Origin of the sequence: Clostridium algidicarnis (assembly GCF_000703125.1) — a bacterium.
In the GTDB taxonomy this organism is placed as follows: domain Bacteria; phylum Bacillota; class Clostridia; order Clostridiales; family Clostridiaceae; genus Clostridium_L; species Clostridium_L algidicarnis.
Genome location: NZ_JNLN01000001.1, coordinates 230,686 through 288,356, shown reverse-complemented (window position 1 = coordinate 288,356; position 57,671 = coordinate 230,686). Strand labels below are relative to the sequence as shown.

General features: G+C 28.2%; 56 protein-coding genes (2 of these 56 only partly in view). 41 read left to right on the top strand and 15 right to left on the bottom strand.

The window, feature by feature from the left end:
- Positions 1-1,007, top strand: the 3' portion of a protein-coding gene (locus BV55_RS0101410) for an NCS2 family permease (protein ID WP_084170585.1). It extends 229 nt beyond the left edge of the window; the window shows 1,007 of its 1,236 coding nt (coding positions 230-1,236); its start codon lies beyond the left edge, outside the window; its stop codon occupies positions 1,005-1,007.
- A gap of 64 nt (positions 1,008-1,071) precedes the next feature.
- On the opposite strand, the gene BV55_RS0101405 is transcribed toward BV55_RS0101410, so the two are convergent.
- The 3 genes from BV55_RS0101405 to BV55_RS0101395 are packed head-to-tail and all read right to left on the bottom strand — an operon-like array spanning position 1,072 to position 2,963.
- Positions 1,072-1,488 carry a Fur family transcriptional regulator gene (locus BV55_RS0101405; protein ID WP_029450934.1) on the bottom strand — a complete coding sequence of 139 codons (417 nt, stop codon included), beginning with the start codon at positions 1,486-1,488 and terminating at the stop codon, positions 1,072-1,074.
- 5 nt (positions 1,489-1,493) lie between these two features.
- Positions 1,494-2,285, bottom strand: a complete 792-nt coding sequence (locus BV55_RS0101400) for a metal ABC transporter permease (RefSeq protein ID WP_029450933.1) — start codon at positions 2,283-2,285, stop codon at positions 1,494-1,496.
- A gap of 6 nt (positions 2,286-2,291) precedes the next feature.
- Positions 2,292-2,963 carry a metal ABC transporter ATP-binding protein gene (locus tag BV55_RS0101395; protein ID WP_029450931.1) on the bottom strand — a complete coding sequence of 224 codons (672 nt, stop codon included), beginning with the start codon at positions 2,961-2,963 and terminating at the stop codon, positions 2,292-2,294.
- Positions 2,964-3,074: 111 nt separating this feature from the next.
- On the opposite strand from BV55_RS0101395, the gene BV55_RS0101390 reads away from it, so the two are divergent.
- The 11 genes from BV55_RS0101390 to clpB all read left to right on the top strand — a co-directional run bounded on the left by BV55_RS0101390 (position 3,075) and on the right by clpB (position 16,798).
- Positions 3,075-3,980 carry a metal ABC transporter substrate-binding protein gene (locus tag BV55_RS0101390; RefSeq protein WP_029450930.1) on the top strand — a complete coding sequence of 302 codons (906 nt, stop codon included), beginning with the start codon at positions 3,075-3,077 and terminating at the stop codon, positions 3,978-3,980.
- 208 nt (positions 3,981-4,188) lie between these two features.
- Entirely contained in the window at positions 4,189-4,587 is a 399-nt protein-coding gene (locus tag BV55_RS0101385; protein WP_029450929.1) for a DUF6762 family protein, read from the top strand.
- Between the two features lie 134 nt (positions 4,588-4,721).
- Positions 4,722-6,515, top strand: coding sequence for an oligoendopeptidase F (pepF, locus tag BV55_RS0101380; RefSeq protein ID WP_029450928.1), 1,794 nt, complete (start codon positions 4,722-4,724; stop codon positions 6,513-6,515).
- A gap of 165 nt (positions 6,516-6,680) precedes the next feature.
- The gene (locus tag BV55_RS0101375; protein ID WP_029450927.1) at positions 6,681-7,739 is read left to right on the top strand and encodes an HD-GYP domain-containing protein; all 1,059 of its coding nucleotides are present in this window, start codon (positions 6,681-6,683) and stop codon (positions 7,737-7,739) included.
- Positions 7,740-7,897: 158 nt separating this feature from the next.
- The gene (locus tag BV55_RS0101370) at positions 7,898-8,887 is read left to right on the top strand and encodes a rhomboid family intramembrane serine protease (RefSeq protein WP_029450925.1); all 990 of its coding nucleotides are present in this window, start codon (positions 7,898-7,900) and stop codon (positions 8,885-8,887) included.
- A 57-nt stretch (positions 8,888-8,944) separates the two neighbouring features.
- A complete protein-coding gene (locus BV55_RS0101365) occupies positions 8,945-9,892 on the top strand; it encodes a YkvA family protein (RefSeq protein ID WP_029450924.1) in 948 nt (315 codons plus the stop codon).
- A 20-nt stretch (positions 9,893-9,912) separates the two neighbouring features.
- Positions 9,913-10,872: a ribonuclease H1 domain-containing protein gene (locus BV55_RS0101360; protein ID WP_029450923.1), complete on the top strand. Its 960-nt coding sequence runs from the start codon at positions 9,913-9,915 to the stop codon at positions 10,870-10,872.
- 90 nt (positions 10,873-10,962) lie between these two features.
- Positions 10,963-11,142 (top strand): hypothetical protein, encoded by a 180-nt coding sequence (locus BV55_RS0101355; RefSeq protein ID WP_029450922.1) that lies wholly within the window; start codon positions 10,963-10,965, stop codon positions 11,140-11,142.
- A 274-nt stretch (positions 11,143-11,416) separates the two neighbouring features.
- Positions 11,417-12,721, top strand: a complete 1,305-nt coding sequence (locus BV55_RS0101350) for a helix-turn-helix domain-containing protein (RefSeq protein WP_029450921.1) — start codon at positions 11,417-11,419, stop codon at positions 12,719-12,721.
- A 49-nt stretch (positions 12,722-12,770) separates the two neighbouring features.
- A complete protein-coding gene (locus BV55_RS0101345; protein ID WP_029450920.1) occupies positions 12,771-14,030 on the top strand; it encodes a helix-turn-helix domain-containing protein in 1,260 nt (419 codons plus the stop codon).
- Positions 14,031-14,188: 158 nt separating this feature from the next.
- Positions 14,189-16,798, top strand: a complete 2,610-nt coding sequence (clpB, locus tag BV55_RS0101340; RefSeq protein WP_029450919.1) for an ATP-dependent chaperone ClpB — start codon at positions 14,189-14,191, stop codon at positions 16,796-16,798.
- 67 nt (positions 16,799-16,865) lie between these two features.
- On the opposite strand, the gene mnmA is transcribed toward clpB, so the two are convergent.
- Complete coding sequence (mnmA, locus tag BV55_RS0101335; protein WP_029450918.1) at positions 16,866-17,990, bottom strand: tRNA 2-thiouridine(34) synthase MnmA; 1,125 nt, start codon at positions 17,988-17,990, stop codon at positions 16,866-16,868.
- Positions 17,991-18,208: 218 nt separating this feature from the next.
- Between mnmA and BV55_RS0101330 the strand changes: the two genes are divergently transcribed.
- The 3 genes from BV55_RS0101330 to BV55_RS0101320 all read left to right on the top strand — a co-directional run bounded on the left by BV55_RS0101330 (position 18,209) and on the right by BV55_RS0101320 (position 19,607).
- Positions 18,209-18,391, top strand: a complete 183-nt coding sequence (locus BV55_RS0101330) for a hypothetical protein (RefSeq protein ID WP_029450917.1) — start codon at positions 18,209-18,211, stop codon at positions 18,389-18,391.
- 14 nt (positions 18,392-18,405) lie between these two features.
- The gene (locus tag BV55_RS0101325; protein WP_029450916.1) at positions 18,406-18,651 is read left to right on the top strand and encodes a spore coat protein; all 246 of its coding nucleotides are present in this window, start codon (positions 18,406-18,408) and stop codon (positions 18,649-18,651) included.
- Positions 18,652-19,010: 359 nt separating this feature from the next.
- Positions 19,011-19,607 (top strand): ECF transporter S component, encoded by a 597-nt coding sequence (locus tag BV55_RS0101320; RefSeq protein ID WP_029450915.1) that lies wholly within the window; start codon positions 19,011-19,013, stop codon positions 19,605-19,607.
- Between the two features lie 94 nt (positions 19,608-19,701).
- On the opposite strand, the gene BV55_RS15915 is transcribed toward BV55_RS0101320, so the two are convergent.
- The gene (locus BV55_RS15915) at positions 19,702-19,986 is read right to left on the bottom strand and encodes a PspC domain-containing protein (RefSeq protein WP_084170465.1); all 285 of its coding nucleotides are present in this window, start codon (positions 19,984-19,986) and stop codon (positions 19,702-19,704) included.
- 192 nt (positions 19,987-20,178) lie between these two features.
- On the opposite strand from BV55_RS15915, the gene BV55_RS0101310 reads away from it, so the two are divergent.
- From BV55_RS0101310 to BV55_RS15495, 5 genes are all read left to right on the top strand, one after another.
- Positions 20,179-21,318: a cysteine desulfurase family protein gene (locus tag BV55_RS0101310; protein WP_029450912.1), complete on the top strand. Its 1,140-nt coding sequence runs from the start codon at positions 20,179-20,181 to the stop codon at positions 21,316-21,318.
- Positions 21,315-22,460, top strand: coding sequence for a tRNA uracil 4-sulfurtransferase ThiI (thiI, locus tag BV55_RS0101305; RefSeq protein ID WP_029450911.1), 1,146 nt, complete (start codon positions 21,315-21,317; stop codon positions 22,458-22,460). Before BV55_RS0101310 ends, thiI begins: the two co-directional genes overlap by 4 nt.
- Before the next feature lie 138 nt (positions 22,461-22,598).
- The gene (locus BV55_RS15005) at positions 22,599-23,897 is read left to right on the top strand and encodes a murein hydrolase activator EnvC family protein (RefSeq protein ID WP_051652358.1); all 1,299 of its coding nucleotides are present in this window, start codon (positions 22,599-22,601) and stop codon (positions 23,895-23,897) included.
- 107 nt (positions 23,898-24,004) lie between these two features.
- Positions 24,005-24,199 carry a DUF4250 domain-containing protein gene (locus tag BV55_RS0101295; RefSeq protein WP_029450909.1) on the top strand — a complete coding sequence of 65 codons (195 nt, stop codon included), beginning with the start codon at positions 24,005-24,007 and terminating at the stop codon, positions 24,197-24,199.
- An 81-nt stretch (positions 24,200-24,280) separates the two neighbouring features.
- Positions 24,281-24,457, top strand: coding sequence for a hypothetical protein (locus tag BV55_RS15495; protein ID WP_157469581.1), 177 nt, complete (start codon positions 24,281-24,283; stop codon positions 24,455-24,457).
- A 129-nt stretch (positions 24,458-24,586) separates the two neighbouring features.
- Here BV55_RS15495 and BV55_RS0101285 read toward each other — a convergent pair whose 3' ends face one another.
- Positions 24,587-25,006 (bottom strand): bacteriohemerythrin, encoded by a 420-nt coding sequence (locus BV55_RS0101285; protein WP_029450908.1) that lies wholly within the window; start codon positions 25,004-25,006, stop codon positions 24,587-24,589.
- Positions 25,007-25,298: 292 nt separating this feature from the next.
- On the opposite strand from BV55_RS0101285, the gene BV55_RS0101280 reads away from it, so the two are divergent.
- From BV55_RS0101280 to BV55_RS0101245, 8 genes are all read left to right on the top strand, one after another.
- Positions 25,299-26,099: a hypothetical protein gene (locus tag BV55_RS0101280; RefSeq protein ID WP_029450907.1), complete on the top strand. Its 801-nt coding sequence runs from the start codon at positions 25,299-25,301 to the stop codon at positions 26,097-26,099.
- 152 nt (positions 26,100-26,251) lie between these two features.
- The gene (gene tig / locus BV55_RS0101275) at positions 26,252-27,547 is read left to right on the top strand and encodes a trigger factor (RefSeq protein ID WP_029450906.1); all 1,296 of its coding nucleotides are present in this window, start codon (positions 26,252-26,254) and stop codon (positions 27,545-27,547) included.
- Between the two features lie 176 nt (positions 27,548-27,723).
- A complete protein-coding gene (gene clpP / locus BV55_RS0101270) occupies positions 27,724-28,317 on the top strand; it encodes an ATP-dependent Clp endopeptidase proteolytic subunit ClpP (RefSeq protein ID WP_029450905.1) in 594 nt (197 codons plus the stop codon).
- A gap of 38 nt (positions 28,318-28,355) precedes the next feature.
- The gene (gene clpX, locus BV55_RS0101265; RefSeq protein ID WP_029450904.1) at positions 28,356-29,645 is read left to right on the top strand and encodes an ATP-dependent Clp protease ATP-binding subunit ClpX; all 1,290 of its coding nucleotides are present in this window, start codon (positions 28,356-28,358) and stop codon (positions 29,643-29,645) included.
- A 393-nt stretch (positions 29,646-30,038) separates the two neighbouring features.
- On the top strand, positions 30,039-32,360 hold the full coding sequence (lon, locus tag BV55_RS0101260) for an endopeptidase La (RefSeq protein WP_029450903.1): 2,322 nt from the start codon (positions 30,039-30,041) through the stop codon (positions 32,358-32,360).
- Between the two features lies 1 nt (position 32,361).
- Entirely contained in the window at positions 32,362-32,952 is a 591-nt protein-coding gene (gene yihA, locus BV55_RS0101255; protein ID WP_029450902.1) for a ribosome biogenesis GTP-binding protein YihA/YsxC, read from the top strand.
- 258 nt (positions 32,953-33,210) lie between these two features.
- Positions 33,211-33,609 carry a hypothetical protein gene (locus tag BV55_RS0101250; protein ID WP_029450901.1) on the top strand — a complete coding sequence of 133 codons (399 nt, stop codon included), beginning with the start codon at positions 33,211-33,213 and terminating at the stop codon, positions 33,607-33,609.
- Between the two features lie 254 nt (positions 33,610-33,863).
- Complete coding sequence (locus tag BV55_RS0101245; RefSeq protein ID WP_029450900.1) at positions 33,864-34,280, top strand: hypothetical protein; 417 nt, start codon at positions 33,864-33,866, stop codon at positions 34,278-34,280.
- Between the two features lie 56 nt (positions 34,281-34,336).
- Here BV55_RS0101245 and BV55_RS0101240 read toward each other — a convergent pair whose 3' ends face one another.
- Together BV55_RS0101240 and BV55_RS0101235 are read right to left on the bottom strand one after the other, a co-directional pair.
- A complete protein-coding gene (locus BV55_RS0101240; RefSeq protein WP_029450899.1) occupies positions 34,337-34,699 on the bottom strand; it encodes a bactofilin family protein in 363 nt (120 codons plus the stop codon).
- A 198-nt stretch (positions 34,700-34,897) separates the two neighbouring features.
- Entirely contained in the window at positions 34,898-35,827 is a 930-nt protein-coding gene (locus tag BV55_RS0101235) for a hypothetical protein (protein WP_029450898.1), read from the bottom strand.
- Positions 35,828-35,969: 142 nt separating this feature from the next.
- Here BV55_RS0101235 and BV55_RS0101230 point away from each other — a divergent pair, with 142 nt between their 5' ends.
- A complete protein-coding gene (locus BV55_RS0101230; RefSeq protein WP_029450897.1) occupies positions 35,970-37,199 on the top strand; it encodes an ABC transporter substrate-binding protein in 1,230 nt (409 codons plus the stop codon).
- Positions 37,200-37,325: 126 nt separating this feature from the next.
- Here the strand turns inward: BV55_RS0101230 and perR are convergent, their stop codons facing one another.
- Positions 37,326-37,745: a transcriptional regulator PerR gene (gene perR, locus BV55_RS0101225; RefSeq protein WP_029450896.1), complete on the bottom strand. Its 420-nt coding sequence runs from the start codon at positions 37,743-37,745 to the stop codon at positions 37,326-37,328.
- Between the two features lie 421 nt (positions 37,746-38,166).
- Between perR and BV55_RS0101220 the strand changes: the two genes are divergently transcribed.
- Both BV55_RS0101220 and BV55_RS0101215 read left to right on the top strand, forming a co-directional pair.
- Entirely contained in the window at positions 38,167-38,652 is a 486-nt protein-coding gene (locus BV55_RS0101220) for a thioredoxin family protein (RefSeq protein WP_029450894.1), read from the top strand.
- Between the two features lie 31 nt (positions 38,653-38,683).
- Entirely contained in the window at positions 38,684-39,832 is a 1,149-nt protein-coding gene (locus tag BV55_RS0101215) for a DUF4317 family protein (protein WP_029450893.1), read from the top strand.
- 9 nt (positions 39,833-39,841) lie between these two features.
- On the opposite strand, the gene BV55_RS0101210 is transcribed toward BV55_RS0101215, so the two are convergent.
- From BV55_RS0101210 to BV55_RS0101200, 3 genes are read right to left on the bottom strand one after another with little or no spacing between them, the layout of a single operon-like run.
- Positions 39,842-40,342, bottom strand: a complete 501-nt coding sequence (locus BV55_RS0101210; protein ID WP_029450892.1) for a hypothetical protein — start codon at positions 40,340-40,342, stop codon at positions 39,842-39,844.
- 26 nt (positions 40,343-40,368) lie between these two features.
- Entirely contained in the window at positions 40,369-40,965 is a 597-nt protein-coding gene (locus BV55_RS0101205) for a J domain-containing protein (protein WP_029450891.1), read from the bottom strand.
- Positions 40,966-40,970: 5 nt separating this feature from the next.
- Positions 40,971-41,876, bottom strand: a complete 906-nt coding sequence (locus tag BV55_RS0101200; protein WP_051652357.1) for a DUF5685 family protein — start codon at positions 41,874-41,876, stop codon at positions 40,971-40,973.
- A 238-nt stretch (positions 41,877-42,114) separates the two neighbouring features.
- Here BV55_RS0101200 and BV55_RS0101195 point away from each other — a divergent pair, with 238 nt between their 5' ends.
- Entirely contained in the window at positions 42,115-42,450 is a 336-nt protein-coding gene (locus BV55_RS0101195) for a hypothetical protein (RefSeq protein WP_029450889.1), read from the top strand.
- A 222-nt stretch (positions 42,451-42,672) separates the two neighbouring features.
- On the opposite strand, the gene BV55_RS0101190 is transcribed toward BV55_RS0101195, so the two are convergent.
- On the bottom strand, positions 42,673-43,179 hold the full coding sequence (locus BV55_RS0101190; protein WP_084170584.1) for a QueT transporter family protein: 507 nt from the start codon (positions 43,177-43,179) through the stop codon (positions 42,673-42,675).
- 272 nt (positions 43,180-43,451) lie between these two features.
- Here BV55_RS0101190 and BV55_RS0101185 point away from each other — a divergent pair, with 272 nt between their 5' ends.
- On the top strand, positions 43,452-43,643 hold the full coding sequence (locus tag BV55_RS0101185) for a hypothetical protein (protein ID WP_029450887.1): 192 nt from the start codon (positions 43,452-43,454) through the stop codon (positions 43,641-43,643).
- A 72-nt stretch (positions 43,644-43,715) separates the two neighbouring features.
- Here the strand turns inward: BV55_RS0101185 and BV55_RS0101180 are convergent, their stop codons facing one another.
- Positions 43,716-45,203: a nicotinate phosphoribosyltransferase gene (locus BV55_RS0101180; RefSeq protein WP_029450886.1), complete on the bottom strand. Its 1,488-nt coding sequence runs from the start codon at positions 45,201-45,203 to the stop codon at positions 43,716-43,718.
- 201 nt (positions 45,204-45,404) lie between these two features.
- On the opposite strand from BV55_RS0101180, the gene BV55_RS0101175 reads away from it, so the two are divergent.
- The 5 genes from BV55_RS0101175 to BV55_RS0101155 all read left to right on the top strand — a co-directional run bounded on the left by BV55_RS0101175 (position 45,405) and on the right by BV55_RS0101155 (position 53,521).
- Complete coding sequence (locus tag BV55_RS0101175) at positions 45,405-47,408, top strand: ATP-dependent helicase (protein WP_479723179.1); 2,004 nt, start codon at positions 45,405-45,407, stop codon at positions 47,406-47,408.
- A 133-nt stretch (positions 47,409-47,541) separates the two neighbouring features.
- Positions 47,542-49,533, top strand: a complete 1,992-nt coding sequence (locus BV55_RS0101170) for a cell division protein FtsA (RefSeq protein WP_029450883.1) — start codon at positions 47,542-47,544, stop codon at positions 49,531-49,533.
- A 97-nt stretch (positions 49,534-49,630) separates the two neighbouring features.
- Positions 49,631-50,803, top strand: coding sequence for a M20 metallopeptidase family protein (locus BV55_RS0101165; RefSeq protein ID WP_242850885.1), 1,173 nt, complete (start codon positions 49,631-49,633; stop codon positions 50,801-50,803).
- Between the two features lie 114 nt (positions 50,804-50,917).
- Positions 50,918-51,874: an RluA family pseudouridine synthase gene (locus tag BV55_RS0101160; RefSeq protein ID WP_029450880.1), complete on the top strand. Its 957-nt coding sequence runs from the start codon at positions 50,918-50,920 to the stop codon at positions 51,872-51,874.
- Between the two features lie 36 nt (positions 51,875-51,910).
- The gene (locus BV55_RS0101155; RefSeq protein WP_029450879.1) at positions 51,911-53,521 is read left to right on the top strand and encodes a putative polysaccharide biosynthesis protein; all 1,611 of its coding nucleotides are present in this window, start codon (positions 51,911-51,913) and stop codon (positions 53,519-53,521) included.
- Positions 53,522-53,616: 95 nt separating this feature from the next.
- Here the strand turns inward: BV55_RS0101155 and spoVB are convergent, their stop codons facing one another.
- Complete coding sequence (spoVB, locus tag BV55_RS0101150) at positions 53,617-55,122, bottom strand: stage V sporulation protein B (protein ID WP_029450878.1); 1,506 nt, start codon at positions 55,120-55,122, stop codon at positions 53,617-53,619.
- A 259-nt stretch (positions 55,123-55,381) separates the two neighbouring features.
- On the opposite strand from spoVB, the gene BV55_RS0101145 reads away from it, so the two are divergent.
- The 3 genes from BV55_RS0101145 to BV55_RS0101135 all read left to right on the top strand — a co-directional run.
- On the top strand, positions 55,382-56,119 hold the full coding sequence (locus BV55_RS0101145) for a zinc dependent phospholipase C family protein (RefSeq protein ID WP_029450877.1): 738 nt from the start codon (positions 55,382-55,384) through the stop codon (positions 56,117-56,119).
- Between the two features lie 121 nt (positions 56,120-56,240).
- Positions 56,241-56,861, top strand: a complete 621-nt coding sequence (locus BV55_RS0101140) for a hypothetical protein (protein ID WP_051652356.1) — start codon at positions 56,241-56,243, stop codon at positions 56,859-56,861.
- On the top strand, positions 56,761-57,671 hold the 5' portion of the coding sequence (locus BV55_RS0101135; protein ID WP_029450874.1) for a B12-binding domain-containing radical SAM protein. The gene runs 784 nt beyond the window's last position; only the first 911 of its 1,695 coding nucleotides appear in the window; the start codon lies at positions 56,761-56,763; its stop codon lies beyond the right edge, outside the window. Before BV55_RS0101140 ends, BV55_RS0101135 begins: the two co-directional genes overlap by 101 nt.

Below are 57,671 nucleotides of genomic sequence, written 5' to 3'. Positions count from 1 at the left end.
TAACCTGGGAACAAGCATTAGCATCAGTGTTTATTGCAGGAATTTTGTTTGCTGTGGTAGCCTTTACAAAACTTGGTGAGATATTAACAAAATCAATTCCAACATCATTAAAAGAGGCTATAACTGTAGGAATAGGTCTTATGATTACCTTTATAGGACTTCAAAAAAGTGGAATAATTGTTTCAAATGAAACAACATTTGTTGCACTTGGAAATCTTAGTGATCCAGCAGTTTATGTAACGCTTATAACCCTTATAATTACATTGGTGTTATTTGTGAAGAACGTTCAAGGAAACTTTCTTATAAGTATGTTTTTAGGAGTACTCCTTTCAGCAGGTTTTGGTTTAATTGACTTATCGCAGATTTCTTTTTCAGGGTTTTCCCTTGGAGGCTATAAAGAAGTAATAGGTCATATGGACTTTAGCAATATATTTTCAAGTTCATTTATTGTGTCCACATTTTCTATATTATTGGTACTTATATTTGAAAATCTTGGATTAATCCATGGACAGGTAAATGTGATGCTAGGTAAGCCTGAAAAGTTTAAAAAATCCTTTCAAGCTACTGCTATGTCAGTTATTAATTGTGCTATAGTTGGAACAAGTCCAACAGTAGTATCAATTGAAGGTGCAGCAGGAATTGCTGCAGGTGGCAAAAGTGGTCTCACATCATTTACAGCAGGAATACTATTTTTACTATCTATAATATTTATGCCTATAATTAAAATTATACCTAATAGCGCTATAGCTCCTATTTTGATAATAATAGGTAGTTTAATGATTAAAAACGTATTAAATATAGATTTTAATGATTTTACAGAAGGATTTCCAGCTTTTTTGATTATAGCTATGATACCGCTTACTTTCAGCATCGTAGATGGTATGGCTTTTGGGTTTGTGGCATATCCTATAGTAAAATTAGCTAGTAAAAAGCATAAAGAAATATCAGTTCCTATGTATATAATATCCTTTATGTTTTTAATTAACTTCATACTACATGCTATTTAATATAGTGATAATATGATATAAAAGCAAAAAAAGATCACATTTTAAATGTGATCTTTTTTAATTACTATTGTTTATGATTTTTACAATCCTTACAAATACCCTTCATCTTTAGTTCGTGTTCCACTAATGTGAATCCTGTTTTATTTTTTACAAGCTCCTCAATTTGTTGCATTGGACATTGAAGCTCTACCTCTTTATGACAAAGACTACATTCTAGTAAATGTTTGTGGTTATGCTTTTTTAATGTGTAATTATATGTGCCTTCGCCAAAATCGTATTTTTCTACAAGGCCTTTTTCTTCAAATAAATCTAAGCTTCGGTATACTGTTGATAAGTTTATGCTTATATTAGATTCTAAACATTTATTGTGGATGTATTCTGCAGTTATTCCACAATCACAATCAGCTATTATATTATAAATTATAATTCTTGCTTTAGTAGCTTTTATAGTCTTATTTTTCAATAACTCTGTTGTATTCATAAAATTCACCTACGATATTTATTTATTATCAATATTATAGTTAAAACTACTACAGACGTTAAAGCAATAGTACCTCCAGTAGCAGTATCTAACTTATAGGATATGAAAAATCCTGTAAATATATCTATAAATCCAAACAATATAGAATATAAAAGTGTACTCTTAAAACCTTTTTTTAGTTGCATAGCTGTAGCAACAGGTACAACAATCATTGAAGAGATAACAAGTACTCCTAATATTCTTATGGATATAGATATTGTAGCAGCTACTATAAGAGTGAAGATATAGTTAACTAAAGATACATTTACTCCAGAAACTTTAGCACCCTCTTCATCAAAGGTAGCATAGATTAATTTATTGTATAAAAAGAATATAAAGATGAAAGATATAACACCTATTATAGCCATCCATATTAAATCTGATTTTGAAACTGTTAGCATGTTTCCAAATAATATAGAATTAACACTTGAGCCCGCTTTTCCTGTACTCATTATTAAGATTGCGATACCTATACTAAGGGTTAATATTATAGACATTACAAGTTCTGAATATTTTTTATAATAGTTTCTTAAATATTCAATTAGAAGGCCGCAAGCGGATGTAAAAATAAAAGATGTAATAATTGGATTTAAACCTGATACTAAACCTATAGCTATACCAGCAAAGGAAGCATGAGATAGGGTATCACCCATCATAGAATATCTTTTAAGAACCAAAAACAGCCCTACAAAGGGACAGAGTATGGATACAAAAAGTCCTGCCATTAAGGCATTTCTCATAAATTCAAATTGCAACATGTAAATCTACCTTTCGTTATAAACATTTAAAATTTTATCTCTATATTCCTTAGCATTATACAAAATACCATTTCCAGTGTCGGAATTTAGCTCATATATATGAGTAGAGTTTTTTAGAACAGCGTCTAAATTGTGTTCAACAGATATAACAGTAATATTATTTTCTGTATTTAAGGATTTTATTATAGAATATATTTCTTTTTGACTTTGAAAATCAATTCCTGTGGATGGCTCGTCTAAAATTATAAGTTTTGGAGATCCCATCAAAGCTCTAGCTATGAATATCTTTTGTTGTTGCCCACCAGAAAGGCTCCCTATTAATTTATTTTTGTAAGCTGTCATAGAAACTATTTCTAAACTCTTATCAATGGCTTTGGCATCATTTATTTTACACACTTTTTTGTGATTAGATAATAATTCATGAACAGTTATTGGAAATTCAGAATTAAAACTGTCAAGTTTTTGAGGAACATAAGCAATATTTGATGTATTTACTTTAATATCGCCTTTTATTGGTTTTAATAATCCTAACACAAGTTTTATTAAAGTGCTTTTGGCACTGCCGTTTTCACCCACTATTGAAAAATAACTGCCCGTAGGAATAGTCAAATTTACGTGGTCTAATATGTATGGTTTAGCGCCTTCATAGGAAAAGCATAAGTCTTTTATTATAATCAAATATTTCAGCTCCCTGTATTTTAAATTGTATGTTGACAATGATTACCTCGTATATTATTATATACTTAATGCAAATGATTTGCAAGAGAAAAGATACGCTAGGAGGAAAAAATGAAAAAGAAGTTATTTAAAATTATAGGGCCACTGTGTATGGTGATATTATTATCATCTTGTGTAAATAAAAAGGAGGCAGGAGACAATAAGGCTCAAGCAGAAAAAAAGATATTTGTAGTATCTAGCTTTAATGCTATGACTGAATTTGCTATGGCTATAGGAGGAGAAAAAATTGATATTACAACTATAGTACCAAGTGGAGTAGAAGCGCACGATTTTGAGCCTAAAGCAAAAGATATGAAAAATATGTCTAAGGCGGATTTATTTATATATAATGGTTTAGAAATGGAGCACTGGGCAGATGACATATTAAAAAGTGTAGATAATAAAAATTTGGTAGTAGTCGAAGCATCTAAAGGTGCAGATTTAATAGAAACCTCAAAAGAGGAAGCACATGAACATGGTCAGTTTGATCCTCACGTTTGGTTAAGTCTTAAAGAAGCTAAGGTAGAGGCTAATAATATAAAAGAAGCTTTAGTTAAGATAGATTCTTCTAATAAAGACTATTACGAAGAAAATTACAAAAGATTTGAAAAAGAACTGGATGACTTAAAAGATGAGTACCAAAGTAAGATACAGCCACTTGAAAATAAAACATTTGTAACAGGTCATGCAGCTTTTGCATATTTATGTAGAGATTTTGACCTTCAGCAATATAGTGTGGAGGATGTTTTTGCAGAGGGAGAACCTACACCACAAAAGATTAAGGAATTGGTAGGCATTGGGAAAGAAGTAAATTTAAAAACTGTATTTACGGAACAAAATGTCAGCCCTAAGGTCTCGGAGACTTTAGCTAGAGAGATTGGTGCGAAGACAGATACTATTAATACTTTAGAGTCAGAGGGTAATTATATAGAAACTATGAGAGAGAATTTACAGAAGATATATGATAGTTTAAATTAATAAGTAAGAAGAAAATTTAGGATGTTTTAAAGAGATAACTAATATATAATAAGTATAGGCTTATAAATTATAAAGATAAGCTGATTTAACTTAGAGTATAGGGTTTCCTTTGAAACATCCTATTTAATTTAGTATATTATATGTTAAGGTATATTTTAAAACTTTAAGTAAGTACAAAAATAAGGGATTATAAATAAGGAGGACTATTATGGATTTTTCATCATTAGTGATTATGGAGAAAGAAAAAGATACTAATTTATTTTTAAGAGAACTTGGAAGTTATGAAGTAGGGGACGGAGGGAATTATGTAAGGAAACTATTTTGTATAGACGGCATGGTGAGCCTTTACTTTGATACTGATAAGGATGTTGAGGAATGGGAATATTCAGCTATATTTGATTTGTTTGATACAAAGGCTTTCATAGAAAAGGGATATGAAATAAAAGATAAAGATGAGGAATATAACCCTACGTGGCTCATAAGCTTTCCTTATGATGAGAAGAGAGAGATTATGAGTTACAAAATAAATGAAATATGTAATTTAATAGATGAAGCTATTAAAAAGGTTTATGTAGACATACAAGGTAAAAAAGAGGAATATATTTAAGGCTTCAACAAATATATTAGAACAGATTAAGTAATGATATATATAGATTCAAGAATCTTCATACTATTGTAATAGCAATTTAAGTTTTGCTATGATACAGTGTTTATATGTGGTTTATTAAAGGAGGAGTTTTTATGACAGAAGTAAAAAGATTAAAAACAAGAGAGGAAATAGCTTCACAATACAAATGGAATATAGAAAAGGTATATAAAGATTCAAGAAGGTGGGAAGAAGATTTTCAGCAGCTAAAGATAGAAGCTTTAAAGCTGAAGGAATTTCCAGGGACACTTAGTGATCCTAAAAATTTAATAGCATATCTTAATTTAAAAGAAAAGATATCAAGAAAAGCAGAAGTATTATTTGTATACGCTCATCTTAAATCAGATGAAGATACAGCTAACACAGAATTTCAAACTATAAAGGAAAAGATAGATGGCTATTTAGCGGAACTTTCTAGTATAAATGCATTTTTTGTTCCAGAAATATTATCATTAAATGAAGAAGAATTATTGAAGAACATAGACGAAATACAGGAACTAAATATGTATAAGTTCTTTTTCAAGCAGATAATTATAATGAAACCTCATACACTTTCTAGAGAACTTGAAGAAATGCTTGCTTCTGTTTCAGATTGTCTTGAAGCTCCAGGTAATATATTTGGTATGCTTACTAATGCAGATATGACATTTCCAAATATAAAGGATGAAAATAATAAAGAGGTTGAACTTACAGAGGTTAATTATGCAACCTTTATAAGGTCAAAGGACAGAAGAGTTAGGGAAGAAGCTTTTAAGGCTTTATTTAATACTTATAGTAAATTTAAAAATACTTTAACTAGTTCTTTAACATCTTCAGTAAAAAACTTTATATTTGTATCAAAGGCTAATAAATATGAGTCATCTTTAGAGAGTTCATTGAAGCCAAATAATATACCAGTAGAAGTTTATTATAAATCTATAGATACTATAAACAAGAATTTAGATTCACTTCATAGGTATGTAAGTGTGAAAAAAAGATTACTAGGATTAGATGAGATGCATATGTATGACTTATATGTTCCTGTAATAGATATACCAAAAGAACATATTGAATTTGAGGAAGCTATTAAAATAGTAAAAGAAGGTTTAAAGCCACTTGGAGAAGAATATTTAAGTATATTTAAAGAGGGCGTAGATAATGGATGGGTAGATGTATTTGAAAACAAAGGTAAAAGAGGGGGAGCATATTCTTGGGGATGTCATGATACTATGCCCTATGTTCTTTTAAACTATAACTATAGCATAAATGATGTTTCTACCTTCGCACATGAGATGGGCCATTCTATACATTCATATTATTCAAGAAAAAATCAACCACAGGTATATTCTAATTATACTTTATTTTGTGCTGAGGTTGCTTCAACTACAAATGAAGCACTTTTAATTCACCACCTTATAAATAAAGAAGAGGACGAAAATAAAAAATTATACTTAATAAATCAAGAATTAGAACAAATAAGAACTACAGTATTCAGACAACTTATGTTTGCTGAATTTGAAATCTTAGTTCACGAGAGTATAGAAAATGGGAAACCATTAAATAGTAAGGATTTGTGCAGTATATGGCATGACTTAAATGTTAAGTACTTTGGACCTGATATGATTGTAGATGAGGGAATAGATATGGAATGGGCAAGAATACCACATTTTTATTCTGACTTTTATGTTTATCAGTATGCTACAGGTTATGCGGCTGCAAGTGCCTTTGCAAAAACTATATTAGAAGACAACGAAAATGCATTAGAAAAATATAAAGGATTCTTAAAAAGTGGTGGTAGTGATTATCCTATTAATATATTAAAAACAGCAGGGGTTGATATGACTACATCAAAACCTTTGGAAGCTACTATAGCTAGATTTAATGAACTTTTAGATATGTTAGAAAAATAAGCTGGATAAATTTTAAATTATAAGGTGAAGGTGTATTGAGACTTCACCTTTTTTAATTTATACTAATGTAGTAGGGTTAGTATATTTTAATAACATAGTTAAAGGAGCTATTCTTCATATATACTTATTTTGTTACAGTAAAAAAAGAATTTTACGAGGTGAATTATGCGGATAGAATTTATATTAAAAGTTAAACCTGGTGATATACTAGCAAAAAGTATATTTTCTAGTGATGGAAAAATACTTTTAAGGGCTGGAGTTAGTTTAACACTTAATTATATAAATAGACTAAAACAATTAGAGGTGCTTTATGTTTATATAGAAGATAAGAGACTTTCAGATTTAGACTTAGAAGATATAAGGCTTAATGAATTAAAGATAGATACATTAAAAGGTATGAGTAGCATAGTAAAAAAGATCACCTTAAATGATAGAGTGGATATCATGGATTCCTTAATTAAAGTAGAAGAACTTATGAACTACATAATAGAGTTTGGAGATATAAATAAAAGTTTAAATGATATAAAAACTCATGATAATTATACATTTGTACATAGTATTGATACTGGAATAATGGCTGCGTTTTTAGGTATAAATATGGCCTTTAAACGATCAGATATTATAAATCTTGGAATTGCAGCTACACTTCATGATATGGGAAAGGTGAAAATAAGTAAGGATATATTAAATAAATCACAAGGGCTTTCAAATGTTGAATATTTAGAAATAAAGAAACATCCAATATATGGGGCAGATATATTAAGGTCAAACACGGACCTTTCTGTAAAGGTAACAGATGCCATATTACAACATCATGAGAGGGTAGATGGAACAGGATATCCATTTGGACTAAAAGGTAATGATATATGTCTTAATGCAAAAATAATATCAGTTTGTGATGTATACGATGCAGTTAGTAATGATAGAAGTTATAGAACAAAATTTAATCCAAAGGATTCTTATGAACTTATACTAGCGGGATCAGGAAAGTTCTTTGATGAAGAGGTGGTTAAAGTATTTAAGGAAACCTTTGCAGTATACCCACTAGGTTCATGTCTAAAACTTTCAGATGGAGTAGAAGGATATGTAATAAAGCAAAACAAGGGATTCCCTGATAGACCAGTAATAAGGGTGCTTTATCATGGAGAGGACAAAACACCTATAAAATTTTATGAAGTAAATTTATTAGAACATATAAATTTATCTGTAGAATGTGTCTACTAAGCATACAAAAAATTATGATTCAAAGTAATGGCTAAAGATTGAAATAAGTATAAAGGTTGCTTAATTTGTTGAAAATAGCTTGAGTATTATGTAAGATAGAATCATTACAATGAAAATATTAATTTATAATATATAGATTAATTAAAAAGTGAGGATGTATGAGAGAAAAGTATATTAATAATATTATTTCATCTTTGATAAAAGATTACGGATTTAGTTTAGAAGAATATAAGATATCAAAGGACGACTCTAAAGGTTCTTTAGTTATAAAGTATGAAAATGAAAATGCCTTTGTAGTTACATTTTCCACTAAAGAAGACTTCGCAAACAAAAGTTTCTTAGCGCTAGAATATATGAGGGAAAAAGGCATTAAGGCATTAAGTCTTAACAATATAATAATAGATAAATTTACAAATGACTATTTAGATATATTAGAAAATCAAAACTATAATTTTATAATATTAGATTCGGACAATGGTGGATTGGTTGGGAGTAGTGAGCAGATAAAAAACTTCGCAGGATTAATTTCAAAGCTAGCCCAAAATGATAAAAGTGGTAACACTAAAAAAAGAACCCTTAAAAAATCAATAAATGAATATAAAGCTACCTATACACTTATAGGAATAAATATATTCATATTTATAATATCAGCTTATTTATCTCAAAGTATATTTGATATAGACATAAAGGTATTATTGTTTCTTGGTGCTAAAAACAATGAGCTAATAAATGCAGGTCAATATTACAGATTATTTATGGCCATGTTTTTACACGGAGGTTTGCTACATTTAGGATTAAATATGTATGCCCTTAGAACTACAGGTGAAATAGTAGAGAGCTTTTATGGGAGAAAGAAATTTTTGATTATATATTTTCTTTCAGGAATTACTTCATCACTAGCTTCTTATATGTTTTCACAAAGTACTTCGGTGGGTGCTTCAGGTGCAATCTTTGGACTTCTAGGAGCATCTCTTATTTTTGCATATAAAATGAAGCATAAAATAGGTAAAGAATTTTTAAGAAACATATTATCAGTTATAGTTGTTAATATATTGATAGGCATTACCATACCTAATATAGATAACTTCGGTCATTTAGGAGGTCTTGTAGGAGGTCTTATAATTTCTTTTATATTATTTAAAGAATAAAATGCTTTTAAAAATCAATTATATTTTAGCTTATTTAGTAAAAGGAAGTGGATTGCTATGTTAGTTTCTAATGTGAAGGTTAAATTATCAGAAGAAGATTTAATTGGAATTATAGATGAATATTTAAATGTAGAAGGTCTTAAAATTAAATCTATTTTAATAAACGAATTTATACAAGTAATAGGCTCATATAAAAAGGTCATAGATATACCATTTAAACTTACTTTAGCTTTTGGAAGTTTTTATAACAATGAGATAAATTTAAAGCTCACATCTCTTAAGGTGTACAAGATAGGGGTAATATCACCACTTAAAAAATATACCTTAAAGAAGGTTATAGAGGATTTAAAACAAAAGGGCGTATACGTTAAAGAAGATAATGTTAAATTAGATTTAAATATATTATTAAAAGCTGTACCTTATGTAACATTTAAATTAGATTATATAGAATTATTAAAATCTTATGTGGAAGTTTCAGTTTCAACTTTAGAAATTTCATTAAATAAAAGTGTAGAATCTTTAAAAATTGAGGATGTCAAAGAAGATATAATTTATGATGATATTGAAAATTTAGAAAAGGTTAAAGATTGTTACTCTATAACTAGAGAAAAGGTTACACAAAACCTACCAGAAACGTATAAAGAAACTATTGAATGGGCAATGATTATTCCGGATATTTTATCTTTAATTTATAGAATATTTAAAGATAAAAGAGTTAAGACGAAGACTAAAATAGCACTAGGTACATCTATTGCTTATTTAGCTCTGCCATTTGATATTATTCCAGATAGAATACCTTTTATAGGTAAGATAGATGAATTTGCAGTAGCATTTTTTGCAATCAATAGAATAGTTAATGATGTACCGCTCCCTATTATATTAGAAAATTGGGAGGGTAAAAATAATATAATTATAGTATTAAAAGAAGCCATAACTTATATAAATAAATTTAGTGGTGGAACAAATGTTGATAAATTATATAGTGTTATTTTAAAATTTTCATAAAAAATAAGGTGAGGTAATAAATGGGAAAGAAGTTTTATGCCATAAAAGAGGGGTATGATAGTCTAAAGGGTCAAAAGGTAACAAATGAAATCGTTACTAGTTGGAACGAGTGTTTAAGTTATGTTAAAGGCGTAAAGAGTGCTAAATATAAAAGCTTTGAATCTTTGGTGGAAGCAGAAAACTTTTTAAAAAGTGATAGTAAACTTCTTAAAAAAGGTATAGATGAGTATCCAAAAAATATTCCTCAAATATATGTAGATGGTAGCTTTAACATAGTAACTGGAGTTTATGGATATGGATTTGTGGTTATAATAGAAGATGAAATTGTATATGTTGAAAAAGGAAGCGGTATAGAAGATAGCGAAAAGTGTTCAAGGCAAATAGCAGGTGAACTTAAAGCTGCACTTAAAGGAACTGAATATGCTTTAAAAGAAGGTTACAAGAATATAATAATATTTCATGATTATGAAGGAATAAGCCACCATGCTACAGGATATTGGGAAAGAAAAGGAAAATCATCGCAAGATTATTATAATTTCATGAATTATGCTATGAAAGAAAATGGATTAGAAATAATATTTGTTAAAGTAGATAGTCATACCTTAGACTTATATAATGAGCTAGCAGATGAACTTGCAAAATCTGCTGCAGGAGTAGAAATAAAAAATGTATTCAACAAATTACTTAAAAAACAAGAAATAAAAGTAATAAACCAGCATATAATTGAAGATATCGGAGACATAGTAAGTGAGTCTTCTAAAGATAATATAAAAGTTTCTAAAATTTTTAATGAAGGTTCTATGAAAGAAAGTAAAAATCAAAACATGGGGTTACAAACAATAAATAGTGTAGAAGGTGAAAATGAAATATTGTATGCTATAGAAAAAATAAAAAACCTTTCACTTAAAGATACTAATAAATACTTAAAATCATTGGATATTAAATTAAAAGATAATATTATAATTAATCTTTTAAAATAAGGTTTTATTCATTCTCCAATTATTACAACGTTTAATAATATAAAAAGTGTATAAACTACCTATAGAAATAAAAAAAAGGGGTGGTTAAACATGAAAAAGACTAAATTTATCACAGGAATGACTACTGGAATTGCTATAGGTGCTGCTGTTAGCATGATGAGTACTGACATGATAGACAAAAAAACTAAAAAGAAGATTAAAAGATCAGGAAAAAGCATAAGAAATGTAGCGGACAGCATGTACAGCGGAATGTCAAATTTTATGAAATAATGATACAAAAAAAGAGAAGCTTAATTTTTATTAAGCTTCTCTTTTTTAGATTTTATTTAATTGAATAGAACTTATAAAAACTTATAGGCATATGGGAATATGATGATGGGATGTAATAATATGTAATAAGATGTAAAAAAACTAAAGAAAAAATTAAAGCATACTCTATTTATACTAAAAAATATAGGGTTTACGCTAAAAATATGGTATAATAAAACAGAATATTCATGCAAAGTATTAGATTATTAATATATATTATGAAGGAAGAGTGATTATGGAGATTTTATCTTTAGGAGAAAAGATTAAAAGACGGAGAAAAGAATTAAATATGACATTAAAGGACTTAGCTAAAGACAGGATAACCCCAGGACAAATAAGTTTAGTAGAGTCAGGTAAATCTAATCCTAGTATGGACTTATTAGAATATTTAGCCTATGCCCTTGAAACTTCTGTAGATTATCTTATGGAATCTGAGGAAAGTCAAGCAGAAAAGATTTGTTTGTTTTTTGAGAATATGGCAGAAGCTAATATACTTAATGAAGATTTAAATAGTGCCATTGGATATATAGAAAAGGCTTTATATTATGGAGAAAAATATAACTTAGAATATAGAAAGGCAAAAAATTTATATCTAAGTGCTATCATACATAAATCTCGAAATGAATATGGACTCGCACAACAACTTTTTTTATCATCAAATGTTATATTCATAAAAAACAATAGCTATGAAGATATTGTAAAAACCTTTTTAAATTTAGGCAAGGTTACATTTGATGCAAAAGCTTATTATTCCGCTAGTAGTTATTTAAAGCAAGCAGAGAAGACATTTTTAGAAAACAATATGGGTGATGATGCCTTGATAGGTGAGATATATTACTATATTGCAAATACCTTCTATAAACTAGAAAGTTTAAATGAGGCAATAAGCTATACTTATCTTGCAAAAGAAAAGTTTAGTAAGCTAGATGATAAAAAGAATTATGCAAAGTCACTTCTTTTATTAGCAGACCAATATAATAAAAAAGGTGATGTAGATAATGCTATAAAATATTCTGTGAAAACCTTAGACATATTCAGAGAGTTAAAAGATTCATTTCAAGTATCTCAGATTGAAAACAATTTAGGAAAATTATTTTATGAGTTTGAAAATATTGAGCAATCATTTAAACATTTTAATAAAGCAAAAGACATGCGTTTAAGAAATGAGGATCCTAAAATAGTAGAGACACTTATAAATATTTGTGAAAATTACATAAAAATAAAAGATAAAGAAAACTGTATAAAGGCTTTAAGTGAGATATCATCTAAAATAGAAGATGGTGACAACGATGCTTTAATAAAATATTACCTTTTAAAATATAAAGTAGAAATGTTAGAACAAAATAGTTCGGAGGCAGAAAATACCTTAATAATGGCTTTGAATTTTGCGAAAAATATGGAACTTTATAAAGAAGCTGCAGAAATATCAATAATTTTAGGAAATTATTATATAGAAAATAAAGATGACAAGGGCGCAGCGAAATATCTTAATGAAGGGGTATTAATGTTTAAGAAACTAGGAGTAATTAAGGATATTTAGGTACAAAAACCATTGAAAATAATTTTTATTTGGATAGGTGTGATAAGTTATGGAAATATTATCTACAGGAGAAAAGATTAAAAGAGCTAGAATATATAAAGGGGCTACATTAAAGGATATATGTGAAGATGAAATATCAGTATCCAAAATGAGCTGTATAGAGAATGGTAAGGTTGTGCCAGAAAGAGGGGTTGTAGAGTATATAGCAAAAAAGCTTAATTTAGATGTGGATTATCTTATGAAAAACACTGATGAACAAATAAAAGACAATATAGAATTGTTAAAAAATAGCAAATTTAATGATGAGGTAGAGGAGAAACTCCAATATAATTTGGAATATTCACTAGAATGCAAATATTATAACTTGGGATTTGAAATAGTACATATTTTATTTGATGGATACTTAAAAGTTGGTAAGTTCGAAAATATTCAGATTATAAACGCTAAGTATTACGATCTTTGTCAAAAGTCAGATCCTTATAATAGCAGACTTATTTATTATAAGGATATGGCAAAATATTTATATATGAATAAAGAATATTTACAAGCAGCTACCTATTATAATTCTGTAAAAAAGTATTTAGCTGAAAATGAAATACAAGATTATGAAATGTTATCAACAGTTATATACAATGAATCAGCATGTTATATGATGATAGAAGACTATGATAAAGCTTATGAAGTTATTTCTACAGTTATAGATATTTTAGATAGTGTGAAGGATGATACCAAAAATGCAGAAATTTATCATTTACTTGCTATATTATCCTTAAAAATGGAAAAGGATAACTTTGAAGAATATGAAGAGAAATCTTATAAATATTTTAAAGAGGATAACAAGGGAAAAGCTAATGCTATGTTAAACTATGCTATCCCGATGTTTGAAAATGGCTATAAGGATAAAGCTACAAAATATATAAAAGAAGGGTTAAATATATATCCAAAACATGATAAAAAGGAATTAGTAGGATGTATGCTAAGGTGTATAGAAGTATTGGTGGAAAATGGTATACTGGATGAAGCACAATTAATTTCTAATGAAGCTTTGAATCTGGCTATAGATTGTGATGATATAAATCATATAGAAAAGTCATATTACTTTAAATCTGCTATATTACAAAAGCTTGGACATTACGATAAAGCTGACATGTATATGAATCTTTCTACAGATGCCTTGTTTAAATATGCAAATAATCAAGAACGATATGAAAGATATATGGAAATGGGAAATATGTATTATAAGATGGGAGATATAAGTGAAGCTATAAAATATTTTACATTAGCAATAGGCCTTCAAAAGAAGATATAATAGATGTCTTTTTTTACATATAATTAAAGATTTTAACGATATATTTAATGAAAAAAGATTGTATTACATTGTAGTATAGTCTTTTTATTTTTATGATATATTGATAAACTATATAATATATCATAAAAATAAAAAATATGCTTAGGAGGAGAAGATGTATGAATATAGAAAAGTTAACATTAAGAGTACAACAATCATTAAATGATTCTAATGCTTTGGCTGTAAGTTACAATCATCAACAAATTGATATAATACATCTCTTTGCAGCACTTGTACAGCAAGAAGATGGACTTATACCAAATATATTAGAAAAAATAGGGGTAAATTTAAAAGCACTAAGGGATAATATAGACAGTGAATTAGAAAGATTACCTAAGGTGTTAGGAAGTGGTGCTGCTGGAAATTCTGTATACCCTACAAGAGGCATAGAAGAAGTATTTATTGCAGCAGAAAAAATAGCCAACAATTTTAAAGATTCTTATGTTAGTGTTGAGCATGTTATGTTAGCAATAATGGATATAGATTTTAAAGGACTTACAGGAAAGATAATGAAAAATAATGGGATAGTTAAAAAAGATTTTATGAATGCGTTAGCTAAAACTAGAGGAAATCAAAGGGTAGATACTGTAGACCCAGAAGGCACCTATGATGCTCTAAAAAAGTATGGGATGAATCTTGTAGAGCTTGCTAGAAACCATAAGTTAGATCCTGTCATAGGAAGAGATGAAGAAATAAGAAGAACTATTAGAATATTATCTAGAAGAACTAAAAATAATCCTGTATTAATAGGTGAACCTGGAGTTGGTAAAACAGCCATAGTTGAAGGTCTTGCAGAAAGAATTGTAAGAGGAGATATTCCAGAAACTCTTAAAGATAAGATAATATTTTCATTAGATATGGGAGCTTTAATTGCGGGAGCTAAATATAGAGGAGAGTTTGAAGAAAGATTAAAAGCGGTATTGAAAGAAGTTCAAAGAAGTAATGGAAAAATAATTTTATTTATTGATGAACTTCATAATATAGTAGGAGCAGGTAAAGTAGAAGGTTCTATGGATGCGGGTAATCTTATAAAACCTCTATTAGCTAGGGGAGAGCTTCATTGCATAGGTGCCACTACCTTTGATGAATATAGGCAGTATATTGAAAAAGACAAAGCTTTAGAAAGAAGATTTCAACCTGTAATAATAGGAGAGCCATCTGTAGAAGATACCATATCTATATTAAGGGGATTAAAAGAAAGATTTGAAATACATCATGGAGTAAGAATTCATGATTCAGCTTTAATAGCTTCAGTTAAATTATCTGATAGATATATAACAGATAGATTCTTGCCAGATAAGGCCATAGACCTTATGGATGAAGCTGGTGCAATGATAAGAATGGAAATAGATAGTTTGCCTACAGAACTTGATATTATTAGAAGAAGGATATTCCAACTAGAAATTGAACTTGAAATCTTAAGTAAAGAAAAAGATAGCTTTTCTAAAGAAAGATTAATGAATTTAGAAAAAGAACTTAGTGAATTAAAAGAAAAGGATAAGGCTATGACAGCTAAGTATGATAAAGAAAAGTCTCATATCTTAGAAGTTAGAGATTTAAAAACTGAACTTGACGATGTTAGGGGTCAAATTGAAAAGTACGAGAGAGAATATGATTTAAATAAGGTAGCAGAATTAAAGTATGGCAGGCTTCCGCAAATAGAAATGAAGATTGAAGAAAAAGAAAAGTTAATTAAAGATAACTACGAAGGGGCACTGTTAAAAGAGGAGGTAACGGAGGAGGAAATATCTAATATAGTATCAAATTGGACGGGTATTCCTGTTTCAAGACTTTTAGAAGGGGAAAGAAATAAACTTTTAAGACTGGAAGATGAACTAAAATTAAGAGTTATAGATCAAGAAGAACCTATAAAGGCTGTAGCAAACGCTGTTATTAGGGCAAGGGCAGGACTTAAAAGTCCAAACAAACCAATTGGATCTTTTATATTTTTAGGCCCTACAGGAGTTGGGAAGACAGAACTTGCTAAAACATTAGCTAGAACATTATTTGATAGCGAGGAAAATATTATAAGAATAGATATGTCAGAATACATGGAGAAGTTTTCAGTATCTCGACTTATAGGTGCACCTCCAGGTTATGTAGGTTACGAAGAAGGTGGTCAATTAACAGAAGCTGTTAGGAGAAAACCATACAGTGTTATACTTTTTGATGAGATAGAAAAAGCTAATGAAGATGTATTTAATATATTTCTTCAAATTTTAGATGATGGAAGGTTGACTGATAATAAAGGTAATATTATAGATTTTAAAAATACAATTATAATTATGACATCTAATATAGGAAGTCAATATTTACTTCAAAATAATCAAGAAGATTATATAGAAAGTCATATAAAAGATGCGGTATTGAAGGAAATGAAAGATAGATTTAAACCAGAATTTCTTAATAGAATGGACGACATAATTTTATTTAAACCATTATCTAAAGAAGGAATAATAAAAATAATAGATATATTTTTGAAGGATTTAGATTATAGATTAGAAGAAAAAAACATAAAATTAAATATAACAAAAGAAGTAAAGATGCTTATAGCAAAGGAAGGCTATGATCCTATCTATGGTGCAAGACCACTTAAAAGATACATCGAAAATACTTTAGAAACAAAAATAGCTAGAAAGATTATTTCCGGAGAAATAAAAGAAGGTAATAATATAAAGGTAATCATGGAAGATGGAGAAATAACAATTAAAGAAGGTATTAATAAATAAATATGAGGTTAAAATATAAAGGTTGCCAAAATATTATGTATTTCGGCCACCTTTTTATTTTTAAATTTTATAAGTTATATTGTTTAAATTTGTTCATGCTATCTATATTTTTAAAGTATTTGTCTATAGTAGCTCCACCAAGACATTCTAAGTCATCATAAAAAACTACTTCTTGTCCTGGAGTTATAGCCTTTTGCTTATCTTCAAATTCTACAAAACATGTATCATCTTCCATAATAGTTACTGTAACATTTTGATCTGGCTGTCTATATCTAAATTTAGCAGTACATTTAAAGCTGCTAGGCTTAGGATTATTGCTTATAAAACTTAGATCTGTAGCTACAAGACCGTAAGAATATAAAAGAGGATTATCCTCACCTTGAGCTACGTAAAGTATATTGTTTTTAAGATCTTTTTCAGCTACGAACCAAGCGTTACCTTCACCACCTATACCAAGGCCTTTTCTTTGACCCAAAGTGTAATACATAAGTCCATTATGATTCCCTTTTATTTCTCCAGATAAAGTCTTTATGACACCGGGTTTTGCAGGCAAAAATTCGCTTAAAAATTTATTGAAATCTCTTTCACCAATAAAACAAACTCCAGTGCTATCTTTTTTATCTGCAGTTTTAAGGTTTGCCTTTTTTGCTATTTCTCTTAGCTTTGGCTTTTCTAAATGACCTATTGGAAATAATGACTTAGAAAGCTGATATTGATTTAACTTACATAAAAAATAAGATTGATCTTTATTAGTATCATCACCTCTTAAAAGTTTGTATTCTTCATCTTTAAATACTACATTCGCATAATGACCCATAGCTATATAATCAGCATCTAATTTTAAAGCCATATCTAAAAAAGCTTTAAACTTTATTTCTTTATTACACATTACATCCGGATTTGGAGTTCTACCTTTTTTATATTCTTCTAAAAAATAGGTAAAAACCCTATCCCAATATTCTTTAACAAAATTCACGGTATAATAAGGAATTTCTAATTGATCGCAAACTCTTCTAACATCGTCATAATCTTCTGTTGCCGTGCAGGCACCATCATCATCTTTTTCATCCCAGTTTTTCATAAATATACCCACCACGTTATACCCCTGTTCTTTAAGTAATAATGCGGCCACAGAAGAATCAACACCACCAGACATTCCAACAATCACTTTTGTATCTTTAGGATCTTTCATATATATCAATGTCAAAAAATGACATCTTCCTCCCTTCATATTAATAATTCTATTATACATACATATACTTTCTTTGGCTATTTTACTGACTAAATATTTTTAACACAAAATGCTTTATTAATCAATATCTTATAAAAGATATTATTTCAAGGTATATTTTAAGATGATAATTCTAATACTACTAAGGTAAATAAAACATTATAAAAGGAGAGGTTAAAATGCAATTAAATCAATTAGAATTACAAAATTTAAGGCATCTTATAGGAGCTCATGAAACAGCAAATAAGAAGCTTAGTGATTATGCACAAAATGCTACAGATCCACAAATAAAACAAATGTTCGAAAAGTCGGCTACAGATGCAGAAAATACAAAACAAAAATTAATTAACTTTTTAGGATAAAAGGAGGAGTATAAATGCAAGATAAAGAAATGGTTAATGATATTTTATCTATGGTAAACAGTAGTCTTACAGGATACGCAAGTGTTATAAGTCAAACAGAAAATCAGCAATTAAGGCAAACTATTCAACAAATAAGAAATTGTGATGAAGAAGGTCAATATAACTTATTTAAAGTTGCATCCCAAAAAGGATTTTATAAGCCAGCAGCACAGGCAAATCCAACAGAGGTACAAGAAGTTAAATCACAGTTTAATTATTAAAGCATTTAGACCTAAGGGTATTAAATTTGAAGTTTAATTAATTCTAAAAATATAAAGATAAATTAAATAATAAAGGCTTTCAAATTAATAATTTGAAAGCCTTTATTGTTACATATTTCACATAAGGACATCTTAAAGCTCAAATATAAATATAAAATTGAAGTTTTTATTAACTATTTCATAATATAGAACTTAAAAGCCAAGACTTATATTAGATTATTTTTTAAAAAATAGATTAACATTTCTAAAAAGAAGTGATAAAATAACATTAGTCGATATTCTTTTAGAAATCGAACTCATACACAGTAAAACAAATATTCAACTTATATCCTATAAGGAATAAGAGTGAGGAGGATGTCATGGAAAATAGAACAACACTATCAAAAACAAGACAACTTACAGTGGTAGGAATGCTATCAGCCATATGTATTGTGTTAGGTGCTACAGGATATGGATTTATTCAGCTCCCTATAGCAAAAATAACTATAATGCATATACCTGTAATAATCGGCGCAATAGTAGAAGGACCTAAGGTTGGAATGCTTATTGGATTTATGTTTGGAGGTTTTAGCCTTATACAAAACATAGTTGCTCCAAATATGTTATCTTTTGCATTTATAAATCCTTTAGTTTCTATATTGCCAAGGGTATTAATTGGTTTAACATCTTATTATAGTTATAAACTAATTAAGGTGAAAAATGAGTCTTTAAGGATAGGTATAGGAGCAGCGGTAGGGTCTTTAACAAATACAGTAGGAGTTTTATTTATGATATATGTACTGTATGTGGACAAGTATGCAGAAGGAAAAGGTCTTACTGTCGCTAAGGCAACAAAAACTATTTTTGGGATAGCATACACTAATGGTATTTTAGAAGCCATAGCCGCAGTGTTAATAACCGTTTCTGTAGTAGGAGCTGTAAACAAGATAATAAAAGATAAAAAGCATACTAAATAAACTTTAAATAAATAAATTAAAGCTTGCATATTAAAAGTGCAAGCTTTAATTATTTAAAAGTATTTTAAATAATTAAATTTAATATTAAAAAAGATTATTTAAAATCATTTTCATTAAAATCTTTATTTGATTCATGATAATCTACATCTTCAAAGGGTTTATTAAAATTAGGATCTTTTTTAATTAAATCTTTTTTATCTGGCAAAACAATAGCAGCAGCAATATAAACTATAACACCTACAAAATAAATAAAGGCCAGAGCAATCCAAGCTAATCTTACAATAGACACATCTATATTAAAATATTCAGCAACCCCAGCACAAACACCAGAAATCATTGATTGTTCTTTAATTTTATATAATCTTTTTTTATCATTCATATAAATTCCTCCTAACATGAAATTTGTTTTTATGATTACATTATATAATTATAAGTGTATTATAACTAGTTATCAGGGTAACAATTTAATATGACTATAGTAATATTAAAATAAATAGTGGATATATATTTATATAATGTTTATAATTAATAAGAAGAAATTAGAGATAATAATATAAAGTAGGTGATATATATGGAAATATATTTAGATAACAGCGCTACCACAAAACCTTATGATGAGGTTACACAAATTTTAGTATCTACAATGAAAGAGGTTTATGGTAACCCATCTTCTTCTCATAAACTAGGTGTTATGGCAGAAAAAAAATTAAATGAGGCTAGAGACACCATTAGTCACACTATAAATTGTTCAAAAGAAGAAATTATATTTACATCTGGGGGTAGTGAAAGTAACAATCTTGCTATAAAGGGTTTTGTTAAACCTGGCAATCATATTATAACTTGCGCTACTGAACATTCTAGTGTTTCAAATACAATAAAAGAAATGGAAAGACAAGGCGTAAAAGTTACATATCTTTCTTTGGATACAGAGGGAAAGATCGACTTAGAGGAGATTAAAAACAGTATAAATAAAGATACGGTGCTTGTTTCTTTAATGCATGTAAATAATGAAACTGGTATAATCCAAGATTTAAAGTCCATAGGTAATATAATAAAAGAAAAAAGCCATAGAGCTAAGTTTCATGTGGACTCAGTGCAAGGTTTTGGAAAATTGAAGATAAATGTAAAAGAATGCAATATTGACTTACTATCTGCTAGCGGACATAAAATTCATGCACCTAGGGGTGTAGGCTTTTTATATATAAAAAATCAGCTAAGACCTAAACCACTTATTGAAGGGGGAGGACAAGAAAAAGGTTTTAGAGCAGGTACCGAAAATGTTGCATCTATAGTTGCATTAGCATTAGCAAGTAAGATGATGAATGATAATATAAAAGAAAATTATATTAAGGTTAACTCTGTTAAGGCATACTTTATTGAGAAATTAAAAGAGTTTGAAGGGGTTAGGATAAATAGTCCACTAAAAGATGAATTTAGCCCTTATATATTAAATGTAAGCTTTAAAGATATAAAAGGAGAGGTTTTACTTCATGCTTTAGAGGATGATGATATTTATGTTTCTACAGGATCTGCATGCTCATCAAAAAATTCTAAGGAAAGTAGAATCTTAAAAGCTCTTTTAGTACCTAATGATTACCTAGAAGGGGCTATTAGATTTAGCTTTTCAGAGTTTACAACTAAAGATGAAATAGATTATACTTTGCAAGTGCTTAAAAAGTCACTTGGATTTTTAAGGAGAGTTAAAATATGAAAAGAATAATATTGGTAAAATATGCATCAGAAATATTTCTTAAGGGCCTAAATAGAAATAAGTTTGAGAAAAAGCTTAAAGAAAATATAAAAAAGGTATTAAAAGATATTGATTATGAGTTTATAACAGATCAAAATAGATGGTTTATAGCAGGAGAAGACCTTCAGGGAATAATAGATAGAGTGAAAAGAGTTTTTGGTATTGCTGAACTTTGTATTGTGAGAATGATACCAGCAGAAATGGAAGAGATTAAAGTAGAGGCTTTAAAGGTTATGGAAGATATAAATCCACATGACTTTAAGGTAGAAACTAAAAGGGCAAACAAAGAGTTTCCGATAAATTCTTTAGAAGTCAGTAGGGAACTTGGTTCACATATATTAAGTAATATGGAAGATATGAAAGTTAACGTAAGTAAGCCTGAATATGTTTTAAATATTGAAATAAGAAAAAATGCCTATGTATACGAAAAGAAAATAAAAGCTATAGGTGGAATGCCTTATGGGATGAATGGAAGTACAATGCTTATGCTATCAGGTGGATTTGATTCTCCAGTTGCAGGATACTTAATGGGTAGACGAGGAGTAGAATTAAGCTGTGTTTATTATCATAGTTCACCCTATACTAGTGAAAGAGCTAAAGAAAAGGTAAAAGATTTATCAAAGATACTAGCGTCTTATACTGGACATATAAAGCTTTATGTAGTACCTTTTACTGACATACAAATGGGCATAGTTGAAAAGTGCAGAGAAGATGAACTTACAATAATAATGAGAAGATTTATGATGAGACTTGCCTGCGAACTTGCAAGCGTAAAGGGCATAGACTCAGTAACAACTGGTGAAAGTGTAGGGCAAGTAGCAAGTCAAACTATGGCAGGACTAATAGTAAGTGATGACGTAGCTGATAGACCTGTTTTTAGACCATTAATAGCTATGGACAAGAATGATATAATGGATATAGCAAGGGAAGTTGGAACTTATGATACATCCATATTACCTTATGAAGATTGTTGTACAATCTTTGTTCCGAAGCATCCTAAAACTAAGCCAAGACTTAAAGAAATAATAAAGTCTGAAGAAGCCTTAGATATAGAACTATTAGTAAAAGAAGCAATAAACAATACAGAATTAATAGAATTTTAAATATACAAAGGCGAAAAGTGTTATTAAATACTTTTCGCCTTTATATACAGTTAACAAAAAATTAAGATATATTATGACAAAAAACATAAAAATATAGTATAATGGGTATAGTTAAACTTAACAAAGGAGATGATTTTTTTGTTTAAAAAGAAGTATTTATGTACTTTCATAAGTGTTTCTTTGCTTTTTACTACGGTTAATGTCGTTTATGCAGCTCCGAGTTATGTAGATAAGAAAGAAAATGAAATACAAGAAAATAATAAAAAAATAAAAGACCTAGAAAATAGGAATAAAGAAATACCAAAGATACAAGGTGATTTAAAAGAAGAGTTAAACTCTCTTCAAGGTAAATTAGAGGAAAAAGAGCAACAGCTTGAAGATACAAAATCTAAGATAAATCATTACGAAAACGAAATAGCTAAAATTGAGGAGGATATCTCATCAATTTCTAAAGATATCAAAGAAACAGAAGACATAATTAACAAAAAGATTGAAGAAATAAAAAAGCGTGAAGAAGAAGAGAAAGAAAAGGAAGAAATACTAGGTCAAAGACTTAGAGGAATGTACATAAATAACCCAACAGATGCAATCCTAAAAGCTATTTTAGATAGTGGTGATTTTGGAGATTTAATTTCTAGGGTAAATAATATCAGTCGCATGATAAAACTCGATAAAGAACTTATAGAAGAAGTAAGAAGTATGAAAGAAAACTTAGAAAACGAAAGAAAAGGTTTGGAAGAAGAAAAAGTTAATTTAGATAAAAAAATGACTTCTTTATCATTTAATAAAGAAAAGGTAAAATCTACTCAAAAGGAACTATTAACTGAAAAAGATAATGGACAAAGCATAATATCAGACCTTAATAATATTGAAAAAGATAAAAAATCAACTATAAATAAATTAGATAAAGAGAAGTCTTCAAATGAACAAGATGTGTCAAAACTTGTAGAATTTAATGATAAAGCAAGATCACAAATAGATAATTTTATTAAGGATCAAATTAATAATAAACCAGCAGACAAAACCCCACAAAACGACAAGGAACAAAGTAATTCATCAGGATTTATAAGACCTGTAGATGGAACCATAACTAATGGATTTGGTGAAAGAATTCATCCAATAACCGGGGTTAAAGGCATGCATCATGGTGTGGATATAGCAGTAGGAAGAGGAACACCAATAAAAGCAGCTCAAGGTGGTACGGTTATTACAGCAACATATAATGATATATATGGAAATATGATTATTTTAAGCCATGGGAATGGTGTACAAACTGTTTATGCACATGCTGATAGTCTTAATGTATCTGCAGGGCAGCAAGTGAAACAAGGACAAGTTATTGCAAAAGTAGGTTCCACAGGTATGAGCACAGGTCCACATCTTCATTTTGAAGTTAGAATAAATGGAAGTGTAGTAAATCCTATGTCATACATATAACAATCTAAAGAAAACAAAAAGAAAGCGTATAATATTATGTGCTTTCTTTTTTCTTATATATATATTATATTAATTGTGGATAATATAATTAAGAAAGGAGTTAAGATATGGATAAAGAAATAATTATGAATATGGATGCAAATATGCTTCTAAGTATATTAAACATGAAACTAAGAGATGAGTTCAATACATTAGAAGATCTAATTAAAAGTTATGATTTAGATAGAGAATTATTAACAAATAAATTATCAAAATCAGGGTATATATATAATGTTAAAATTAATCAGTTTACACAAAAGTAGTTGTATTGGTGGAAAAGTAAAATAAAGCTTATAGATTTTTAAAATTATAATATGTATTTAAAAGAAAGAAGGGTACTTTGTATGAAAGATTCAAAAGAAATAAATGAATCTATATTAAAAGATAATGTAGAACATGGTTATGAAGGATACACAGAAAATATATTTAAAGAAAAGGTTATAAAATCATTTGGTTGTGGATGTCAGGGAAGAGATGCATCTAAGGGTGAGTCAAGGTGTAATTGTAAAAATAAAAGATAGTGCTACTTTATATAAAGTTTAAAAAACTTCTTAATAAAGCTCCTCTTAAATTTATAGTTTAATTTAAGAGGAGCTTCATTAATTTTAAAGTTTACATGTATGGATGTAGTTCAAATATAGAGATAATATCTATATTATTCCTTTTCCATTAAGAAAAGATTTATACTTCATATCAGTTATCAGTATGTGGTTACTTATCCAATCCAACAAAAAGGAAAGTGCCTCTAACATGGACCTTTTTTGGTTTATATAGATATCCTCATTAAATTCTAAGCTTTTTATCTTATTTATAAAAGTATCATGCTGAGCTTTATGTACAGCAATATTTTCATATCCATTGTTAATCATTAGCTCTTCCTCAAATTGAAAGTGATAGATTGTATAATTTGTTAGTTCGTTAAAAATTTGTTTAACCTCATCATATTGATCAGTTATAACATCATATTCCTTTAGACAATCAGATAACTTATTAGCAATTTTAAAAAGTTCTTTATGCTGATTGTCGATATCACTTATATTAACACTATAAGATTCTTTCCAAAGAAACATAAAAATTCCCCCTTACTTAATATAGACATATAATTATAGCATAAAACTATATATCTATATTGTAAAATTGAGTTTGTAGAAGAATCTACGATTAATATCAATAAGATTTTACCTTTAAAAATTAACTTAGCTTGAAAAACAAATATATAAATGCTATAATTCATTGATAATACAAAAATACAAAATTGTATTATACACAAAATAAAATAAAATCTACAAGATGGAAATATACAGTAAATCTATCGCTTATTAAAGTAGTCCAATTATATTACGAATGGCTAGGAGGGGAGATATGGGTAAGCCTAGTATATTCAGTAAAGATTACCAAAGGAAGATGCGGAAACGAAGATTTAAAGTGGTAATTATAATATTGATTATAATTATTGCCCTAGGAACTATCTTTTATAGTGAATATATACCTAATTTTATAGAAGAAACAAAGAAACAATATAAAGTTAACAAAGAAAAACAAGATATAGAAGAGCAACAACAAATTGAAGAAGAAACAAAAATGAAAGAAGAAACATTAAAAGTTGATGAAAAAGAGGATGAAGAGTCTACAGAAGAACTTTATTATAAAGTTAGGGTTACTAATGATTCTATAGTGAAACTTATATATGAAGAACAAAACCAAGAAAAAAGATACAAGTTTTTAGATGTTAATGGACAAAAAGTAAGTTTTGATATAAACCCTTCAGGGAAAAATATGATTATATATGAAGAGGATACTCAAAATTTATTTATTTATGACATTGATGGACAATATGTAGATGGTACTTTAAAAGGGTTTACATCATCATCTTCTAATAAGACTTTCAACAAAAATGAAGTGCTAAATCAAGATCCTACTTATATATGGTGTGGTACGCCTAAATTTTATAATGATAACAAAATAGCATATATAAGTCAGTTACCATGGTTTGGAAAAGAAGAAAAATATATATGGACCTTAGATTTGAATGATTTATCGCACAAAAATACAAATATATCAGGCCAAAAATTAACCATAAATGGTATCAAAGATAAAGGCCTTGAAATAGATGTGGATGGTACTTTAAATTATATAACAATTGATGATAATATAATAAAATAAATATTTTAGACACTTTATAAAAAAAGACTATTAGTTTAACCTTAAATTTAAATTATTCCATATAATATTTGAAATAGTTTTTATAATTATGTTATAATGTGTAGGTTAATATATAGCTTTTAATATAAGAGTTTATTAGGAGGAATTACAAGATGAACGTTAAAATGGAAAAACCAGAAATAAATATGGTTGAACTGGAAATTACAGTAGATGCTAAAAAGCTTAGTGAAGCATTGAAGAAATCATATAATAAGAATGTAAAGAAATTCAATGTACCAGGATTTAGGAAGGGTAAAGCACCAATTGGAATCTTAAAACAATATTATGGCATAGAAGTGCTTTATGAAGATGCTATAAATTTCTGTTGTGAAGATACATACCCAAAAGCTATAGAGGAAAATAAGCTTGAAGTAGTGGATTACCCTCAAATAGACATAGTTCAGTTAGAAGAAGGAAAAGATTTTATTTACACTGCAAAAGTTGTGGTTAAACCTGAAGTTGAACTTGGAGAATACAAAGGACTCGAAATCAAAAAAACAAAACATGAAATAGATGAAGAAGAAGTTGGAAAACAACTTAAAGCTATGCAAGAAAAAAATGCTAGATTAGAAGTTAAAGAAGAAGGCAAGGTTGAAGATGGTAATATTGCAGTTATAGATTTTAAGGGATTCATAGATGGAGAGGTTTTTGAAGGTGGAGAAGGAAAAGAATATCCACTTGAAATAGGATCAGGAACATTTATAGGGGACTTTGAACAACAATTAATAGGAACTGCAATTGGAGAAAGTAAAAATATTAATGTTGATTTCCCAGAAAATTACGGCAATGAAGATTTAAATGGAAAACCAACTACTTTTGAAGTAACAGTAAATGAAATAAAAGTTAAAGAACTTCCAAATTTAGATGACGAATTTGCTAAAGAAGTATCTGAATTTGATACTTTAGAGGAATTAACAAAAGATATAGAAGTGAAATTAGCAGAAGATAATGAATTAAAAGAAAAAAGAGAATTTGAAGAGGCTGTAATAGAAGCTGTTTGTGCTAATACAACTATAGATATACCAGAAGTAATGATTAAAAAAGAGATAGATCAGATGATGAAGGACTTAGAGATGAGACTTCAATATCAAGGATTAGATCTTGAAACTTATTATTCATATACTAATAACACAGAAGAAAAAATGAGAGACTTCATGAAAGAAAATGCAGAAAAGAAAGTTAGAACTGACTTAGTTCTTCAAAAAATTAGTGAAGTTGAAAAAATAGAAGCTACAGAAGAAGAAATAAGAGAAAAGGCTATGGAAGTTGCAAGCCAATATGGAGATAAAGAAATAGAAAAAACAGCTGATTTAATTGTTAGCGCTCAAGGAGAATTATTAAAATCAGATGTAATAATTTCAAAGACTTTAGACTTTATAGTAGAAAGTAGTAAAGCCATAGAAGAATAATATTTAAATTACATTGCCAGAATAATTAGTTTCTGGCAATTGTTTTTAATACAATGGAATTTATATAGAATTTGATGTATAATTGATATACAATATTAAATAAATAATATTATATAGTTACAATATAAAAAATTGGTTATATTATATAATGTAAGATATTTTAAGGAGGTAATGGTATGAGTTTAGTACCTATGGTAGTAGAACAAACTAATAGAGGAGAGCGATCTTACGATATATTTTCAAGACTTTTAAAGGATAGAATAATACTTTTAAGTGATGAAGTTAATGACACTACTGCAAGCCTTATAGTAGCACAATTGCTTTTCTTGGAAAGTGAAGATCCAGATAAAGATATACATTTATATATAAATAGTCCAGGAGGATCAATAACATCTGGCATGGCTATTTATGATACTATGCAATATATAAAACCTGATGTATCAACTATATGTGTGGGGATGGCAGCTTCTATGGGATCATTTTTGTTAACAGCAGGGGCAAAAGGAAAAAGATTTGCTCTTCCTAATAGTGAAATTATGATACATCAACCACTTGGAGGATTTCAAGGTCAAGCAACAGATATAGATATACATGCAAGACGAATATTAAGAACAAAAGATTTATTAAATAAGATATTAAGTGAGAGAACAGGTCAACCAATTGAAGTTATAAAAAGAGATGTAGAAAGAGATTATTTCATGACTTCAGAAGAAGCTATGAATTATGGAATAATAGACAAAGTTTTAGTAAAAAATGAACTAGATGTATAAACTAACTTTTTTTAATTTGACCTTAGCGAGGTGTAACTATGGTAAAATATGATGATAAAAAGCAATTAAAGTGTTCCTTTTGTGGAAAAAACCAGGATCAAGTAAGAAGACTTATAGCAGGTCCTGGAGTTTATATATGTGATGAATGTATAGAATTATGTTCAGAAATTATTACAGACGAGTTTGAAGAGAGCTTGCAGTTAGATGTAACTTCAATTCCTAAACCAACTGAAATTAAAAATTATTTGGATCAGTATGTAATATCTCAAAATGATGCAAAAAGATCTTTAGCGGTGGCTGTTTACAATCACTATAAAAGGATAAATTCTAATGAGAGCGAACATGATGTTGAACTTCAAAAAAGTAATATATTATTGCTTGGTCCAACTGGTTCAGGAAAAACATTATTAGCACAAACTCTAGCAAAATTTTTAAATGTTCCTTTTGCTATGGCTGATGCTACTACATTAACAGAAGCAGGATATGTAGGTGAAGATGTTGAAAACATACTTTTAAAGCTAATTCAAAACGCAGATTATGATGTTGAAAGAGCAGAAAAAGGTATAATATATATAGACGAAATTGATAAGGTATCAAGAAAATCAGAAAATCCATCTATAACACGTGATGTTTCTGGAGAAGGGGTTCAACAGGCACTTCTTAAAATGCTAGAAGGTACTGTGGCTTCAGTTCCACCTCAAGGAGGAAGGAAACATCCTCATCAAGAGTTTATACAAATTAATACTTCTAATATATTGTTTATATGCGGAGGTGCTTTTGATGGTGTAGATAAGATAATAGAAAATAGAACTAGAAAAAGTTCTATGGGATTTGGAGCAAGTATTCAGTCTAAAAATGAAAAAGATATGGGTAAATTGCTTAAAGATATATTGCCAGGAGATCTTTTGAAATTTGGACTTATACCAGAATTTGTAGGTAGGCTTCCAATAGTTGTCACATTAGAAACTTTAGATAAAAATGCTTTAGTAAGTATACTAAGTGAACCTAAAAATGCTCTTGTTAAACAGTATAAAAAGTTGTTTGAGTTAGATGATGTTACTTTAGATTTCGAAGATGGAGCTTTAGAAGCTATAGCTGAAGAAGCACTAAATAGAAACACAGGTGCAAGGGGTCTTAGATCTATAATTGAAGAAATAATGAGAGATATAATGTTTGATATTCCTTCGGATGAGGAAATACACAAAGTTATAATAACTAAGGAATCTGTAAAAACAAAACAACCTCTTTTCGAAAGGGTAGAAGGACAAAAAAGATTGCCTATGAAACCAAAAAAGTCTAAGAACAAAAAAGGCATAGAAAGTGCTTAAATTATAGAATTCATACTGTGCCATTTATTTAAATATAAGTTTAATTATAAACAACTCCTTAGTTCAAGGAGTTGTTTATTTTTAAATATAAGTAAATCTTTATACCTATATAAAATTAAAAATATCTAGGCTTTATTAATTCAATTTTATGATGATTATATGGGCATAAATATAAAAAAATGAATTTATATAGGTCTAGTAAGATTAACTCTATATTATAATTGAATTTTAATTGTAATATGTGTATACTAAATAAGATCGATTAATATATATAAGTGTATCTAAAACAATTTGATAATTAGAATCATTTGATATTCAAAACATATATTTTACTATTTATGTATAAGAAATTTAAAATCACTTTATAATATACCAGAGAAACGAGGTAAGAAAATGGACAAAAAAGTAAAAGAAATTCCTCTTATTCCTTTAAGAGGAATAACTATTTTTCCTTACATGGTCTTACATTTTGATGTAGGTAGAGAAAAATCTATTGCTGCATTAGAGGAAGCTATGATGAGGGATCAAGAAATATTTCTTGTATCTCAAAAAGATGCAAAGATAGAAGAGCCAGAAGAGAGTGAAATCTATACTGTAGGAACTTTGTGTAGTATAAAACAAATATTAAAATTACCAGGGGATACTGTAAGGGTATTAGTGGAGGGATTAAACAGAGCAAAAATCATAAAATATTTAGAAAAAGAACCTTTTTATAAAGCACAAATTAATGTATTAGAAGAAGGCGACTATATAAAGGATAATAAGTGTGAGGCTCTAGTTAGAACACTTAGAGAAGTATTTGAAGATTATATAAAATTATCAGCAACTATACCATCGGAAGCTTTAATTAGCTTTGATGATATGGAGGACCCAGGTAGGTTAGCTGATATAATTAGTTCTTATCTAATGCTTAAGGGCGATATAAAACAAGAACTTTTAGAAGTATTTAATATAGCTAAGCGAATAGAAAAATTAATTGTGGTTATAAATAATGAACTGGAAATTTTAAATATAGAAAAAAAGATAGGCGTAAGGGTAAAAAATAAAATAGATAAAGTTCAAAAGGAATATTATCTAAGAGAACAATTAAAGGCTATTCAAGAAGAATTGGGAGAAGACGACGAAGATAAAAAAGAAATAACTAAGTACAAAAATAAAATAAAGAAAGCAAAGCTTCCAAAACAAGCTAAGGAAAGAGCTCTTTATGAATTAGAAAGACTAAAAGGAACCGGGAGCTATTCTTCTGAAGGTGGGGTTATAAGAGCATACATTGATTGGATATTAGAGCTACCTTGGAATGTTGAAACTATTGATAATTTAGATATAAAAAAGGCAAGAGAAATATTAGAAGCAGAGCATTATGGTTTGAATGATGTAAAAGATAGAATAATAGAATATTTAGCAGTAAAGCATATGAGTAAGTCCCTAAAAGGACCTATACTTTGTTTAGTAGGACCTCCTGGGGTAGGAAAAACATCTATAGCAAAATCGGTAGCCCACGCTTTAAATAGAAATTTTGTTAGAATGTCTTTAGGTGGAGTAAAAGATGAAGCAGAAATAAGAGGTCACAGAAAGACTTATGTTGGAGCTATACCTGGAAGAATAGTATACGGTATGAAACAAGCTAAATCTAAAAATCCTTTATTTTTATTAGATGAAATAGATAAAATGAGTAATGACTTTAGAGGAGATCCATCGGATGCTTTATTAGAGGTATTAGATTCAGAGCAAAACAATACTTTTAGGGATCATTATTTAGAGTTAGAAATGGACCTTTCAAATGTAATGTTTATAACTACAGCAAATACCCTAGATACAATACCAAGACCTCTTTTAGATAGAATGGAGATAATAGACGTATCAGGATACACCTACGAAGAAAAATTAAATATAGCTAAAAGACACTTAGTTCCCAAACAATTAAAAGAACATAATGTGGATGAAGATATAATCAAATTTACTGATAGTGCTATTAGTGAAATTATAGAGGGATATACTAGAGAGTCAGGTGTTAGAAATTTAGAAAGACAGATAGCATCTGTTATAAGAAAGAGCTTAACAGAAATGCTAGAAAAAAACACAAAATCAGAAAACATAACAATAAGTCAAATTAAAAAGTATTTAGGAAGTGTGAAATTTACTTATGATAAAGCGGATAAAGAAGATAAAATAGGTGTAGTCACAGGAATGGCTTGGACTGCTTATGGTGGAGATATATTACCTATAGAAGTAAGTGCTATGAAGGGAACAGGAAAGCTAGAACTTACAGGACAATTAGGAGATGTAATGAAGGAATCAGCTAAAGCTGGATATAGTTATGTTAGATCAAATGCATCTAAGTATGGTATAAATCCAGACTTTTACAAGATAACAGATCTGCATATACATGTACCTGAAGGTGCAGTACCAAAAGATGGGCCTTCAGCAGGGGTTACCATGATAAGTGCAATAGTATCAGCATTGTCTAAGAAAAAGGTAAGACATAATGTTGCTATGACAGGTGAAATAACTTTAACTGGTAGGGTATTACCTATAGGTGGACTTAAAGAAAAATGCTTGGCAGCTTATAGAGCAGGCATAGACACAGTAATAATACCAAAAGAAAATGAAAAAGATCTATCAAAAATGCCTAAATCTATAAAAAGCAAATTAAACTTTATTGTAGCTACACATATAGATGAAGTTATAAAAAATGCTTTAATTGAGGAGAAATAAAATGATAATAAAAAGATCAGATTTTGTAACATCTGCCGTAACTAAAAGACAATATCCAGAAGATAAAAAGACAGAAATAGCATTTTTAGGAAGATCTAATGTAGGTAAGTCTTCATTAATTAATGCTTTGACAAACAGAAAAAAGCTTGCAAAGGTAAGTTCTACACCAGGTAGAACACGACTTATAAACTTTTTTTTAATAAATGATGACTTCCATTTAGTTGACTTGCCAGGATACGGTTATGCTAAGGTGTCAAAAACTGAAAAGGCCCGTTGGGGTAAGATAATTGAAGAATATCTTATTAGCAGCACTACACTTAAGAGAGTTGTACTATTAGTAGATTCTAGACATAAACCATCAGCAGATGATGTTATGATGTATGAATGGATAAATTATAATAATTATGATGTGGTTGTAATAGCAACTAAGAGCGATAAGATATCAAAAAGAGAAAAAGCAATGAATGAAAAACTTATAAAAGATACCTTAAATTTAAAGCCAGAACATAGGCTGATATTTTTTTCAGCTGTAAAAAAAGATGGAAGAGAAGAAATTATAGACCTATTGTTTGAAGATTTAGCATTAAAGTAAAACATAATTTAATAAAAAGCTTGATATTATATGAACATAGTATCAAGCTTTTTTGTTGTCCATAGATATTTATATTGTAGTTATATAATTATTAAGTATGCAACACATGCATAATATATGAGCATATGTAAATGTTAGTATAAATAAAATAAATGTTAGTATAAATAAAATGTAAGTATAAGTAACAAAATAGGCTGGAAGGAATAGTATATAGTATAACCAAAGCAAAATAAAAATTTAGGAAAAGGAGGAGGTAAAGTGGATATAACAAATTTAATAAGTGAATTAAGTAATAATACGGAGGGATTAAATATGGATGGATTAAACGCAAATAATATCTCATCTCTCATTGGAGGAAGGGGCTGTTCGAATAACAATAATTTGATAATACTAATTTTCTTGCTATTTTGCTGCTGCAATAAAGGTGGCTTTGGACAAGGAAATCAAGGAAATACTGTTTGTTTAGAATCTTGTTGTAAACCTAAAAAGAGAAAGTTTAAATGCTGTGAGGAGCCTGAAAGACTAATATGTAGACCTGCTGATTGTTGTAACAACGGAGGTTTTGGAGGTTTTGGGGGGAATTGGTGTTGGATAATAATCTTAATATTAATTCTATGTTCCGGTAGGGGAAACTCAATATGCGGGGATAAATGCTAGAGTAACAAAAGGTAATCTTGAGTGTAATTGAGGAAATGGCTGTGAAAGCAGAGGACTCAATATATGTACCCTATTACCACTTCTATTGATTCTAGGGAAACTGGATTAATAAATAATAATAGAGTATATACTTTAATCCTTTTATTCTAGTGTTGCTGTGTAGGCAACATGGAAAAACCTTGTGTTGCTAGTTTAAAAGGAAATTGGAGGGCTGAAAAGCCCTCCAAAAAAGTTATATAATAAGGAGGCGTATAATGGGAAAAAAGAAAAGAAAGGATTACGATAGAGAAGATAGACAACCAGCAATACAAAATGATAATGGAAACTATGGTGGCATAAATCCTATGATGTCTATGCTAAATAATGTAGATATGAATAAATTATCTACCATGTTAGGGCTTTTAAACTCTAATGGTACTGATCTCGGGAATTTAAACATATCAGATTTAATTGGCACTATGAACAATCAAGGTACTTCTACTAATGCTACTGCTAATAATAATAATAATACTTTAAAATCAAATAATCAAATAAGAAGAAACATAGATATTAATGTAGAAAATGAAGCTATTGTACAGCTTCTAAACGCATTAAAACCTTTTTTAGGTGATAAATCAGATATAATTGACAATGTAATAGATATATATTTATCAGAAGATGAAAATGATTAATGTATACTTATAAAAAGCTATGTTTTTATTAAAAACATAGCTTTTTATATAACTATTTAATCTTGAATTTTATTTATTAACATAGTACATCTTCCATCCAATGATGCCCCTTCTTTTATAGTTACATGCTTAACTGTGATATCACCAGAGATATTTCCTAAAGGCTCTATTATAAGATTGTCTTCGCAAGTTATGTTACCTTTGACTCTGCCATTCACCTTAGCATTTTTACAACTTATATTGCCATTGTATAGAGCTGTTTCACCGATTATAATATCATCCTTCCATGTGATGTCGCCATCTATAGAGCCATCTATTTTAATTAGACCTTCACCAGAAATATTGCCTACGATACTGCATAGCTCACCTATTAGGGTCTCTATTCGATCAAGGTTTTTACCATCCTTATCAGAAAACATTTTAATCCCCCTTAGAATTAATAAAAAAATCATAAAAACTTTTTTAATAGCGTATATTTTAAATTTATATGTCAATAATATTAAGGAGATAGGAGATATATCTCCTATAGCTAAATTTTTTTAGCGATACAAAACCCCCATCCCCCTTTGGGTCGCTTTTAGCGGCCCTTATTTTTTAAAATTAATTAAAATATAGAATTAATTATTTAATATAGATATAGAATAAATTTTAAATTCATTATTATAAGATTCACAAGGCTTTAATATAATGCTTAAACAATATTGAAGCTTTGAGTTTGGTTTAGATTTTAATATATAACTAAAGTTTATATTCCACTTTATTTCCAAAGGTCTATTATTGTTATCCCAACTTGTGTCAGTGAAAAATCCATCTAAAAACTTAAAGTTGGTCCCATCCAGAGATAGTTGATTTAAAGAAGACATATTTTTAGACATTAATCCACTATAGAATATGTCAAGGTTACTAGAGTCACCTTCAGTTAAGTTCTCTATGTAATAGATAAGTCTTAAGATTGAATCTCCTCCAGGAAAAATTAATGTGTCATAACTAAACTGGTTTAATTCCTTCTTAAATAGTATGTTATAACACATAGTAAATTCACCATCTTTTATATTTCCCGATAGAAATTTTGGAGACTTTTTATTACCGTTATCTAAGAAGCCTATTACATTGTTATTTGAACAATAAATATCTTTGAATTTATGTTCATCCCAGTAGAACACATGCTGTATAGGGATATCATTTTCAGAACACTGTGTAAATATGGAGGGTAGTTTATCTTTTGATATACTCATGATTGTAGCTCTTAAAGGCCAATGGGGATAGGATTTACCTAGAGTATTTATTTTTTTAAAAGGCTTTAAAAAGTAGGTCTCATTTTCGGTATTTACTTGAAGATAGTATTTATTTTTAGATGTCTTTGTATAAAGTATATCCTTTTTACCATCTCCATTAAAATCTTCTTTAATACTTTGTGAATCATTTAAAGAAACAAAGGTAGTAGAAGTTTTGTTGAACTTAGGCCAGAGAATAGTTAATAAAGAAAGTATTATAAGAAAAATACATATAAAATAACCTTTTTTAAATATAAACACTTTCAATCTCATAAAGCCACCTCTTTTAATTATATGAATCTAAAAAGATTAACTCTTATATATAAAATATATTTAAGATGAATGAAGAATATGATAAAAATAACAATATTTAAACGTATAAGATTTTGTGATTTTTACTTAGTAGGAGGATAACATGAAAAGAAATAATATATACATAATAAGTATAATTTTATTGTTAGTAAGTTTATCTGGTTGTGCTTTAAATAAAAAAGAAAAGAATAATAATGATAAGGAAAATAATGATATAAATATATATATTGATACAAAGGATGAAGTTTCAATAGAGATGATTCAATTTGCTATAGATTCATATAAGAATCAGAAAGAAGGAACAACTGTAAATATAAAAGCTCCTGTTAATAAAAAGGATATAAATACATATTTGAAAGATACCAAAGAAATAGACTTAGTTGTAACTAATAGAAACAACATTTTAAATCTTAGTAAACAAGGACTTATAGCTGATTTAAATGAATTTTACAAGAAAAATGATATAAACAATAGATTTTACAATATAATAACATCTTACGGGGTGAAAGGAGATCAATATTTTGCATTAGGACTTTTACCTTTTACAATTCAAATAATATATAATGAAAAGTACTTTGAGGATAAGGGGATAGAAATTAACAAAGTTACACTTGAAGAACTAATAAAGCTTACCAACGATAAAGATGTTAAAGTACCTATTCTAGCACCTGAATCTATTGATGCTATGGAGATAATTAGTGTATTGCTAGAAGATAATCTAGTAGATAAAAAACAATTAGAAAATATTTATGAAGGAAATGTTGAAAAGTATAATAATTTTAAGGATATCCAAGCGGTTTTAGATGAGTTGAATAAGTTAACTAAAGAGGGATATTTAACTAAAGATATGTTAGAAGTAAAAGACAAAGACGTATTAAATTATATTGACAAGGGTAGATATCCTATGGCTATTGTAGCATCATCTTATAATAATGACGAAGAAAGATTAAATACTAAAGTATTGGGTAATTATAAACTTATAGGCAAAGAAAAGACTCCAGTAGTATTTATGGATGCATTAATTGCAGTTGCAAATAATTGTAAAGAACAAGAAGAGGTAATAGAATTTATGAAGTTTATTTATAGCGATGAATTCCAAATGAAGATATCAGAAAAGGGATTTGTTACAGGTAATATAAAAGCTATGGAAGATAATAATTTAATAAATTCTAATTTGAAAAGTGATATAATTTCTAGCAATATGAGTAATATACCATATATATATAGCTTGCCTCCTAAAATTAGAAATGAAGTTAAATCAGAAATATATAATATACTAAGGGGTAATTACAACGGAGATGAATGGAAGAAGATAATAAGAGACTCATATTAATACTATATTATAACAATAATTATAGTAAAGTCTTCTACTAAGAATAAATATTATAGAATAAAATAATGGCTACTCCTAAAAGTTAGGAGTAGCCAGATTTAATTAGAACAGACAGCAAAAGAACTACTATTGATTTTGCTGCTTACACTTAGCACATAATCCATAAAAATATAACCTATTAGTTACTATATCGTAATCCGTATAGGGCTTTATGGTGTTGTTAAGTTCGTCAAAATTTATACCTTCTATATCATCCACACGGTTACAACACATGCATTGAATGTGGGGATGTGTTCCAATTCTCCCATCATACCTAAAGTTTCCTTCACCTACATTAAGTTCTTGAACAAGGCCAACTTCTACTAAAGTCTTTAAGGCTTTGTAAACAGTGGCTAAGCTCATTGTAGGATAAGAGGGTTGAAGTGATTTATATATAGCTTCAGCCGATGGGTGCTCATGAGTAGATTGAAGGTACTTATAAACAGCAATCCTCTGTGGTGTTAGCTTTAACTTTTTTTCTTTAAAAACAGCTGTTATATTATCCATTGTGCACCATCCTTATTATTTAATTACTTCTATTGTATAATAAAAATTATCACAAGTCAAAATCTAATTAGTAAGTTTAAAGATAATGTTATTTATGTATCAAATAAGCACGATTACTATTATAACATTAATAGAATATAAATAATATAAGATTTAGATGTATGAATAAAATAAAGTCTAATATAAAATATAAAATAGAAATAAAGCACTTGTATTTTTATGAAAATGTGATAGAATAAACTTAAGGCTGTTAATAAATTAACAATATTTGCACATGTTCATTTCACCTTAAAGAACAGAAATTCTGTTCTTTTTTTTTAGACGTTTATAATAAACAAAGAAGGATTTTTAAGATTTTATTAGAACTATATAATGTATAAGTCAATTTGTAACAAAAATTAAAAATTAGGAGGTTTTAAAGTTGGTAGATTTAAATAAAGCTTTAAGCTATGAAAAATATATGGAGTCTTCCACAAAAGAACAATTAGAGATATATAACAAGACATTTATAAGTGATGAAAATATTGTAAAATTAAAAAAATTAGATGAAAATATAAATGTTATAGCGTTTAGTGAAGGGTACTGTCCTGATTGTAATGTATCCTTGCCTATGTTAAAAAGATTTCAAGAAATAAACTCTAAGATATCAATATATATATTTAAAAGAGTAGGAAATGAAAAGTTTTTAGAAGAAAACTTAGGTGAGGCGAGGATTCCAACATTTATGTTTTTTGATAAGGACATGAAAGCTTTAGGTGTATATGTAGAATTCCCAAAAGAACTAAAAGAAAGAATAATTAGTGAAAAGATTGATGAAAAGAAAAAGTTAATTGAAGATTATAGGCAAGGAAAATATAATCTTCTCATAGAAGAAGAATTCTTAGATATTATTTTTTCTAATAGATAATTTTAAGAAAATTAATATTTAGGGGGCATATATGGATAAAAAACAGATAGCAATTATAAAGAAAAATATAAAGGCTAATAGTAATATCTTGAAATTAGAAGAGATATATAGTTGTTACTTTAAAAAAGATAGTGGAAAGATAATATTTAGTGAAAAAAAGGATTTTAATAGAATTGAGGAAGAAGTTCAAAAACTATATATTAATAATTTTAAAAAGTTATTAACAGGTAATATAGATGAAAAGTTATTCCAACTTGATTTTATTGAAAAAGAAGAATTAAGTACTCAAAATATACTTCTTAATTTATTGAATGAGGATATTGAAGAGGATAGTATGGAGGCTTTGGTAAAGAAAATATACGAAAACTGCATATATGACACTGATATTACTATAAACATATTAAAGGGTAGATATACTATAGACAAAAATTCTTTATTAGATGAAAATCCTAGTTTCATTTTAGTGTCTATAAATAGAGTAGCTGCACCTAAAAAGTCTTTAAAATTTGATTATGAAAGTAAAAGCTTTAAAGAAAGTTCTAACTTAGATGTTATTTTAGATTTAAATGCTCCGATACAAGGGTTTCTCTACCCTATCTTAGATTTAGAGGGGCAAGACCTAAATAAAATACTATATTACAATGGAAAAATAAAAACTCTAGATGAGGGATTTATAAAAGGGGTACTAAATTGTGAAATAAAACCTACCCTTACAGAAGATAAGGAGAACTTTGCAAATATAATAAAGTTTTCTGCAAAAGATGGATTAAAGATATCCACATTAAAGGACTTATATGAGTTTTTAGGGGAACAAAAGGAAAATGGTGAGGATAGCTTAACTATAAGAGATATACTTCCATTTATAGAAGAAGAAAGTGCTCTTAAAGAAGAGGAATTATTAAATATAAGCAAAAATATTTTAACTAAAGAAGATTATGCTTTCAATATAAATAGCATATTACCAGATTCTAAGTCTAAATCGTTGAAGATTGAAAATCAATATGTAACTATAAATATAAGTCCTACAGCATTAGATAAAATAAAACAAAATGTGGGCGAAGACGGTAAGAGATATCTTATGATAAGCATGGATGAAAAATCATATATAGGTGACATAGAAATCAAGGATGATGAGGTTAAAAAGGATATTGAAGATTTAAGCTTAGCTGTAGAAAAATAAAATAGCAGATTAGAGGATCTTTTTAATATATATAGTTATTTGAGAGATTATAAGGGTTAAGGCATAATCAAAGATTATAAATATAACCTGTAAAATTAATAATAATATATAGTAAGGAATATTCATAGAAGGAATAGGGAAAGACAATTGCTTATAAATATAAAAAAGTATTAACATAGATATATTAAAAAAGATTAATTTTAATAGTATTTCTAAAAAAGGTTTCCTTAATCCTTCTATATAATATTTCATAAAAGCATAAAGACCAAAGAAAAGAAGGTATGAAATAGATAAACCTTTTAGTCCTAGTATAAAGGATAATATAAAGCAAGATATATATACTATAAAGGAGGCTCTTATATCAATAGATAAGATTGAAATTGATATTATTGAAGTAGTTATTGCAAGTAAAGTTAATTTGCTTGTGGGAATTATACTTGAAATGTATAATGTTATCACAGTTAGAGATGTAAAAAGTCCACCTTTAGCAATATATTTACTCTTATCCATTTAAAATCCTCCTTATTTATTATTAATTAGCAACAAGGGATACAATCGCCACCGAAGCATTCGCACATACTATCAAGGCACCAAAGCCTAAGGCACATATCACAGGCACCACCACTGCTATTAGAATTACCATATGATTGCCTATATCCTGTAGTCCTAGCATTTATCATATTTAATGCCTGCCTATATTCAAAGTTATTGGGATCTAATCTACAGGCTGTTGATATGTAATTTAATGCACTATCATTCCAACCCTTTTTTAGATGAACCATGCCCATAAGGTAATTCCATTCACCATTCCTTACTTTTAGATTGTTTAGAGCTCTTTCAGCAGATGATATATCTCCTCTTTGAATATACATTCTTACTTCATTAAAGTTATTATATTCAGAATTATAATTTTCATTACTATAATTTTGTTTTGAATTATTATTTTTAGAATCTTTTAAAAGATAATTATAAGCTTCGTTTATTTCTCTCATCTTATCTTCTGCTAGATCTTTTAAGGGGTTATTTCCATATTGATCAGGATGGTACTTTTTAGCAAGTTCTCTATAGGCTAATTTTATTTCTTCATCTGTAGCATTTTCTTTAATTCCAAGTATTTTATATGGATCGCTCATAATAATTACACTTCCTTTTTTAGATTTATATAAATATTATCTTTATTATACTTTTTTGGGTAGAATACCTTATCCATTTTTTCCATTAAGCCATATTTTAATATGTTTTCTATTAAATCTTTATTTTTTTTGATTGGTAGTTTGTAGAAGATATCTAAGCATTGTGAAGCACAGTAAACTAATATAAACTCAACCCTATCTTTTATTAGAGAATAAAACTCTAAAAACTCTAAATTATTTTCATTAAAACAGTGATTTATAGGGTTAAACTTATTATTTTTCATATCATCCTTTAGGTCATCTATAGCATCTATTAGATATATCCATTTTCCAAGATTATATCCAAGCCAATAAAGATCCTCAATAAAGCTTTTATCTTTGAAGTTATAACTTGTTAAAAGGATACCTGTAAGATCAGCGAAGGTGTCACTTATACTGTCTATATTATTTTCGATTAGATCCTTTTCTTGGTTTGAAAGTTTTTCTAAAGAGGCTTTTATTTGATTTTCAACATCTTTTAGATAGAGAGGATTCTTTTTTATGTATAGATTAGAAATTGAATATAGTATATTATATTTAAAAGCTTTTTCGTCATTTAAATCATCTAAAAACTTATAATGTGTCAAAGTTATATTAAGTTTTGAAGCATAATCTACTGAGCTGTTATTACGAACATATAGCCTTTTTTTTATAGGATGCACAGGACAACGTTCAAGATTTAGCTCCAAGGGTTCATCTAAAAGGGCATCTATTAGGATAGCTAAAAAGGTCATATCATAATTTAGTGAAATACGTGGTATATTACCATAATTACTTTTTATAGACTTGCATACACCACAATAATATGCTTTAAATATTTCGTAATCTTTTATTTTAAGCTCCATCTTACATGGAGTAACATATCCAAACATATATATATATTTCTCCTTTATACTTATAGAGTTTGCAATGATAACTATTATATAAAGTGATTATAACATAAAAATTATCATAGTATCAAAGATTGTTATGATAATTAGTGGAAGGATTTAAATCTATGTTTAGGTTAAGATATATTTATAAATTATTATATAAATTGTTTATATAATGGTATGTTTAAAGAAGTTATGATAAAATTGAATTACAAACTTGAATTAAAGGAGGTAGAATATGAGTAAATATAAAGTAGGGGATGAATTAATAATAATTGAAAACCCAAAAATAGAAGACGAAAAATTAAGAGATATGACGAAACTGCAAATTAATGAGGACTTTGCTCAAATCTCTTGGGGTCTTAAGATAGTTGATGTTGAGTATGATAAACCCAATGTAACACTTTCATATAGAAATGTGTATGGAGAACTTAACAAGGTATTTGCTGTTTGTAAGGATATAGCCAACTTTGATCAGGGAAAAGTTTTAGAAAAGGCTTTGTTAAAGGCTTTCCAAAATGAAATTATTAATATTACAGTAGTTAAGAATTCTGGAAAGAAGTGTGACAAGTAGAAGTTTGTAAATTAACTATTGTATTAATTATGCCTATGATATAAAACAGGCAGTAGATATGGTGATAATCATTAAAACTCTATCTATTGAACGGTTTAGACATAGGTATCATTGTTAATATTTTATCATTTCATTTTTAAAATTTAAATCAATTTATATTCTATAAAAATATAAAAGTAACCTTAGCTACCATTTTTAGCTAAGGTTACTTTTATTAAGTTACTATAGTCTCAACTGATCAACAATATGTTTTTTACTTAGTATTACTTTAAGGATAGTAGAGCCAAGTATTGTAACTACTACAAATTCTCCTAAAGCTATATATAAAGCGGTTGCTATAAAGGGAGCATTTGTTAATAAGGTAAATTCTAGGCCTAAAATAACACCATTAAAGATTGCTGGCCATAAAGAAGATATAATAACATTTTTTGATTTTGTTATCATAAATAAGCTTATAGTGGTGGCAAAGCTTCCAAAGAAGACATCTACTATACCAAGTGGACTGGTAATATTTGCAATGACACAACCTAAAACTAATCCTGGTACGTAAAGTGGGTCTATAAATGCTAGTAATACCATAACCTCTGAAATCCTAAATTGAATAGGACCGTAACTTATAGGAGCAAGACCCATGGTTATTATTGCATATATAGCTGCTACTACAGCCATTTTCATCATTTTGTTTAAAGATATTTCTTTTAAATAATATTTAAATACTACAAAGAGCATAAATAAGGTTAAAAAAGAAAATAAAATTATTATTAGTTTGTTATTCATAAAAAGACCTCCTTTTTTTAGTAGTGGGTACAAGGAGAAAACACTATAGTAACCTTATAAATTATATCATAATCTTTAAAATAGTAAATAGAAAATTAAATATAAATTAACAAGTATTTAATTTATTTATATGTAACATAATATTTACATTTATCCCTTTAATTTTTAGAAAAATTAGAATATAATGATTTTAATTAGCAATGGTGGTAAAGGGGGAAGAAGATATGAGCTATTGTCCATTTTGGTCTAATGATAAAAAAGTAGAGGAATGTTTTAAAGATTGCGTATTTTTTTCTTGTAATAAAGATAATCAATGTCCATTTAAACTTTATGATTTTAATAGTAGTATATTACTAGATAAATTAATGGGGTTGAACACAGAAGAACTAGATGAATCAGAAGAAATGATATTATAGTACCATATGAAATTTAAGAGTAGAAAGGCTTTCAATAATCAAATTACTGAAAGCCTTTCTGCTATTACCTTTTTACTCGTTGTCTTTATAGGATTCAGAATATTTATGTAATAAGTTTTGTTTTACACCCCAAAGCTTTGTAGATAAGTCTACATAATAAGTATGAGGATTTTCGAATCTTAATACTTCAGGCCAGAGTTTTGAAGTTTCTTTTTTTGCATATTCTTTTATTTCAAGTACTGATGGACTTTGGTATATAGATTCACCCTTATCAAATATTTTTACCATAAGGTCTTTTACATAATAATCTTTTATTTTCTTCTTCTTCCATGTATAAATAGGGTTAAATATTTCAAGAGGCTTAGTTTCATCTATAACCTCATCATTTAAAGTTATTAAATCTACTATAGCTGTATGAGTTTTCTTATCAAATACCCTATAAAGCTTTTTAAAACCTGGATTAGTTATTTTTTCTTCGTTTTCACTTATTTTAATTTTGGGAGTTATACTTCCATCCTCTTCTTCTACAGCACATAGCTTGTAGACACCACCAAAAACAGGTTCTGATTTAGCTGTAATTAACCTCTCACCAACTCCAAAGCTATCTATTTTGGCGCCCTGTGATAGAACGTCAGAGATTATATACTCATCTAGTGAATTAGAAATAATAATTCCACAGTCTTCATAACCAGCATCATCTAACATTTTACGACATAACTTTGTAAGATAGGTAATATCACCACTATCTATTCTAATAGCAGAAGGTTTTAGTCCTCGTGGTTTAAGTATCTCATCAAAAACTTTTATTGCATTAGGTATACCTGACTTTATAACATTATAAGTATCTACAAGAAGAACACAATTTTCAGGATAGGTTTCTGCCCAAGCTTTAAATGAATCGTATTCAGTTTCAAATAATTGAACCCAACTATGAGCCATGGTTCCAGCAGCTGGTATGTCAAAGATTTCATCAGCGATAGTACATGCTGTAGAACTACAACCACCTATAACAGAAGCTCTTGCTCCATAAATAGCACCATCATACCCTTGAGCCCTTCTAGAGCCAAATTCCATAACAGGTCTATCTCCAGCAGCCCTACATATTCTATTAGATTTAGTGGCTATAAGGGTTTGATGATTAATAGTAAGTAAGATCATAGTTTCAATAAATTGAGATTGAATGATAGGTCCTTTTACTGTTACTAAGGGTTCATTTGGAAAAACAGGATTTCCCTCAGGCACAGCCCAAACATCACAGCAGAATTTAAAATCTTCAAGATATTTTAAGAAATCATCAGAAAATAGATTTTTAGATTTTAAATAAGATATATCTTCCTTTGTAAATTCAAGGCTACTTAGATACTGAATTAGTTGGTCTACACCAGCCATTATGCAATATCCACCACCATCAGGCACTTTTCTAAAAAACATGTCAAAATAGGCAATTTTATTTGCTACGTTGCTATTTAAATAAGCGTTGCCCATGGTTAATTCATAAAAATCTACTAACATAGTAAGATTTCTATGATTATGAACGTCGAATTTTGTTATATTAGCCATATCAAATCTCCTTTTAAATTAAGCTTTTATATAATTATAACCTATATATATTATATAACAAATTTATCTTATATATATTAATATTTTATTTTAACAAACAATATTTATAAAGATATATGATAGTATAAATATAGATAGTAAAAGTGGACATAATGATTATTAGCATTAATTTAATATAAGATTTAAGAAAGGAATGAAATGATGAGTTTTTCTTTAGATGAATATCAAAAAAATGCAGTTACAACAAAAGAGAAAAACCTTTTAATAATATCTGCACCAGGAAGTGGTAAGACTACTGTAATAGTGAATAGGGTTAACTATATTGTTAAAGAGTTAAATGTAAATCCTAATAATATTGTAGTTATAACATTTACAAGGTCTGCGGCACAGAATATGAAGGAAAGATATTTAAATATGACAAAGGATACAAATGCACCGTTTTTTGGAACATTCCATGGACTATTTTATAAAATATGTAACAGACACTATGGGAATATAAAAATTATAGAACAAAGAGACACCTATAGAATAATAAATAATGTACTTGTTAAATATTTAGATGAGATAGGTGAAGAAAAGGTAAGAGAGGTACTTAATGACATATCTATTTTAAAGAGCAGCTTTATAAATATAGAAGATTTTAATCCTAGTATGGATAAAGAAATTTTTAAAAATTGTTTTGAAAGCTATGAAAACTATAAAAAAGAAAAGGGGCTTTGGGATTTTGATGATATTCAAATAAATACGGCACAGCTTTTTGAAGAAAATGAAAAGATTTTAGACGGATATAGAAAACTTTTCAAATATATGTTAGTAGATGAATTTCAAGATTGTGATGATACTCAAATACATATACTTAAACTTTTAAACAAATATAATTCAATATTTGCAGTGGGTGATGAAGACCAATGTATATACTCATTTAGAGGATCTAAGCCAGAATGTATGGTTGACTTTTCTAATACATTTAAAGGTGGGAATAAGGTATATCTGTCATACAATTATAGAAGTACAGAAAATATAGTAGAAACGGCAAAGAACCTTATAGAATTTAATAAAATGAGAAATGATAAGGTTATAAAATCTTATAGAAAAGATAGAAAACCTATATTTAATAAACAGGTGCTAGATGAAGCCTTCCAAAGTAACGATATATCACAAAAGATAAGCTTATATTTAGAAATGGAAGATTGCAAGTATAAGGACAACGCTATTTTATATAGAACCAATCTTGAATCAAGACCACTTATAGACACGTTTATAAGGAATAAGATTCCTTTTGTACTATTGGACAAAGAATATAATTTTTTTGAACATTTTATATGTAAGGATATGATAGCTTACTTAAGACTTTCAATAGATCCTTTTAGCAGACAGGATTTTTGTAGAATAATAAATAAACCTTTTAGATATATAAGCAAAGTGAATTTAGATAAAGTTAGAAATTATAAATTTAAAGATGATTGTTTTTGTATATTGAAAGATATTGATGGTTTAGCTGCCTTTCAAGCAAAGGCTGTAGATACTCTTCGAAAAGATATTTTATGGCTTAATAAATTGTCTTTAAGAAGTGCTATAGATTTTATTATTACAGATCTTGGGTATATAAATTATCTTAGGGAGTACAGTGAAAAGTTTAAAATTAAGCTATCAGATTTAGAAGAGATATTAGAGGAATTTAAAAATGCTTCTGAAGAATATAACAGTATTATTTTATTTTTAGCTCACGTAGAAAATGTAAAGGAAGAGCTAGAAAAAAGTAAAAAGATTAAAAATAAAGATGCTGTTATAATGAGCACTATTCATGGGGTAAAAGGAATGGAATTTAAAAATGTGTATATAATAAATTGCAATGATGACATAATACCACATGTAAATAGTAAAAAGGATAGTTTAGAAGAAGAACGTAGATTATTTTATGTTGCAATAACAAGGGCTATAGATAACTTATTCATATATTCTACTGAATATATGAGGGGGAAGAAAAGAGAGATATCACCATTTTTAAAAGAGTGTAAGTTACAAGAAGAACGAATATCTATACCTTATAAAAAAGGGGATAAAATTTACCATAAGGCGTTTAAGGAGGGAGTAATAAGTTCTGTAGAGGACTATGAGTTAGAAATAGAATTTACGGATGGAATTAAAAGAAGATTTGACTTTAAGGTGCTATATATGAATAAATTAATAACAAAATTAAATTAAATACACTAAATATAGAGAGGTTATTAGTTATATAAAAAAAGCAATACGATTTTACATGGCTTTGTTGTATAATATATGTAAACGGTGAAGATCATGGTTATAAGAGATTTTTAATAGAAAGGCGAAGTACAAAATGGATAAAATAAATATAAATGCTAAAGATATAATATTTGCTTTAGATATAGGAACTAGATCTGTTATAGGAACAGTTGGAATAGTAGAAAATAAAAAGTTTAAAGTTATAGCGGAACATTATGTAGAACATGAAGAAAGATCTATGATAGACGGTCAAATTCATGATATAAACAAGGTATCTGAAGCCGTTGAAACTGTTAAACTTAACTTAGAGGACAAGTTAGGTATTAAACTAAAAGAAGTAGCAATAGCTGCTGCTGGAAGATTTTTAAGAACTACAAAGGTAAAGGCTGATTTAGATATAAACGAGGATAAGGAAATAAACAAAGAGATACTTAGAAAGCTTGAACTTACAGCAGTTAATAAGGCAGAAGATGAAACAAGTAAATCTTCAAATGGTAAGCTTTATTGCGTTGGATATAGCATAGTAAATTATTATCTTAATGGATATGTGATATCAAATCTTTTATCTCATAAGGGGAAAAATATAGGTGTTGAAGTTATTGCTACATTTTTGCCAAGAACGGTAATAGATAGCTTATATTCAGTAATGAATAAACTTAATTTAAAGGTTGTAAGTCTTACTTTAGAGCCTATTGCAGCTATAGAAGCGACCATACCTAAAAATTTAAGATTATTAAATTTAGCTTTAGTAGATATAGGAGCTGGTACCTCAGATATTGCTATAAGTAATAAAGATAGTATATCAGCTTTTGGAATGGTTCAGATGGCAGGAGATGAAATAACAGAAGTTATAGCACAAAACTGCCTAGTAGACTTTAATACAGCTGAAATTATAAAAAAGTCACTTTTAATTAACGAGGATATAACATATAAAGATGTGCTAGGATTAGAAAATAAGGTTAAATCAGAGACAATAATAAAGCTTATACTCCCAGTTGTAGATAAGATAACTGATGCAATCGCTCATAAAATATTAGAGCTTAATGGAGATAAGTCTCCAAGTGCTGTTTTTTTTGTAGGGGGAGGAGCTCACACACCATACATTAGGGAAAAGCTTAGCGAAAAGCTTAATATACCCCTTGAAAGAACTGCTATAAAGGGAAGAGAGGCAGTTTTAGATTGCATATGTCTAGATAATTCCCTTGGTAGCATAGGGGTTACAGTGCTTGGAATAGGTCTTATGGCAATAAAAAGTCTGGGTGAAAATTTTATAGATGTTTATCTAAATGGAGATGTAATAAGTCTTTTTAATGTTCAAGATCATAAGGTTATAGATGCATTACTTCAAGCAGGTATAAATCCTAAGATGTTAGTAGGACATAATGGTAAGAATATAAGATTTACGTTAAACGGCAGTAAACGATTAGCCTTTGGTAGTCTTGGCAAAAATTCTACCATATTTATAAATGGAAAAGAAGGTAGTTTAGATTCCACAGTTAAAGAAGGAGACACTATAGATGTAAAGTTTGCATTGGATGGGAAGGATTCGGAACCTAATATAAAAGAGTATATAAAAAGTCTAGATTCTGTATCATTTTTCTATAATGATGAAATTCAAAACTTAGAGCCTAAATGTATGATTAATGGTAAAGAAAAAGCTATAGATTCTATAATAAAAGATGAAGACACTATTGAAATAATAAACATCTTAACACTAAAAGATTTCAAATATTATATACTAAAAGAAGAAGGCATATTTACAATAGAAGGGAAAAGGCTTCAAGATGACTATGTAATAAGAGAAGGAGATAGGATATATAAAGATATCACATTAAATAATAAAGGTGATAATAACTTAAAAGATGAATTAATAAAAGATGAATCAATAGAAATGACAGTAAATATAAATGGGGATGAAATAATTCTTAAAGGGAAAAAGGAATATATTTTTGTGGATATATTTGATTATATCAATTTTGATCTTACCATGTTAAAAGGCAAGATAACTTTAGAACTTAATAAAAAAGAAGCTTCATATGTAGATAAGTTAAAAGATGATGATATTATAAAAGTTTATTGGTCATAAGAAGATTAGATATGAAAACTAGTGAAATATAGAAATATAATGTTAAAGGATATATAAAGGAGAAATGATTTTGGAAGAAAAAATAGATTTTCTAAAAATGGCTGAAGAAATAAAAGAAGAATTAGTTTATATAAGAAGGGATATACATGAAAACCCTGAACTTGGATTCGAAGAATATAGAACATCAAAGAAGATAAAAGATATTCTAGATAAAGAAGGAATACCTTATAAGTCTGTAGCAGGAACTGGAATATATGCATTAATAAAAGGTGAAAAAGCAGGTGCTGATAAAGTTAAAACTATAGCTTTAAGAGGAGATATAGATGCTTTGCCTATAAAAGACGCTAAAGTTTGTTCTTATACATCTAAGGTAGAGGGTAAAATGCATGCTTGTGGTCATGATGCTCATACTACTATATTATTAGGAGCAGCCAAGATTTTAAATAGTATTAAAAAAGAATTAAAGGGAAATATAGTACTATTATTTGAGCCAGCAGAAGAAACTGTTGGTGGTGCAAAGTATATGATAAAAGAAGGGGTACTTGAAGAGCCATATGTAGATGCAATAATTGGACTTCATGTATCAGAAGCTATAGAGGCGGGAAAGATAGGTATTAAAAGAGATGTTTTTAATGCAGCGTCTAACCCATTTACTATAAAGGTAAAGGGTAAAGGAGGCCATGGAGCTCACCCAGAAGATACTATAGATCCAATATTAATAGCTAGCAATATAATAATGTCTTTGCAAAGTATAGTAAGTAGAGAACTGTCACCTGCATATCCATCTGTTATAACTATAGGTAGTATACATGGGGGGACAGCGGAAAACATAATACCAAAAGAAGTAGAAATTAAAGGTATAATAAGAACTATGACCAATGAACAAAGAGAGTATGCAAAAAAAAGAGTTACTGAAATATCAAAAGGTATAGCAGAATCTTTAAGAGGAAGAGTAGAAATAAAAATAGATGAAAGTTATCCTTGTCTTTATAATGATGATGAAATGGTAAAACTTTTAGAGGATACTGCACCAAGAGTAATAGGAGAAGAAAACATTATAAAACTTAAACATCCTAGTATGGGCGTAGAAAGTTTTGCTTACTTTGCTATGGAAAGGCCATCAGTATTTTACTTTTTAGGTAGTGCTAATTTTGAAAAGGGCATAAGTAATCCAGCTCATGGTGACTTGTTTGATATAGATGAAAATTGTTTACCAATAGGGGTTGCAGTTCAATGTAATATGGCTTATGAGTATTTGACAAGAGAATAATTAAGTATTAATCTAAAGTATAATTATAAAATAGCTGTGTTTATGATATAATATCGTGGCACAGCTTTTAAAAATACTTTAGGTATGTGCAGTTAGTTTGATAGGAGTGGTGTTATGAATGTAGAAATTGGAATAAATGAAGCAGGCCAAAGACTAGATAAATTTTTAAGAAAGTTATTAAAGGATGTGCCTTTAAGTGCTATATATAAGGTTATAAGAAAAGGTGATGTAAAGATAAATGGAGTTAAGGCTAAAGAAAAATATTCTTTAGTGCAAGGTGATATAGTTACCATAAGAAATATAGAAAGTAAAAAGGAAGAGGGACTAAAGTTCCAAAATGCAAAAGCTGATTTCAAATCAGTCTATGAAGATGCAAATATGCTTTTATTAGAAAAGTGGCCAGGAGTATTAGTTCACTCTGATAAGAAAAAAGGCGAACCAACACTTACAGATTACGTACTTACTTATTTATATGAAAAAGGTGATTACATACCAGAAAAGGAATTAACATTTACACCAGCTTCTTGCAACAGACTTGATAGAAATACGTCTGGCATCGTGATATTTGGAAAGAATTTTGATTCTCTTAAAGCTCTAAATGAAATGATAAGAGAAAGGAAAATAAAAAAGTATTACTGTGCTTTAGTTAAGGGAAGAATAAAGGATGGGGTATATGAAGCTTATATATCTAAAAATGGTGAAGAAAACAGATCTGAAGTATTTAAAGACATGAGACCTGATACTAAAAGAATAGCAATGGAAGTTAAGACAATACAAAGCAATGGAGGATTTTCATTTATAGAAATAGAACTTTTAACAGGAAGAAGTCATCAACTTAGAGCTCACTTATCATTTTTAGGTAATCCTATAATTGGAGATAGCAAGTATGGCGATAAAACTTTAAATGCATACTTCGAAAATAAATTTGCACTTAACTTTCAGTATTTATATGCCTATAAAGTTGTATTTAAAAATTGTCCAGAAAGCCTAAGTTATATGGAGAATAAAACTATAACTGAAGCACTTCCACCTATATTTAAAAAGATTAAAAATGATGTTTTTAAATTTTAGTCAATAATATTATATATTTTATAAAAGGAGATAGTTATGAAGGAGCAATCCACAACTAAAGGATTTGCCGTATTATCTGTAGCAGGAATGATGGTAAAGATTTTATCTCTTTTGTATGTGCCTTTACTATTATTTATAATTGGTGATGAAGGGTATGGAATATATGCAGCAGCCTATGACATATTTAGTCTTGTGTATGTTATGACAAGTTCAGGAATGCAGGTTGCTATATCAAAACAGGTTTCAGAACTTATAGCCCTTAACAATCCAAAAGATGCAATAAAGACTTTTAAACTTGCTAGATTTATGCTCATGATTATGGGCTTTTTAGCAGCTATTATAGTTTTAATATTTGCTAGTAGAATAGCTAATTCTACGGGCAATTCTAAATCTTATTATGCTATAGTTGCATTAACACCAGCAATGGTAGTAACATCTATATTAGCGGCATATAGGGGGTACTTCCAAGGCCTTAGCATAATGACCCCAACGGCTGTATCACAAATTATAGAACAAATTGCTAATATAATATTTAGCTTAGTATTTGCATATATTATGATGAAACAAAGCGTAGATTTGGGGGCAGCAGGAGGGACTATAGGTACTGCTATTGGTGCATTAATAGCAGCGTATTATCTTTCAAAAGTATATAAAAAAAGCAAAACTATGGAATTTAAATATAACAAAGAGTCAATAACCGTAAGAAGGTTATCCAACAAAACACTTTTAAAAAGATTGTTTAAATATGGATTTCCTATAACATTAAGTTCAGGCATGCAGTATTTAGGAGCTGTAATTGATCTTACTATAGTTAAAAAAAGGTTAGAAGTTGCGGGAATTTACCTTGTAAAAGATAGAAACATAAAATATTCTATATTAAGTAAATATAGAACACTATTATATGTACCTCTTACTATAATAGCAGCCCTTTCATCAGCTCTTTTACCAGCAATATCAAGAGCTATGGTTTTGAAAAACAAGAAAGAGGTTAAAGAAAAAATAGATTTTGCTCTTAAAATAAGTTATATTGTTTCAATTCCTTCGGCTGTAGGACTAGCAGTTTTAAGTAAAGAAGTTTATAGACTAATAAAATACGGAGCAGGTTATGAAATAATGACTTATGGAGCTATCGTAGTTGTGTTTATGGCTATAGTTCAAATTCAAACTACAATTCTTCAAAGTATAAATAAATTATACATAGTAATTGTTTCTTTAGGTATAGGGATAATTGCAAAGCTTGTAGCTAATTATTATTTAGTTGCAATTCCAAGTCTAAATATAAATGGAGCGGTAATTGGAAGCTTATTATGCTTTTTAATACCTATGATAATTAATAATATAGCTTTAAATTCAGCGTTAAAAGTAAGAATAAGTCTCATAAAGGTAGCAATTAAGCCAACAGTAGCATCAATACTTATGGCAATAGTTATAAAGGTATTAAGCTTTAATTTTGCTATTATATTAAAACTTGTTGGAGATACATATGTATTAAGCTCCATATTTACTATAATATCTATTGTAATAGGAATGATTGTGTATCTTTATGGATTGGTACTTACAGGTGGAATAACTAAAAAAGATATGAATGCATTACCAAATAAGGTTACAAAGCTTTTGCCAAAGTTTATATCAAATAGACTAAGATAACAAATTAAGTAAACCTAGAAACTAAAAGTGAAATGATTATATAAAGATAAATAAAAAAATAGCTTGATTTGTTTTAAGCTATTTTTTTATTTAAGTTATATTTTATTTTTCTTTACAGTAAAAAGTATAGAAAATAAAAAAGAAGAAAACCCTAAAGAAATTAATACAAAGTTTTTAAATACCATTGATGAATTAGAGATTTGATTTTTTAAAATAATAATACTAAAGTAAGACAACATTGCAATAAGTAAATATATAAATATATTTGTTATAGAAATATTAAGGTCATAGTATTTCCGAATTTCTTTAAGATTTAAGCAAAGAGATATTGTAGAAGTAATAATAATAGTTATACCATACCCAAATATATTTATACTCTTTATACCTGTTAGTATGTATAAACTTATAAGTTCTATAACTGATATAAATAAAGAGTTTCTAAGCATTATATTTTGTTTTCCAAGTCCATTTAATATTCCATAGGTAGTGGAATCACAATATAAAATTGGGGGACATAATGAAAGAAATTTTATATAGTAAGTAAGGTCGTTTCTTTTAAAAAACATCATGCCTAGATTTTCGGGTATTGAAATACATAATACAAGAGTAGATAGTCCTAGTAAAAATGCGATTCTAAGAACTTCTATTATCCTGCTTTCAATAAAATAAGAATCGTTTTTATTTATACCTTGAGCTAAATCAGGTACAAGAACTGTTATTATAGATCCTATTACTATCATTGGGAAAAATACAATATTTAATGTCATCCCAGTAAATTTTCCTATAATTGAAAGTGCTTCAGAATAATTAAATCCTGAAACAATAAGCCTTCTAGGTAATATAAGTGTAGATAATGCACTAAGTGCTGTAGATACAAATGCATTTAAGCAAAGGGGAAGGGATATAACAAGAACATTAAATAAAAGCTGTGTTCTAGATTCATGCTTTTTACTTACACAAGATAAAGAATTAACAGACCTTTTATAATAAAAATAAAGAAGAATAAGACTTATAAATTCACCTAAACATAATGCTATATATGCAGCAGAGACTGTTTGGGTTATGTTTTTTAAATTAAAGTAGTTAATTATAAATACAATTATAAGTATTCTTATAAACTTTTCTAATATATCTATAAATGCAGGTATTTTTATAGAAGAGGTTCCATAAAAATATCCCTTTAAAATATTAGAAATACCTATAAATATCATAGCAGGGCAGGTTATTCTTATAGATAAAATAGTCCTTGGATCTTTTATGATTTTTTCTCCTAAAAATGGAGCGAAAAAGAAAACAAATATTACAACTAGGCAAGCCCATAAAATATCAAATTTTATTGTTATGTTTATAGTCTTTTTTAAATTTAATACATCATTATTATCTTTATATATTGCAGAAATTTTTGAAATAGCTGCTATGACGCCCCCACAAATAAGGCATATAAAAATATTATATATGGGCATTACAAGACCGTATAAACCCATGCCTTCCGGGCCTAGTTCTCGTGAAAGTGTGATAGAAAATATAAATCCTAATATTCCAGTAGTGAGATTTGACAAAGTTAGTAAAAAAGTATTCCTATAAAACTTATCATTTATCATTTATCATTTATCCTTTATAATAATGCTAACCTTAATAATTATTCCTAAAGGTAAATATATATTCTATAATTAGGGTTTATTAATAGGTAATAATATTATTTGAGTAGGGTAATATAAAAATAATATATATATATATTGAAAAATGAATTAATATATTGTATTATACTTTAATAGTAATGATTATTAATTGCGTATAAATATATAGTTATATTGTATTAAAGAAAAAAATAAAATCACAAATAAAAAGAAGGAATTAATTATGAATAAAAATAAATTTGAATTTACTTATGGAAAAGCACTGCATGGGGTAATGTTTGCAATTAATCCATTTAAAAAAATGGTTTTAAAGACTCATTGTATCGTCCATAAATTTATTAATATACAAGCTATACAAATATTAAATAATGATGGGCATATGGATGCAGGAGATTATTATAGAAACAATATAAAACCTCTAAATGAAGGGGTTGCTTGGGCAGACCAGGATTTTAAAAGTTCTAACCATTTTTATCACGTAACAAAGGGAAAAGGACTTTATGGATTCTCAGATGCACTTAGTGAAGCTAAAAAGTATTATAAATTATCCTTAAGCTACTTAGATAAAGGAGATACAAATAAGGCTTTATTTTATCTTGGAGCAGCTTGCCACTTAGTTCAAGATACAACAGTACCTCATCATGTAAATAATAGACTTTTAAAAAAACACAGGAAGTTTGAACTTTGGATAATATCTAAGTTGTTTAGCGATTATTCTTTTGCTGTAGAAAGTGGGATATTAAGATTTAATGGTTTAGAAGAATATATAAAAAATAATGCCGTAGTTGCAGATGACACTTATAATAAGTTTCAAGTTGTTGAAGATAAAGAAGAAAGATATTTTAAAATAGCCTCTGTTATATTAAAACAAGCCCAAATAACAACAGCTGGCTTTTTGTTAGATTTTTATGAAGATTATATAAAAGATAGAAAGTTTTATAAAGAGGTTTCAATATCTTAAGTAGTGACTAATTAGGCATAATAAAACACTTAATTTATAAATAATTCTCCCATTATGTGGAAGAATTATTTTTTTTGTGTTAAATTAGTTATGATAGTAATAACTAGGAGGGGATGATACCGTGAAGAAAGGATTTGAACATACAATTGATTTAAAATCTTTTAAATTTGAGGGTAATGTATTAGATATAGGTGAAGAAAATTACGGTATAGTATATAATTTATTTAAAAGCAACGAAGAAGACGATAATATAGTGGATTATATAGAGGGAATCGAAAATAAAAAGAGTATTGAAAAAGGATACTATAATAATGTAGTTCTGTTTTTTTATCTAAGTACTTTATGGGGAGGAAAGGATAGAGAAAAGGTATTAAAGGATGCTTATGATTTTTTGGATACTAGGGGAGACATACATATATGGGATATAACTAAGTCTAATAATAAAATATTAAATGAAAATATAAAACTTCTTTTACCTAAAGAAGAAATAAAGAAGATAAAAGTTAAAGATTATAATATAATAAAAGACTATAGTAAAAAAGATGCTTTAAATTTATTAGAAAGATTTTTTGAAATAAAAGTAATACAAGATTGGAACGATATATATTATATATCTGCACAAAAGAGGGAGGACATAATTAATGAAGGTGCTACTAGTAGGAATAAACTCAAAGTATATACACAGCAATTTAGCAATAAGATATTTAAAGGCTTTCACAAAGGATTTAAATTTCCACTGTGATACAAAAGAATACACAATAAATGATAGGATTGAGAATATAGTACCAAGTATAATGGAAGAGAAAGCTGACATAATAGCTTTTTCAACATATATATGGAATCTTGAATACGTAACTAAGATAAGTAAAATAATAAAATTAATTGATCCCAGTATAGAAATAATATATGGAGGTCCTGAAGTATCTTACGATGGTGAAGAATTCCTATTAAATAACTCTGGAGATTATGTAATAGAAGGAGAAGGTGAAGAAACCTTTAGAGAATTTATAAAAAGAAAGATGGGTATCATAGAAGAAAATCATATAAAAGGGCTATATGAAAAGAAAAGTGGAAATGTTATTTATGGGGGGAAACGTCCTTTAATGGATATGAATAAGTTAGTTTTCCCTTATGAAGAGGATGAAGACCTAGTAAATAAAATAGTGTATTTTGAAGGATCTAGAGGTTGCCCATTTAATTGTAAATATTGTCTTTCATCAACAATACACGGCGTAAGATTTTTAAATACTGAAAGGGTAAAAAGAGAACTAGAATTTTTAATAAAAAAAGATGTAAAACTTATTAAATTTGTAGATAGAACTTTTAATTGTAATAGTAAGTTTTCTATGGAAATATGGGAATTCTTATCCAATATAAATACCACAGCAACTTTTCATTTTGAAATATCTGCAGATATATTAAAAAGAGAAGAAATTGAATTATTATCAAAAGCACCAAAAGGAAGATTTCAATTTGAAGTAGGAGTTCAAACTACTAATGATGAAGTCCTAAAGAATATAAATAGAAATGTAAACTTTAGCGATATAAAAGA

Coding starts and splice junctions, on each gene's coding strand:
- BV55_RS0101370 (WP_029450925.1), top strand. CDS start 7,898: ATGAGAGAAAAGTATATTAATAATATTATTTCATCTTTGATAAAAGAT.
- BV55_RS0101365 (WP_029450924.1), top strand. CDS start 8,945: ATGTTAGTTTCTAATGTGAAGGTTAAATTATCAGAAGAAGATTTAATT.
- BV55_RS0101390 (WP_029450930.1), top strand. CDS start 3,075: ATGAAAAAGAAGTTATTTAAAATTATAGGGCCACTGTGTATGGTGATA.
- lon (WP_029450903.1), top strand. CDS start 30,039: ATGGACAAAAAAGTAAAAGAAATTCCTCTTATTCCTTTAAGAGGAATA.
- BV55_RS0101360 (WP_029450923.1), top strand. CDS start 9,913: ATGGGAAAGAAGTTTTATGCCATAAAAGAGGGGTATGATAGTCTAAAG.
- BV55_RS0101355 (WP_029450922.1), top strand. CDS start 10,963: ATGAAAAAGACTAAATTTATCACAGGAATGACTACTGGAATTGCTATA.
- BV55_RS0101245 (WP_029450900.1), top strand. CDS start 33,864: ATGGGAAAAAAGAAAAGAAAGGATTACGATAGAGAAGATAGACAACCA.
- perR (WP_029450896.1), bottom strand. CDS start 37,745: ATGGATAATATAACAGCTGTTTTTAAAGAAAAAAAGTTAAAGCTAACA.
- BV55_RS0101200 (WP_051652357.1), bottom strand. CDS start 41,876: ATGTTTGGATATGTTACTCCATGTAAGATGGAGCTTAAAATAAAAGAT.
- pepF (WP_029450928.1), top strand. CDS start 4,722: ATGACAGAAGTAAAAAGATTAAAAACAAGAGAGGAAATAGCTTCACAA.
- BV55_RS0101205 (WP_029450891.1), bottom strand. CDS start 40,965: ATGAGCGATCCATATAAAATACTTGGAATTAAAGAAAATGCTACAGAT.
- yihA (WP_029450902.1), top strand. CDS start 32,362: ATGATAATAAAAAGATCAGATTTTGTAACATCTGCCGTAACTAAAAGA.
- BV55_RS0101285 (WP_029450908.1), bottom strand. CDS start 25,006: ATGTTTCTTTGGAAAGAATCTTATAGTGTTAATATAAGTGATATCGAC.
- BV55_RS0101295 (WP_029450909.1), top strand. CDS start 24,005: ATGGATAAAGAAATAATTATGAATATGGATGCAAATATGCTTCTAAGT.
- BV55_RS0101185 (WP_029450887.1), top strand. CDS start 43,452: ATGAGCTATTGTCCATTTTGGTCTAATGATAAAAAAGTAGAGGAATGT.
- clpX (WP_029450904.1), top strand. CDS start 28,356: ATGGTAAAATATGATGATAAAAAGCAATTAAAGTGTTCCTTTTGTGGA.
- BV55_RS0101330 (WP_029450917.1), top strand. CDS start 18,209: ATGCAATTAAATCAATTAGAATTACAAAATTTAAGGCATCTTATAGGA.
- BV55_RS15915 (WP_084170465.1), bottom strand. CDS start 19,986: ATGAATGATAAAAAAAGATTATATAAAATTAAAGAACAATCAATGATT.
- spoVB (WP_029450878.1), bottom strand. CDS start 55,122: ATGATAAATGATAAGTTTTATAGGAATACTTTTTTACTAACTTTGTCA.
- clpB (WP_029450919.1), top strand. CDS start 14,189: ATGAATATAGAAAAGTTAACATTAAGAGTACAACAATCATTAAATGAT.
- BV55_RS0101280 (WP_029450907.1), top strand. CDS start 25,299: ATGGGTAAGCCTAGTATATTCAGTAAAGATTACCAAAGGAAGATGCGG.
- clpP (WP_029450905.1), top strand. CDS start 27,724: ATGAGTTTAGTACCTATGGTAGTAGAACAAACTAATAGAGGAGAGCGA.
- BV55_RS0101165 (WP_242850885.1), top strand. CDS start 49,631: ATGGCTGAAGAAATAAAAGAAGAATTAGTTTATATAAGAAGGGATATA.
- BV55_RS0101405 (WP_029450934.1), bottom strand. CDS start 1,488: ATGAATACAACAGAGTTATTGAAAAATAAGACTATAAAAGCTACTAAA.
- mnmA (WP_029450918.1), bottom strand. CDS start 17,990: ATGAAAGATCCTAAAGATACAAAAGTGATTGTTGGAATGTCTGGTGGT.
- BV55_RS0101235 (WP_029450898.1), bottom strand. CDS start 35,827: ATGAGATTGAAAGTGTTTATATTTAAAAAAGGTTATTTTATATGTATT.
- thiI (WP_029450911.1), top strand. CDS start 21,315: ATGAAAAGAATAATATTGGTAAAATATGCATCAGAAATATTTCTTAAG.
- BV55_RS0101180 (WP_029450886.1), bottom strand. CDS start 45,203: ATGGCTAATATAACAAAATTCGACGTTCATAATCATAGAAATCTTACT.
- BV55_RS0101320 (WP_029450915.1), top strand. CDS start 19,011: ATGGAAAATAGAACAACACTATCAAAAACAAGACAACTTACAGTGGTA.
- BV55_RS0101385 (WP_029450929.1), top strand. CDS start 4,189: ATGGATTTTTCATCATTAGTGATTATGGAGAAAGAAAAAGATACTAAT.
- BV55_RS0101210 (WP_029450892.1), bottom strand. CDS start 40,342: ATGGATAAGAGTAAATATATTGCTAAAGGTGGACTTTTTACATCTCTA.
- BV55_RS0101240 (WP_029450899.1), bottom strand. CDS start 34,699: ATGTTTTCTGATAAGGATGGTAAAAACCTTGATCGAATAGAGACCCTA.
- BV55_RS0101170 (WP_029450883.1), top strand. CDS start 47,542: ATGGATAAAATAAATATAAATGCTAAAGATATAATATTTGCTTTAGAT.
- BV55_RS0101345 (WP_029450920.1), top strand. CDS start 12,771: ATGGAAATATTATCTACAGGAGAAAAGATTAAAAGAGCTAGAATATAT.
- tig (WP_029450906.1), top strand. CDS start 26,252: ATGAACGTTAAAATGGAAAAACCAGAAATAAATATGGTTGAACTGGAA.
- BV55_RS0101310 (WP_029450912.1), top strand. CDS start 20,179: ATGGAAATATATTTAGATAACAGCGCTACCACAAAACCTTATGATGAG.
- BV55_RS0101190 (WP_084170584.1), bottom strand. CDS start 43,179: ATGCTCTTTGTAGTATTTAAATATTATTTAAAAGAAATATCTTTAAAC.
- BV55_RS0101160 (WP_029450880.1), top strand. CDS start 50,918: ATGAATGTAGAAATTGGAATAAATGAAGCAGGCCAAAGACTAGATAAA.
- BV55_RS0101155 (WP_029450879.1), top strand. CDS start 51,911: ATGAAGGAGCAATCCACAACTAAAGGATTTGCCGTATTATCTGTAGCA.
- BV55_RS15495 (WP_157469581.1), top strand. CDS start 24,281: ATGAAAGATTCAAAAGAAATAAATGAATCTATATTAAAAGATAATGTA.
- BV55_RS0101325 (WP_029450916.1), top strand. CDS start 18,406: ATGCAAGATAAAGAAATGGTTAATGATATTTTATCTATGGTAAACAGT.
- BV55_RS0101175 (WP_479723179.1), top strand. CDS start 45,405: ATGAGTTTTTCTTTAGATGAATATCAAAAAAATGCAGTTACAACAAAA.
- BV55_RS0101400 (WP_029450933.1), bottom strand. CDS start 2,285: ATGTTGCAATTTGAATTTATGAGAAATGCCTTAATGGCAGGACTTTTT.
- BV55_RS0101145 (WP_029450877.1), top strand. CDS start 55,382: ATGAATAAAAATAAATTTGAATTTACTTATGGAAAAGCACTGCATGGG.
- BV55_RS0101230 (WP_029450897.1), top strand. CDS start 35,970: ATGAAAAGAAATAATATATACATAATAAGTATAATTTTATTGTTAGTA.
- BV55_RS0101215 (WP_029450893.1), top strand. CDS start 38,684: ATGGATAAAAAACAGATAGCAATTATAAAGAAAAATATAAAGGCTAAT.
- BV55_RS0101375 (WP_029450927.1), top strand. CDS start 6,681: ATGCGGATAGAATTTATATTAAAAGTTAAACCTGGTGATATACTAGCA.
- BV55_RS0101350 (WP_029450921.1), top strand. CDS start 11,417: ATGGAGATTTTATCTTTAGGAGAAAAGATTAAAAGACGGAGAAAAGAA.
- BV55_RS0101195 (WP_029450889.1), top strand. CDS start 42,115: ATGAGTAAATATAAAGTAGGGGATGAATTAATAATAATTGAAAACCCA.